This is a genomic window from Mesorhizobium sp. M1252, assembly GCF_040318265.1.
Taxonomy (GTDB): Bacteria; Pseudomonadota; Alphaproteobacteria; order Rhizobiales; family Rhizobiaceae; genus Mesorhizobium.
In genome coordinates, this window is the sequence record NZ_JAMYLX010000008.1 from 115,344 (window position 1) to 168,760 (window position 53,417).

Annotated in this window: 61 protein-coding genes (2 of these 61 cut by a window edge); 31 read left to right on the forward strand and 30 right to left on the reverse strand. The window is 64.1% G+C overall.

Annotated features, from left to right (window positions below; genetic code table 11):
* Together NKH22_RS17765 and NKH22_RS17770 are read left to right on the forward strand one after the other, a co-directional pair.
* Window positions 1-1,253, forward strand: the 3' portion of a protein-coding gene (locus tag NKH22_RS17765; protein WP_352910299.1) for a transglycosylase domain-containing protein. The gene continues 1,024 nt to the left of window position 1, outside the view; the window shows 1,253 of its 2,277 coding nt (coding positions 1,025-2,277); the start codon falls outside the window, past its left edge; the stop codon is at window positions 1,251-1,253.
* Window positions 1,254-1,383: 130 nt separating this feature from the next.
* Window positions 1,384-2,136 (forward strand): SDR family NAD(P)-dependent oxidoreductase, encoded by a 753-nt coding sequence (locus tag NKH22_RS17770; protein WP_023669777.1) that lies wholly within the window; start codon window positions 1,384-1,386, stop codon window positions 2,134-2,136.
* Between the two features lie 15 nt (window positions 2,137-2,151).
* Here the strand turns inward: NKH22_RS17770 and NKH22_RS17775 are convergent, their stop codons facing one another.
* The gene (locus NKH22_RS17775; protein WP_352803143.1) at window positions 2,152-3,072 is read right to left on the reverse strand and encodes a zinc-binding dehydrogenase; all 921 of its coding nucleotides are present in this window, start codon (window positions 3,070-3,072) and stop codon (window positions 2,152-2,154) included.
* A 111-nt stretch (window positions 3,073-3,183) separates the two neighbouring features.
* On the opposite strand from NKH22_RS17775, the gene NKH22_RS17780 reads away from it, so the two are divergent.
* Window positions 3,184-3,993: an AraC family transcriptional regulator gene (locus tag NKH22_RS17780; protein WP_023754252.1), complete on the forward strand. Its 810-nt coding sequence runs from the start codon at window positions 3,184-3,186 to the stop codon at window positions 3,991-3,993.
* A gap of 21 nt (window positions 3,994-4,014) precedes the next feature.
* On the opposite strand, the gene NKH22_RS17785 is transcribed toward NKH22_RS17780, so the two are convergent.
* The 3 genes from NKH22_RS17785 to NKH22_RS17795 all read right to left on the reverse strand — a co-directional run bounded on the left by NKH22_RS17785 (window position 4,015) and on the right by NKH22_RS17795 (window position 6,862).
* Window positions 4,015-5,805 (reverse strand): cation:proton antiporter domain-containing protein, encoded by a 1,791-nt coding sequence (locus NKH22_RS17785; RefSeq protein ID WP_023754253.1) that lies wholly within the window; start codon window positions 5,803-5,805, stop codon window positions 4,015-4,017.
* Between the two features lie 184 nt (window positions 5,806-5,989).
* Entirely contained in the window at window positions 5,990-6,442 is a 453-nt protein-coding gene (locus NKH22_RS17790) for a baeRF12 domain-containing protein (RefSeq protein WP_352762627.1), read from the reverse strand.
* Window positions 6,443-6,607: 165 nt separating this feature from the next.
* Window positions 6,608-6,862, reverse strand: coding sequence for a hypothetical protein (locus tag NKH22_RS17795; RefSeq protein WP_156933432.1), 255 nt, complete (start codon window positions 6,860-6,862; stop codon window positions 6,608-6,610).
* Between NKH22_RS17795 and cysG the strand changes: the two genes are divergently transcribed.
* The 5 genes from cysG (at window position 6,861) to NKH22_RS17820 (ending at window position 11,697) form a co-directional block, all read left to right on the forward strand.
* Window positions 6,861-8,312: a siroheme synthase CysG gene (gene cysG / locus NKH22_RS17800; protein WP_023704213.1), complete on the forward strand. Its 1,452-nt coding sequence runs from the start codon at window positions 6,861-6,863 to the stop codon at window positions 8,310-8,312. The two genes, NKH22_RS17795 and cysG, sit on opposite strands and share 2 nt — an antisense overlap.
* Window positions 8,309-8,602, forward strand: a complete 294-nt coding sequence (locus NKH22_RS17805; RefSeq protein WP_023737532.1) for a DUF2849 domain-containing protein — start codon at window positions 8,309-8,311, stop codon at window positions 8,600-8,602. The genes cysG and NKH22_RS17805 overlap by 4 nt, the downstream gene beginning before the upstream one ends.
* Window positions 8,603-8,637: 35 nt before the next feature.
* Complete coding sequence (locus NKH22_RS17810; protein ID WP_023683051.1) at window positions 8,638-10,308, forward strand: nitrite/sulfite reductase; 1,671 nt, start codon at window positions 8,638-8,640, stop codon at window positions 10,306-10,308.
* Window positions 10,283-11,047: a phosphoadenylyl-sulfate reductase gene (locus tag NKH22_RS17815; protein ID WP_023691979.1), complete on the forward strand. Its 765-nt coding sequence runs from the start codon at window positions 10,283-10,285 to the stop codon at window positions 11,045-11,047. The genes NKH22_RS17810 and NKH22_RS17815 overlap by 26 nt, the downstream gene beginning before the upstream one ends.
* A gap of 116 nt (window positions 11,048-11,163) precedes the next feature.
* Window positions 11,164-11,697 carry a DUF934 domain-containing protein gene (locus NKH22_RS17820; protein ID WP_023691978.1) on the forward strand — a complete coding sequence of 178 codons (534 nt, stop codon included), beginning with the start codon at window positions 11,164-11,166 and terminating at the stop codon, window positions 11,695-11,697.
* A gap of 319 nt (window positions 11,698-12,016) precedes the next feature.
* On the opposite strand, the gene NKH22_RS17825 is transcribed toward NKH22_RS17820, so the two are convergent.
* Both NKH22_RS17825 and NKH22_RS17830 read right to left on the reverse strand, forming a co-directional pair.
* Window positions 12,017-13,039 (reverse strand): fatty acid desaturase, encoded by a 1,023-nt coding sequence (locus NKH22_RS17825; protein WP_023691976.1) that lies wholly within the window; start codon window positions 13,037-13,039, stop codon window positions 12,017-12,019.
* 84 nt (window positions 13,040-13,123) lie between these two features.
* The gene (locus NKH22_RS17830) at window positions 13,124-13,324 is read right to left on the reverse strand and encodes a hypothetical protein (protein WP_023669766.1); all 201 of its coding nucleotides are present in this window, start codon (window positions 13,322-13,324) and stop codon (window positions 13,124-13,126) included.
* 259 nt (window positions 13,325-13,583) lie between these two features.
* On the opposite strand from NKH22_RS17830, the gene grpE reads away from it, so the two are divergent.
* A complete protein-coding gene (gene grpE, locus NKH22_RS17835) occupies window positions 13,584-14,213 on the forward strand; it encodes a nucleotide exchange factor GrpE (RefSeq protein WP_023691975.1) in 630 nt (209 codons plus the stop codon).
* A 145-nt stretch (window positions 14,214-14,358) separates the two neighbouring features.
* Window positions 14,359-14,991 carry a trimeric intracellular cation channel family protein gene (locus tag NKH22_RS17840; RefSeq protein WP_023683056.1) on the forward strand — a complete coding sequence of 211 codons (633 nt, stop codon included), beginning with the start codon at window positions 14,359-14,361 and terminating at the stop codon, window positions 14,989-14,991.
* A gap of 149 nt (window positions 14,992-15,140) precedes the next feature.
* Here NKH22_RS17840 and olsB read toward each other — a convergent pair whose 3' ends face one another.
* The 6 genes from olsB to NKH22_RS17870 form a co-directional block, all read right to left on the reverse strand.
* Window positions 15,141-16,016 carry a l-ornithine N(alpha)-acyltransferase gene (gene olsB, locus NKH22_RS17845; RefSeq protein WP_023683057.1) on the reverse strand — a complete coding sequence of 292 codons (876 nt, stop codon included), beginning with the start codon at window positions 16,014-16,016 and terminating at the stop codon, window positions 15,141-15,143.
* Between the two features lie 277 nt (window positions 16,017-16,293).
* Complete coding sequence (locus NKH22_RS17850) at window positions 16,294-18,582, reverse strand: response regulator (protein WP_023691973.1); 2,289 nt, start codon at window positions 18,580-18,582, stop codon at window positions 16,294-16,296.
* A 142-nt stretch (window positions 18,583-18,724) separates the two neighbouring features.
* Entirely contained in the window at window positions 18,725-19,714 is a 990-nt protein-coding gene (gene acuI / locus NKH22_RS17855) for an acrylyl-CoA reductase (NADPH) (protein WP_023691972.1), read from the reverse strand.
* 105 nt (window positions 19,715-19,819) lie between these two features.
* Window positions 19,820-20,308: a signal peptidase II gene (gene lspA / locus NKH22_RS17860; protein WP_023669760.1), complete on the reverse strand. Its 489-nt coding sequence runs from the start codon at window positions 20,306-20,308 to the stop codon at window positions 19,820-19,822.
* Entirely contained in the window at window positions 20,305-21,162 is an 858-nt protein-coding gene (locus NKH22_RS17865; protein WP_023691971.1) for a TrmH family RNA methyltransferase, read from the reverse strand. Before NKH22_RS17865 ends, lspA begins: the two co-directional genes overlap by 4 nt.
* 34 nt (window positions 21,163-21,196) lie before the next feature.
* On the reverse strand, window positions 21,197-22,279 hold the full coding sequence (locus NKH22_RS17870) for an RsmD family RNA methyltransferase (RefSeq protein ID WP_023691970.1): 1,083 nt from the start codon (window positions 22,277-22,279) through the stop codon (window positions 21,197-21,199).
* A gap of 127 nt (window positions 22,280-22,406) precedes the next feature.
* Between NKH22_RS17870 and NKH22_RS17875 the strand changes: the two genes are divergently transcribed.
* From NKH22_RS17875 to NKH22_RS17890, 4 genes are all read left to right on the forward strand, one after another.
* Window positions 22,407-23,105: a helix-turn-helix transcriptional regulator gene (locus NKH22_RS17875; protein WP_023683063.1), complete on the forward strand. Its 699-nt coding sequence runs from the start codon at window positions 22,407-22,409 to the stop codon at window positions 23,103-23,105.
* A gap of 91 nt (window positions 23,106-23,196) precedes the next feature.
* A complete protein-coding gene (locus NKH22_RS17880; protein WP_352910306.1) occupies window positions 23,197-23,592 on the forward strand; it encodes a VOC family protein in 396 nt (131 codons plus the stop codon).
* A complete protein-coding gene (locus NKH22_RS17885; protein ID WP_023691968.1) occupies window positions 23,589-24,020 on the forward strand; it encodes an EVE domain-containing protein in 432 nt (143 codons plus the stop codon). The genes NKH22_RS17880 and NKH22_RS17885 overlap by 4 nt, the downstream gene beginning before the upstream one ends.
* A gap of 120 nt (window positions 24,021-24,140) precedes the next feature.
* Entirely contained in the window at window positions 24,141-24,563 is a 423-nt protein-coding gene (locus NKH22_RS17890) for a VOC family protein (protein ID WP_023691967.1), read from the forward strand.
* Here the strand turns inward: NKH22_RS17890 and lhpI are convergent.
* From lhpI to sppA, 4 genes are all read right to left on the reverse strand, one after another.
* Window positions 24,553-25,518, reverse strand: a complete 966-nt coding sequence (gene lhpI / locus NKH22_RS17895; protein WP_352910309.1) for a bifunctional Delta(1)-pyrroline-2-carboxylate/Delta(1)-piperideine-2-carboxylate reductase — start codon at window positions 25,516-25,518, stop codon at window positions 24,553-24,555. The genes NKH22_RS17890 and lhpI overlap by 11 nt on opposite strands.
* A gap of 31 nt (window positions 25,519-25,549) precedes the next feature.
* Window positions 25,550-25,894, reverse strand: coding sequence for a lipopolysaccharide assembly protein LapA domain-containing protein (locus NKH22_RS17900; RefSeq protein WP_023691965.1), 345 nt, complete (start codon window positions 25,892-25,894; stop codon window positions 25,550-25,552).
* 53 nt (window positions 25,895-25,947) lie between these two features.
* On the reverse strand, window positions 25,948-26,232 hold the full coding sequence (locus tag NKH22_RS17905; protein ID WP_006200394.1) for an integration host factor subunit beta: 285 nt from the start codon (window positions 26,230-26,232) through the stop codon (window positions 25,948-25,950).
* A gap of 80 nt (window positions 26,233-26,312) precedes the next feature.
* Entirely contained in the window at window positions 26,313-27,269 is a 957-nt protein-coding gene (gene sppA, locus NKH22_RS17910) for a signal peptide peptidase SppA (protein WP_352910311.1), read from the reverse strand.
* Window positions 27,270-27,564: 295 nt separating this feature from the next.
* Here sppA and lptC point away from each other — a divergent pair, with 295 nt between their 5' ends.
* The 6 genes from lptC (at window position 27,565) to ptsN (ending at window position 32,960) form a co-directional block, all read left to right on the forward strand.
* Window positions 27,565-28,278, forward strand: coding sequence for an LPS export ABC transporter periplasmic protein LptC (gene lptC / locus NKH22_RS17915; RefSeq protein ID WP_023669748.1), 714 nt, complete (start codon window positions 27,565-27,567; stop codon window positions 28,276-28,278).
* Window positions 28,265-28,849 (forward strand): LptA/OstA family protein, encoded by a 585-nt coding sequence (locus NKH22_RS17920; RefSeq protein ID WP_023683069.1) that lies wholly within the window; start codon window positions 28,265-28,267, stop codon window positions 28,847-28,849. Before lptC ends, NKH22_RS17920 begins: the two co-directional genes overlap by 14 nt.
* Window positions 28,846-29,664: an LPS export ABC transporter ATP-binding protein gene (gene lptB, locus NKH22_RS17925; RefSeq protein ID WP_023669746.1), complete on the forward strand. Its 819-nt coding sequence runs from the start codon at window positions 28,846-28,848 to the stop codon at window positions 29,662-29,664. The genes NKH22_RS17920 and lptB overlap by 4 nt, the downstream gene beginning before the upstream one ends.
* Before the next feature lie 214 nt (window positions 29,665-29,878).
* The gene (rpoN, locus tag NKH22_RS17930; protein ID WP_023735117.1) at window positions 29,879-31,405 is read left to right on the forward strand and encodes an RNA polymerase factor sigma-54; all 1,527 of its coding nucleotides are present in this window, start codon (window positions 29,879-29,881) and stop codon (window positions 31,403-31,405) included.
* A 397-nt stretch (window positions 31,406-31,802) separates the two neighbouring features.
* Entirely contained in the window at window positions 31,803-32,387 is a 585-nt protein-coding gene (gene hpf / locus NKH22_RS17935) for a ribosome hibernation-promoting factor, HPF/YfiA family (protein WP_023683071.1), read from the forward strand.
* Window positions 32,388-32,495: 108 nt separating this feature from the next.
* Window positions 32,496-32,960 (forward strand): PTS IIA-like nitrogen regulatory protein PtsN, encoded by a 465-nt coding sequence (ptsN, locus tag NKH22_RS17940; RefSeq protein WP_023669743.1) that lies wholly within the window; start codon window positions 32,496-32,498, stop codon window positions 32,958-32,960.
* A 71-nt stretch (window positions 32,961-33,031) separates the two neighbouring features.
* Here ptsN and NKH22_RS17945 read toward each other — a convergent pair whose 3' ends face one another.
* Window positions 33,032-33,289, reverse strand: a complete 258-nt coding sequence (locus NKH22_RS17945) for a BQ00720 family protein (protein WP_023683072.1) — start codon at window positions 33,287-33,289, stop codon at window positions 33,032-33,034.
* Between the two features lie 64 nt (window positions 33,290-33,353).
* Entirely contained in the window at window positions 33,354-33,779 is a 426-nt protein-coding gene (locus NKH22_RS17950) for an Hsp20 family protein (protein ID WP_352910456.1), read from the reverse strand.
* Between the two features lie 144 nt (window positions 33,780-33,923).
* Here NKH22_RS17950 and NKH22_RS17955 point away from each other — a divergent pair, with 144 nt between their 5' ends.
* Complete coding sequence (locus NKH22_RS17955; protein ID WP_352910314.1) at window positions 33,924-34,865, forward strand: nucleoside hydrolase; 942 nt, start codon at window positions 33,924-33,926, stop codon at window positions 34,863-34,865.
* Window positions 34,866-34,924: 59 nt separating this feature from the next.
* Here the strand turns inward: NKH22_RS17955 and NKH22_RS17960 are convergent, their stop codons facing one another.
* The 6 genes from NKH22_RS17960 to NKH22_RS17985 form a co-directional block, all read right to left on the reverse strand.
* Complete coding sequence (locus NKH22_RS17960) at window positions 34,925-35,302, reverse strand: hypothetical protein (protein ID WP_031251329.1); 378 nt, start codon at window positions 35,300-35,302, stop codon at window positions 34,925-34,927.
* Window positions 35,299-35,571: a hypothetical protein gene (locus tag NKH22_RS17965; RefSeq protein ID WP_245260100.1), complete on the reverse strand. Its 273-nt coding sequence runs from the start codon at window positions 35,569-35,571 to the stop codon at window positions 35,299-35,301. The genes NKH22_RS17960 and NKH22_RS17965 overlap by 4 nt, the downstream gene beginning before the upstream one ends.
* 148 nt (window positions 35,572-35,719) lie before the next feature.
* Window positions 35,720-36,334, reverse strand: coding sequence for a LysE family translocator (locus NKH22_RS17970; protein ID WP_352910318.1), 615 nt, complete (start codon window positions 36,332-36,334; stop codon window positions 35,720-35,722).
* A 97-nt stretch (window positions 36,335-36,431) separates the two neighbouring features.
* Window positions 36,432-37,892, reverse strand: a complete 1,461-nt coding sequence (locus NKH22_RS17975) for an amidase (RefSeq protein ID WP_352910321.1) — start codon at window positions 37,890-37,892, stop codon at window positions 36,432-36,434.
* Entirely contained in the window at window positions 37,889-38,797 is a 909-nt protein-coding gene (locus NKH22_RS17980; protein ID WP_352910324.1) for a ribokinase, read from the reverse strand. The genes NKH22_RS17975 and NKH22_RS17980 overlap by 4 nt, the downstream gene beginning before the upstream one ends.
* Before the next feature lie 141 nt (window positions 38,798-38,938).
* Entirely contained in the window at window positions 38,939-39,844 is a 906-nt protein-coding gene (locus NKH22_RS17985; protein ID WP_031192912.1) for a methylated-DNA--[protein]-cysteine S-methyltransferase, read from the reverse strand.
* Between the two features lie 115 nt (window positions 39,845-39,959).
* On the opposite strand from NKH22_RS17985, the gene NKH22_RS17990 reads away from it, so the two are divergent.
* Window positions 39,960-40,775, forward strand: coding sequence for a class I SAM-dependent methyltransferase (locus tag NKH22_RS17990; protein ID WP_023737543.1), 816 nt, complete (start codon window positions 39,960-39,962; stop codon window positions 40,773-40,775).
* Between the two features lie 10 nt (window positions 40,776-40,785).
* On the opposite strand, the gene NKH22_RS17995 is transcribed toward NKH22_RS17990, so the two are convergent.
* Window positions 40,786-41,280: a DUF2244 domain-containing protein gene (locus NKH22_RS17995; protein WP_023669732.1), complete on the reverse strand. Its 495-nt coding sequence runs from the start codon at window positions 41,278-41,280 to the stop codon at window positions 40,786-40,788.
* Window positions 41,281-41,302: 22 nt separating this feature from the next.
* Between NKH22_RS17995 and nth the strand changes: the two genes are divergently transcribed.
* Complete coding sequence (gene nth / locus NKH22_RS18000; RefSeq protein ID WP_023683078.1) at window positions 41,303-42,136, forward strand: endonuclease III; 834 nt, start codon at window positions 41,303-41,305, stop codon at window positions 42,134-42,136.
* On the opposite strand, the gene NKH22_RS18005 is transcribed toward nth, so the two are convergent.
* The 4 genes from NKH22_RS18005 to NKH22_RS18020 form a co-directional block, all read right to left on the reverse strand.
* Window positions 42,096-43,604: a tripartite tricarboxylate transporter permease gene (locus NKH22_RS18005; protein ID WP_023683079.1), complete on the reverse strand. Its 1,509-nt coding sequence runs from the start codon at window positions 43,602-43,604 to the stop codon at window positions 42,096-42,098. The genes nth and NKH22_RS18005 overlap by 41 nt on opposite strands.
* A gap of 9 nt (window positions 43,605-43,613) precedes the next feature.
* Window positions 43,614-44,087, reverse strand: coding sequence for a tripartite tricarboxylate transporter TctB family protein (locus NKH22_RS18010; protein ID WP_023683080.1), 474 nt, complete (start codon window positions 44,085-44,087; stop codon window positions 43,614-43,616).
* A 98-nt stretch (window positions 44,088-44,185) separates the two neighbouring features.
* On the reverse strand, window positions 44,186-45,163 hold the full coding sequence (locus tag NKH22_RS18015) for a tripartite tricarboxylate transporter substrate-binding protein (RefSeq protein WP_023683081.1): 978 nt from the start codon (window positions 45,161-45,163) through the stop codon (window positions 44,186-44,188).
* 178 nt (window positions 45,164-45,341) lie between these two features.
* Window positions 45,342-45,797: a DUF2214 family protein gene (locus NKH22_RS18020; RefSeq protein ID WP_023683082.1), complete on the reverse strand. Its 456-nt coding sequence runs from the start codon at window positions 45,795-45,797 to the stop codon at window positions 45,342-45,344.
* A 141-nt stretch (window positions 45,798-45,938) separates the two neighbouring features.
* Between NKH22_RS18020 and NKH22_RS18025 the strand changes: the two genes are divergently transcribed.
* The 3 genes from NKH22_RS18025 to NKH22_RS18035 all read left to right on the forward strand — a co-directional run bounded on the left by NKH22_RS18025 (window position 45,939) and on the right by NKH22_RS18035 (window position 48,072).
* Entirely contained in the window at window positions 45,939-46,169 is a 231-nt protein-coding gene (locus tag NKH22_RS18025) for a YdeI/OmpD-associated family protein (RefSeq protein WP_023683083.1), read from the forward strand.
* A 142-nt stretch (window positions 46,170-46,311) separates the two neighbouring features.
* Window positions 46,312-46,851, forward strand: a complete 540-nt coding sequence (locus tag NKH22_RS18030; protein WP_023686555.1) for a GNAT family N-acetyltransferase — start codon at window positions 46,312-46,314, stop codon at window positions 46,849-46,851.
* Window positions 46,852-46,971: 120 nt separating this feature from the next.
* Window positions 46,972-48,072, forward strand: a complete 1,101-nt coding sequence (locus NKH22_RS18035; RefSeq protein WP_023735111.1) for an OmpA family protein — start codon at window positions 46,972-46,974, stop codon at window positions 48,070-48,072.
* On the opposite strand, the gene NKH22_RS18040 is transcribed toward NKH22_RS18035, so the two are convergent.
* On the reverse strand, window positions 48,059-48,832 hold the full coding sequence (locus tag NKH22_RS18040; protein ID WP_023686553.1) for an IclR family transcriptional regulator: 774 nt from the start codon (window positions 48,830-48,832) through the stop codon (window positions 48,059-48,061). The genes NKH22_RS18035 and NKH22_RS18040 overlap by 14 nt on opposite strands.
* Before the next feature lie 206 nt (window positions 48,833-49,038).
* Here NKH22_RS18040 and NKH22_RS18045 point away from each other — a divergent pair, with 206 nt between their 5' ends.
* The 5 genes from NKH22_RS18045 to NKH22_RS18065 all read left to right on the forward strand — a co-directional run.
* Window positions 49,039-50,016 carry a Bug family tripartite tricarboxylate transporter substrate binding protein gene (locus NKH22_RS18045; protein WP_023820582.1) on the forward strand — a complete coding sequence of 326 codons (978 nt, stop codon included), beginning with the start codon at window positions 49,039-49,041 and terminating at the stop codon, window positions 50,014-50,016.
* 125 nt (window positions 50,017-50,141) lie between these two features.
* Window positions 50,142-50,678, forward strand: a complete 537-nt coding sequence (locus tag NKH22_RS18050; RefSeq protein WP_023700086.1) for a tripartite tricarboxylate transporter TctB family protein — start codon at window positions 50,142-50,144, stop codon at window positions 50,676-50,678.
* Window positions 50,679-50,682: 4 nt separating this feature from the next.
* Window positions 50,683-52,206 (forward strand): tripartite tricarboxylate transporter permease, encoded by a 1,524-nt coding sequence (locus NKH22_RS18055; protein WP_023733580.1) that lies wholly within the window; start codon window positions 50,683-50,685, stop codon window positions 52,204-52,206.
* A gap of 15 nt (window positions 52,207-52,221) precedes the next feature.
* Window positions 52,222-53,400: a CaiB/BaiF CoA transferase family protein gene (locus NKH22_RS18060; protein ID WP_031195530.1), complete on the forward strand. Its 1,179-nt coding sequence runs from the start codon at window positions 52,222-52,224 to the stop codon at window positions 53,398-53,400.
* On the forward strand, window positions 53,397-53,417 hold the start of the coding sequence (locus tag NKH22_RS18065) for a citryl-CoA lyase (protein ID WP_032901934.1). It continues 846 nt past the right edge of the window; the window shows 21 of its 867 coding nt (coding positions 1-21); its start codon is at window positions 53,397-53,399; its stop codon lies off the right edge, out of view. Before NKH22_RS18060 ends, NKH22_RS18065 begins: the two co-directional genes overlap by 4 nt.

Below are 53,417 nucleotides of genomic sequence, written 5' to 3' on the forward strand. Positions count from 1 at the left end.
GCAGCGACATCGTCGTCGACACCACCGTCGACCTCAACCTGCAGAAGCTCGCCGAACAGTCGATCCGCCGGCTGATCGACGAGAGCGGCAAGAAGCTCAATGTCAGCCAAGGCGCGCTGGTCTCGATCGACAATTCCGGCGCCGTGCGCGCCATGGTCGGCGGCTACGACTATTCGACCAGCCAGTTCGACCGCGCCTCCGAAGCACGCCGCCAGCCGGGCTCGGCGTTCAAGCCGTTCGTCTATATGGCCGCGCTGGAAGCCGGCCGCACGCCCGACAGCGTGCGCAACGACGCACCGATCAAGATCGGCAAGTGGACACCGGACAATTACGGCGGCAAGTATTTCGGCAAGGTGACGTTGGCGACCGCTTTGGCGAAGTCGCTGAATTCCGTCGCCGCACAGCTGACCATGGAAGTCGGGCCCGACGCCGTGGTCGAGGCGGCGCACCGTATGGGCATTCAGTCCGATCTGATCGCCAACACCTCGATCGCGCTCGGCACTTCGGAGGTGACGCCGCTGGAGCTGACATCGGCCTATGTGCCGTTCGCCAATGGCGGCTACAAGCCCGACATCCATTTCATCCGCCGCATCACCACGACCGAAGGCAAGGTGCTCTATGACGACAATGGCGGCAGCGCGCCGCGCGTCGTCAAGCAGAACATTGTCGGCATGATGAACTCGATGATGACCGGCACGGTCGAGATCGGCACGGCGAAGAAGGCGGCCTTCGCCTGGCCGTCTGCCGGCAAGACCGGAACCAGCCAGAATTCGCGCGACGCCTGGTTCGTCGGTTACACCGCAAACCTCACCACCGGCGTATGGTTCGGCAATGATGACGGCACGCCGATGAAGAAGGTCACCGGTGGCGCGCTGCCGGCACAGGCCTGGCACGAATTCATGGTGGCGGCGCATGAAGGCGTGCCGGTCAGGCCGCTGCCCGGGACCTGGAAATCGACGCCGCCCGACACCATCGTGCCCGACGATATTCCGTCAGTCGATAACAATCAGGCGGCGCCGTTGCCTGCCGTGGCCGTCAGCCGTTCGGAGCCTGCTGCCGCGCCGGCACCTGCTGCTGTACCCGCACAAGCACCGGTCCGCCGTCCGGCCGAAACGGTCGATGCCGACGGCTTCGACATGCCGGGCGACGGCGGCACCACGGCCTCGATCAAGCACCCGGTACCGCCGGGCAGCGTCGGCGGCCCGGCCAAGAAGCGGAAAACCTCAATCCTGGATATTCTCGGCGGCGGCTGAGCGGCTCGTCATTCTGGCTTCAAACCAATGGCGAGCTGGCAATCCGTTCCTCATATGAGAGCTGAGTTGACAATTCGGCCTCTCGCCACCTCCGCCGCATTCGGCTACATCTCCGGCCGGAGTGACAGACATGGCTGAGACCGACACCAGAAAAACCATCGTGCTGACCGGAGCCAGCCGCGGCATCGGCCATGCCACGGTCAAGCGCTTTTCGCGTGAGGGCTGGCGGGTCATCACCTGTTCGCGCCAGGCTTTTGCCGAGGATTGCCCGTGGCCGGCCGGCCCAGAGGACCACATCAAGGTCGATCTCGCCGACCAGGAGGATGTCGGCATCGCCGTCTCGGAGATCCGTCACCGGCTGGAAGCGCATGGCGGGCAATTGCACGCGCTGGTCAACAATGCCGGCATTTCGCCGAAGCTCAAGGACGGCAACAGCCGCATGGATTCGATCGACACGCCGATGCATGTCTGGCGCGATGTGTTCCAGGTGAATTTCTTCGCGCCGATCATGCTCGCGCGGGGCCTCTTCAAGGAGCTTGCTGCAGCGAAAGGTTCGATCGTCAACGTCACCTCGATCGCCGGCACGCGCGTGCATCCTTTCGCCGGCACCGCCTATGCGACCTCGAAGGCGGCGCTCGGCTCGCTGACGCGCGAGATGGCGCATGATTTCGGCCCGCACGGCATCCGCGTCAATGCGATTGCGCCGGGCGAGATCGACACCGCGATCCTGTCGCCTGGCACCGACAAGATCGTCGAGACGATCCCACTCAGGCGCCTTGGCGCCACCTCGGAAGTCGCCGACATCATCTTCTTCCTGTGCTCGCAGCAGGCGTCCTATGTGACGGGCTCGGAAATCCACATCAATGGCGGCCAGCACGTCTGAGCACTGACAGACTGCTCATTCGGCGATGGTGAGAACAGCCTTGCCGCTGAAGCTGCGCTGTCGCAGGGCGTCCAGAGCCTGGGCGATGTCTGTCCACGGCACGGTCATGGACACACGGGTTTCCAGCCGGCCAGCCGCGACCAGAGCGAGCAGCGAGGCGATGTCCGCGCCAATGGCTGGACCGGATGTGTAGTAGGCGAAAGTCTGAAGCCTCGCTCCCTCATGGCCCGGAACGAACTGTCTGAAGCCAACCGGCGTGAGTTCGCTGCTGCTCGAACCGAACATGACGATGGTGCCGCCGGGGGCGACGCGGTCGATGGCATGGGCGAGGCTTTGGCCGCCGACCGACTCGGTGATCAGAGAGAATGGCCCTTCGGCCAGTTCGATCGACTCGACGACCTCGTGAGCACCAAGACCGCGGAGATCCTCGGCGTGCCGGGCGGCGGCGATTGCAATCACCGCGGCGCCTTGCTCGCGGGCGATCTGGATCTGGAAACGGCCGACCGCGCCGCTGGCGCCGGTGATCAACACCTGCTGTCCCGCGAGGTCGCCGCCATGGCGCAAGACCCTGAGAGCCGTCGTGCCCGCGACCGGAAGCGTGGCGGCGGACCCGAAGCTGACCTCGTCCGGGATGACGGCGAGGCGGTCGGTCGGAACGGCGACCTGTTCGGCCCAGCCGGCCTCGTCGACCAAAGCCACAACCCGGGCGCCGACGGCAGGCCCGGAGCCATCGGCTGCCGCCCGCTTGATTACTCCAACCACGTCCTGGCCAGGTATCCCGCCTTCCGGGCGTATGGTGAGCAGGCGCAATTCACCGCGGTTCAAGGAGGTTGCGTGGACGCAGACAAGCGCTTCGTTGGGGAGGGGCCGAGGGTCCTCGACCTCGGCGAGACTGATCCGGGTGATGCTCTCGGGAGAGATGACAAGCGCGCGCATGGGAAGCCTTCCTGCCGGTTTGTGACATGCCAGCCACGAACCAGAGTCTATCGACTCCCCGCATCAAAGAATTTAGCTATCACCGCGAATAGTCGCTAAAAGCCATCAATCATGAGGCAGCCGCTCCGCTACCCCTGGGTCAATTTCGATGTCGATGATGTGCAGGCACCTGCGATTGCCGTGCGCGTCGATGTCACCGAAACCAAAGCGGAAGTCGCCGCCCATTGGCACCGCAAGGGCCAGCTCGTCTTCGCGCTCGGCGGTGGCGTCACTTGCCGCGTCCCGAGCGGCCTGTGGATGGTGCCGCCGCATTGCGGTGTGTGGATTCCTGGCAGTATGGAACACAGCAACATCGCGACCGCCAATGCGCGGATCTTCTTCGTCTATATCGAGCCGGGAGCCGCCGATCTGCCGGACCGGTGCTGCACGCTGTCGATCTCGCCATTGTTGCGCGAACTGATCATCGAGCTGGCCGATCGCGTGGAGGAAGATGAGGCGAGGGACGGGCTCTTGACCACGATCCTGCTTTCGGAACTGCCGCGCATGCCTGTCCAGCAGCTGCATCTGCCGATCTCCGCCGAGCCGCGCTTGCGGCGGATCGCCGAAGCGTTGGCGCAGAACCCTGCCGATCGCAGCACGCTTGCCGAGTGGGCCAACCGTGTTGCGCTCTCAGAAAGCAGCCTCGCCCGTCTCATCGTGAAGCAGACCGGCCTGAGCTTCGGCCGCTGGCGCCAGCAATTGCACCTGATCGTCGCCATAAGGGAGCTGGCCTCGGGTGCCAGCGTGCAGCAGGTTTCAGGCGATCTTGGCTATGGCTCCGTCACCGCCTTCATCACCATGTTCAAGAAGGCGCTTGGCAAGCCGCCGGCAAAGTATCTCGCCAGCGTCGCGCACAATGGCGGCTCCGCCTTCGTTGGATGATCGATGCGCCTGTGGCAAGCCTCAGGCCGGGGAGGGCTCAATGGCTTCGGGGCGCGGCATCGGCTTTTGCTCCAGCACTTCTTGCACGATGCCGCGGGCGATCTCGCGTTCGCCCATGATGACGGTGTCGGCGCCGAGCCCCATCAGGTGCTCGACCTCGGCATCGGAATGGGCCCGCGCTATGACGTTGATGCCGGGATTCGCGGCGCGTGCCCTGAGCACGATCTGCCCGGCCTCGAACGCGTTGGGGATGGCAAGGATCAAGCGTTTGGCCCCCTGCGGATTGGCGGCGGCAAACACGCCCCCATTGGCCGCATTGCCGGAGACGATTTCGACGCCGTCGTCTCTGAGCCTCGCCAGCGTCTTGTCGGCGTCCTCGATGACCAGGAAGGGCAGCGATGCCTGTTTCAGCGCCGCGCCGACCAGGCTGCCGACGCGGCCGTAGCCGATCAGGATGGTGTGGCCCGAAAGCGTTGTGCGTGGCGGTGGGCCATTCTCTTTTGCCGCGGCGGCCACCGAGGCCACTTGTCCGGGCTGCGTCGCCGGGCCGACCGGCTTGGCCTCTTCCGGTGGTGCTGCCTTGGCGGCGCGCGCGTCCAGCCATGGCTTCATCCAGTCGAGGGCGAGGAACATCAGCGGATTGACCAGGATCGACAGGATGGCGCCTGCCAGGATCAGGTCGCGTCCCTGTTCGGGCAACAGCTTCAGCCCGACGCCGAGCTCCGCCAGGATGAAGGAGAATTCGCCGATCTGCGCGAGGCTGGCCGAGATCATCAAGGCGGTTCCCAGCGGATAGCGGAAGGCGATGACGATAACGAAGGCGGCCAGCGACTTGCCGATGACGATGATGGCCAGCGTCGCCAGGATCGGCCAGCCATTGCTCATCAGGCTGAACGGATCGAACAGCATGCCGACCGAGACGAAGAACAGCACCGAGAAGGCGTCGCGCAGCGGCAGTGATTCCTCCGCCGCGCGGTGGCTGAGCTCGGATTCGCTCATGATCATGCCGGCGAAGAAGGCACCGAGCGCCAGCGAGACGCCGAACAGTTTGGCGGCGCCGAAGGCGACGCCGAGCGCGATCGCCAGCACCGCCAGCCGGAACAGTTCGCGCGAGCCGGTATGGGCGACGTAATGCAGGATCCACGGAATGACGCGGCGGCCAACCACCAGCATGACGATGACGAAGGCGACGACCTTGGCCAGCGTGAGGCCGACGACGCCCCAGATGCCGAAGCTGGCCGGCAGCGACAAAAGGCTCGCATGGTCATCGACCTGCGGCTGGCCGCCGAGCACGCCGGCCAACGCCGGCAAAAGCACCAGCGCCAGCACCATGGCGAGGTCCTCGACGATCAGCCAGCCGACGGCGATGCGGCCGCGCTCGGTCTCGATCAGCCGTCGCTCCTGCAACGCGCGCAACAGCACCACTGTGGACGCGACGGAAAGCGCCAGGCCGAAGACGAGGCCTGCGCCCATCGACCAGCCGAGCATCCAGGCAAGGCCGGCGCCCAGCGCGGTGGCAAAGCCGATCTGGACGATGGCGCCGGGTACGGCGATGGCGCGGACGGAGAGAAGATCCTTCAGCGAGAAATGCAGGCCGACGCCGAACATGAGCAGGATGACGCCGATTTCGGCCAGCTCATTGGCAAGACCGGCATCGGCGACGAAACCCGGCGTGTTCGGTCCAACCAGCACGCCGGCGACGAGATAGCCGACCAGCGGCGGGATGCGAAAACGGTTGGCGAGCGCCCCGAAGATGAATGCCAGCCCCAGACCGGCGACGATGGTGGCGATAAGGGGCGTGTCATGCGGCATTGTCTATGGAGCGCCTTTCGGGAAATGTCGGGTGTGCGCCGCCCGCAGCCGCCGCCTTTGCAATATGGTGGAGGGGGTGCGGGCGACGCAACCCGCGAGACGTAAATTGGTGGCCAGAGGCGCCGAAAAACGAAAGGCGCGCGCAGCGAAAACGCTGCGCGCGCGAATGATCTATGAGATAGGGTCAGGCTGCCTGCTGCAGCATGGCCTCGATGTCGATCAGCGGGCGGTTGGTCAGTGTCTTTGGGATCTCCGCCTGCACCTTGTCGGTGACTTCCTTGTGCAATTTCTTGCGCATGGTGCCGAGCACCAGCGGCGGCGCGACCAGCACGATGTCGTCGAAGATGCCGTGATGGGCGAGCTTGTAGAGCCGGTCCGCGATCTCTTCGGCAAAGCGTTCCTTGCCCTGCCGGTGCCAGTCGGTTTCCTCAACCGCGCTGCGATGCACGGAGGGGCCGTCATTGTAGCGGCCGGGACTGTCGCTGCCTTGTTCGCGCGTTGCCGGATTGCCCTGGTTCATCTCCTGGAAGAGCTGCAGGTGCGGATAGAGATTGTCGCCCTCGTTCTTCAGGAACAGCGCTTTCTCGCCATCGGCCACCATGACCAGAAGGCCATGTTTCAGGTTGATCTTGCTCATTTGCGGGCTCCTGCTTGAAGGTTCAAATCCAGCCGACGATTGTCTGTTACGGCAGGGGCAGAACGCGTGGCGAAGCGGGAACGTTCCACTTCGTTCGCCGAGATCGCACGCAGCCATATCAAGCCCGATCTATCGTCTATCGGAGCAATGTCCGAGGTGACGGCTTTAATCTACTAGATTGGTAGAATTTAGAAAAAATAATTTTGCAGCTTGGCCGGCTCCCGGATAAAAGAGCCGCAGAACAAAGCCTGCGGCAGCAGCTTGAATCCGCCTGATATGCGGATGTGGAATATTTTTCTCTTGGCCCTTTGGCTTGCGGAAAACCGATTGCCTCCCGTCAGGGGATGCGCGAGTGGGTTCCTTCAGCTTTTTCGCGTCCGCGCCTAAAACTGCCGAATTGTTCCGGAATCTGTTCGTCATGCCGCACACCAATCCCAAGCTCACCGCGTTCCCGGTCTTCATGCGGGTCGAAGGCGAAGCCGTGGCCATCGTCGGCGGCGGAGGCGAAGCGTTGGCCAAGGCGCGGCTACTTGATCAGTCGAGTGCTGTGCTTCGCATCATTGCCGATGTTGCCGACGCCGAATTGCTGAGCTTCATCGCCACGACCGGCGCCATCCGTATCGACGCCCCCTACGACGCCGCGCATCTCGAAGGCGCGGTCCTGGTGTTTGCCGCCAGCGGCGACGAGACGCTCGACCGCCGCGTCGCCCACGATGCGCGCCGCCTTGGCATTCCGGTCAATGCCGTCGACCGGCCGGAGCTATGCGATTTCTTCACCCCGGCGCTGGTCAACCGCGCCCCGGTCGCCATCGCCATCGGCACGGAAGGCGCGGGTCCGGTGCTGGCGCAGATGCTGCGCAGCCGCATCGACCGCATGCTGTCGCCGTCGCTCGGGCCGCTGGCAGCGCTTGCCGCCTCGTTCCGGGGTGCCGCCGAAAAGCTGCTGCCGAAAGGCAACGCCCGCCGCCAGTTCTGGAGCAGTTTTTTCCAGGGTGCACCGGCGCGCGCCGTCGAAGCCGGCGAGCTTTCGCAGGCGCATGACGCCGCCGCCGATCTGTTGCTGTCGAAGGCTCCGGCTTCGGGCCATATCGCGTTGGTTGGCGCCGGGCCAGGTGCTGAGGATCTTCTGACGCTGCGCGCGCATCGGCTTTTGATGGAAGCCGACGTCATCGTCTATGACGCGCTGGTGCCGGAGGCGATCGTCGCCATGGGCCGCCGCGACGCCGAGCGGCTGCCGGTCGGAAAACGCAAGGGATGCCACACCAAGAGCCAGGCCGAGATCAATGCGCTGCTGGTCGATCTCGGCAGGCAGGGCAAGCGCGTCGTGCGGCTGAAGTCGGGCGACCCGCTGGTGTTCGGCCGCGCCGGCGAGGAGATGGCCGCACTGCGCGATGCCGGCATCGCCTATGATGTCGTTCCCGGGGTCACCGCCGCCTTTGCCGCCGCCGCCGATTTCGAGCTGCCGCTGACGCTGCGCGGCGTCTCCTCGTCGATGGTGTTCACCACCGGCCATGATCTGAAGGGCAATTCGCTGCCGGATTGGGCCAAGCTCGCCATTTCCGGCGCCACCGTAGCCGTCTATATGGGCCGCTCGGTCGCCGCCGAAGTCGCCGGACGGCTGATCGAGGCCGGCCTGTCGCCGGACACGGCGGTTGCCGTGGTCGAGAATGCCAGCTTGCAGAACCGCCGCCGTTTCCACGGCACACTGGCCGATTTGCCGTCGCTGGAAGAGCGCGCCGATCTGGCCGGTCCGGTGATGACCATCATCGGCGACGCGGTTGCCGGCGCCAACTTTGAACGTTCCGAGCCGCTCGCGGCACATAACTATGAGGGCGCCGCCAACGCGGCCGACGCAGAGGTCGAGCCATGAAGATACTGACCGCAAACCGCCTCTCCGACGGCATCGCCGTCTGGTATGCCGATGGCGGCTGGGCCGAGACGGTCGACCATGCCGACCTTGCCCATGACCAAGCGGCAGAGGACAGGCTGGAAGCAATCGGCGCCAAGGCCAACGCCAACAATCAGGTTGTCGACGTGAATCTGATCGACGCTGAAGTCGTCAATGGCGTCGTCGTGCCGGTGCGGCTGCGCGAAAAGATCCGCGCCGCCGGCCCGACCATCCGGGAAGATCTGGGCAAGCAGGCTGCGCGGGCAGCTTAACAAAATACGGGCGGACGCGCCCTGAAAGACGAAACATGTACCGCTACGATGAGTTCGACCACGATTTTGTCCAGGCCCGCGTCGCCGAGTTCAGCGACCAGGTCGAACGCCGCCTGTCCGGCGAGATCACCGAGGATCAGTTCCGGCCGCTGCGGCTGATGAACGGCGTCTACCTGCAGCTGCACGCCTACATGCTGCGCATCGCGGTGCCCTATGGCACGCTGAACAGCGCGCAACTGCGCATGCTCGGCCACATCGCGCGCAAATACGACAAGGGCTACGGCCACTTCACCACGCGCCAGAACATCCAGTTCAACTGGCCGGCGCTGTCCGACATTCCGGCGATCCTGGCCGATCTCGCCAGCGTCGAGATGCATGCCATCCAGACCAGCGGCAATTGCATCCGCAACGTCACCGCCGACCATTTCGCCGGCGCCGCCGCCGACGAGGTCGCCGATCCGCGCCCCTATGCCGAGATCCTGCGGCAATGGTCGTCTGTGCATCCGGAATTCTCGTTCCTGCCGCGCAAGTTCAAGATCGCGGTGACCGGGGCCGAGCGCGACCGCGCCGCCATCCAGACGCATGATATCGGTCTGCATCTGAAGAAGAACGCTGCCGGCGAGCTCGGCTTTGCCGTCTATGTCGGTGGCGGCCAGGGCCGCACGCCGATGGTGGCGCGCAAGATCCGCGACTTCCTGCCGGAAGCCGACCTGCTTTCCTACTGCACGGCGATCCTGCGCGTGTACAACCTCTATGGCCGCCGCGACAACAAGTACAAGGCGCGCATCAAGATCCTCGTCCACGAGACAGGCGTCGAGGAAATCACCCGCCAGGTCGAGGCCGAATGGCAGGAGCTGAAGGACGCCGAGCTGAAGCTGCCGGAAGCCGACATCCGTGCCATCGACGCCTATTTCGCGCCGCCGGCACTGACCGCCCGGCCGGAAGGCGACGCGGCGATCAAGCTGGCGCGGCTCGATTCCAAAAGCTTCTCGGATTGGCTCGACCAGAATGTCGTGACGCATCGCCATCCTGACTATGCCGCGGTGACGATCTCGCTGAAAGGCATCGGCGAGGTGCCGGGCGATGCCACCGACAGCCAGATGGAAGCGGTCGCCGACATCGCCGAGAAATACGCGTTCGACGAACTGCGCGTCAGCCATGAGCAGAACCTGATCCTGCCGCATGTGGCGCGCGCCGATCTCAAGGCTGTCTATGATGCGCTGGTCGATATTGGTCTGGCGACGGCCAATTCCAACCTGATCAGCGATATTATCGCGTGCCCTGGCCTCGACTATTGCGCGCTGGCGACGGCGCGCTCGATCCCGATCGCGCAGGAGATTTCGCTTCGCTTCGCCTCGCTGGAGCGGCAGCGCGAGATCGGCGAATTGAAGCTGAAGATTTCCGGCTGCATCAATGCCTGCGGCCACCACCATGTCGGCCATATCGGTATCCTCGGCGTCGAGAAGAAGGGCTCCGAGCTCTACCAGGTGACGCTTGGCGGATCGGCCGACGAGAACACCTCGGTTGGCGAAATCATCGGCCGCGGCTTCTCTTCGGAAGAGATCACCGACGCCATCGAGCAGATCGTCGACACCTATCTCGGCCTTCGGCTCGGTCCCAGTGAACGTTTTATCGACGCCTACCGCCGTGTCGGTCCCGCGCCGTTCAAGGAGGCGCTCTATGCTGGCGAAACCAAGGCCGCTTGACCGCATCCTCGACGTCGACGACAGCATCGCCGCCAAAGCGGCGGGCTTCGACGCGCTGTATGGACATCTGAGCCCGCTCGACATCATCGAACGCGCGGCGAGCGAATTGTTTCATGACGAGATCGCCGCCGTGTCGTCCTTCGGCGCGGATTCCGCCGTCCTGCTGCATATGATCGCCAAGGTCGACCGCACGCTGCCGGTCATCTTCCTGGACACCGGCAAGCATTTCGAAGAGACGCTGGGCTACCGCGATGCGCTGGTCGCCGATTTCGGGCTGACCAACATCAGGGTGATCAAGCCCGAAGACGCAGCGCTCGAACGGGTCGATCCGACCGGCAATCTGCACCAGAGCAACACCGATGCCTGCTGCGACGTGCGCAAGGTCGAGCCGCTGGCGCGCGGCGTCGCCCCCTTCCGGGCCTGGCTGACCGGCCGCAAGCGCTTCCAGGCGGCGACGCGAGCCGCGCTGCCGGTGTTCGAGGCGGTCGGCCCGCGCGTACGCATCAATCCGCTGGCGCACTGGACGACATCCGATCAGGCCGACTACATGCGCGCGCATGCGTTGCGCGAAAATCCGCTGGTTGCGTACGGCTATCTGTCGATCGGCTGCTTCCCATGCACGCAGCCGGTGCAGCCGGGCGAAGATGCGCGCAGCGGACGCTGGGCCGGTCATGCCAAGACCGAGTGCGGCATCCATCTGTCGGGACTGGAAGTGTCGCTGACCGACGCATCCCTTTAAGCTATGGTGATATTCAGGTGAGGTTGGCCTGCAACGGCGGCTTCCGCCCGGAGGCCGCCGGTTTCGTGTGGACCGGCTTTCGCGGACTTCGATTTTGGGGCTTTTAGGAATTTTCGATGACTGAACCGACGACAGCGGAGACCCGCCTCTGGACCCGGACGGGTTTTCGCGAGGACGAGTGGACACATGCCGAAAGTGCGGATGCACTGGCGGGCAATGGCCGCTTCATCCTGCCGTTGCAGGCATTTCTCGGCCTCGATGCCGAAGTGCGGCGCTCGGCCAAGGAGCGGCTTGGCGTCGCGCTGCAGCCCGGCGACCAGCTGGAAAAGATTGTGGATCTGCTCGACCAGCTGTCGCTGGTGGCGCTGGCCTTCCCGGCCTTCAGCGACGGCCGCTCGTTTTCCAAGGGCGAATTGCTGCGCAGCCGCTACCATTTCGAGGGCGCGGTCCGCGCCACTGGCCAGGTGCTCGTTGACCAGCTGCCGCATATGCTGCGCCTCGGCTTCGACGAGTTCGAAATCTCCAACCCGGTTCTGCTGAAGCGCCTCGAAGAAGGCCGCACAGGCGGGCTGGGCCTTTACTATCAGCCGACCGAAGCGTCGGAGCCGAAGGGGCCGAAATACTCCTGGCGGCGCGTTCGCAACATCTGACTCAGCGGTAATTTCGCCTGTCTTTACAAAGACTGTGATCGGGCCTTCTCCTGGCTCTCCGGACGGAAATATCCGCCGGCCGCGAGGGAGGAATCGGCGCTCATCGGCGGCAACACCAATGCACCGTCCATCATGATCGCCGAAAAGGCGCCTGACATGATCAGGGCTGCAAGGTCTGGATGCGCGAGGAGCGCAAGGCTGCCTGAGCCGGTTTTTGGAAGATGCCGCCGCGCCTTCGGTGCGGCGGTTTTTTTCTTTGTCTTACGGCATTCCCAAGCGAAAGCCCGGAAAACCGCCTCACACTTTGCTGGAATTGCTTTCAGGCCAAGGCCCGCGCTTCGCGAAACGAGATCAGCTTGCGGCGGTTCTCGTCCCACAACGCCAGCTTGACGCAGCGCAGGCTGTCGAGAAGCGTGACGCGGCCGATGCCGCGCAGTTCGGGATAGTCGCGCAGCACTTCCTGCAGCCGGTAGCCCGGCACCTTGGCCGAGAGATGGTGCACGTGATGGACGCCGATATTGCCGGTGAACCAGTTCAGCACCGGCGGCAAATCATAATAGGACGAGCCGTGCAGGGCGGCACGCTGGAATTCCCACTCTTCGTCCTTCGCCCATTCCGTCTCCTCGAACTGGTGCTGGACGTAGAACAGCCAGATTCCGGCCGATCCGGCCAGGATCACGATCGGCAAATGGACGATCAGGAAAGCGCCGGGGCCGACCAGCCAGATAAGCAGCGCTGCCGCGACCGCGATGCCGAGATTGGTGGTCATCGACGACACCCAGGGCGTCAGGCCGCCGCGCATCATGCCGACCGGCAGCCTCTGCTCGAAGATGAACAGCCAGATCGGGCCAAGGCCGAACATCACCAGGGGATGGCGGTAGAGACGATAGGCAAGGCGTCCCCGCCAAGACAGCTGCCGGTATTCAGCAACCGTCAACGTCCTGATATCGCCCATGCCGCGCTCGTCAAGATTGCCGGCGCTGGCGTGATGGGTGGCGTGCGCGCGCCGCCAGCAATCGTAAGGGGTCAGCGTCAGCACGCCGAGCGCGCGGCCGATCCAGTCGTCGGCAGTGCGGTTGGCGAAGAAGGAGCCGTGGCCGCAATCGTGCTGGATCATGAAGATCCGCACCAGAAAACCGGCGGCGGGAAGGATCAGGATCAAGCCCCACCAGTGGCCATAGGAATAGGCTGCCGAAGACAGCGCCCACAGCGTAACGAAAGGAATAAGGGTGATGGCGAGTTCAAGAGTGCTGCGTCGCCGGTCGGGCTTCTTGTAGCGCGCCAGGATCTTCAACCAGGCGCGCTTGCTGTTGGCGGCCGTCTCGGGGGAAATCATGTTCATCAGGAAGCATAGGCGGGGCGTCCCGCTGCCGCAAGGAAAAGCTCACGCAAAATTACTGCGCGTAATTGTCGCGCGATAGCATCGCTATTGACGGCGTTGGCCGCCGGCCATGCTGGCTTCTATGCCGTCCAGCCGGTCGAGCAGGTCCCGGAAACGGGCGGGAATGTCGGCCTCGGTGCGGAAGGCCGGCAAGGTGCGCAAGAAGCGCGTCGTCGCCTCGGTGCCGAACTGGCGCCTGATGTCGGCGGCGAGCTCTTCGCTTCTGTTGCCAGTATTGCGGTCCATTGTCTCAAATCCTGTGTCGGTTTCAAAACTCCTCCAAGCTTTGAATGGTTCCCCATAGCGGGGTATTGGCAAGCAAAGGCTGCCGTTACGGTAAAGTTTGAATTAATTTTGAACGTCCTTGCGCCCCGCACCAAGTCCGACGGGCTGCCCGCAACATTGCCTGCTGTGGGGCGTCCTCCTGGGCTTGCCCCTTGATTTTTGGCCGCCAAACCTCGATATCGGGCGCAAATCCAAACCATTCGAATGACGGGAAATGGCGATGAGCGACCAGACAAAAGACGAACGCGCGCCCGAGGATATCGAAACGGCCGAGGCCGAGCGCACGCAAGGCGGCATCGACGGCGACTATGAAGCGCTGGTGCGGTTGCTGAAGGAAAACGAGGAGCTGAAGGACCGCGCGCTGCGCGTCGCAGCCGAGATGGAGAATCTGCGCCGCCGCACCGCCCGCGACGTGCATGATGCGCGCGCCTATGCGGTGGCCAATTTCGCCCGCGACATGCTGTCGGTGTCGGACAATCTGCGCCGCGCGCTCGATGCTATCCCCGCCGAGGCGAAAGCGGCCGGAGATGCCGGCTTCAAGGCGCTGATCGACGGCGTCGAGATCACCGAGCGCGCCATGCTGTCGACGCTGGAACGGCATGGGGTGAAGAAGCTCGAACCGGAAGGTGAGAAGTTCGACCCGAATTTCCACCAGGCGATGTTCGAAGTGCCCAATCCCGATGTGCCGGCCAACACCGTCGTCCAGGTCGTGCAGCCGGGCTATTCGATCGGCGAGCGCGTGCTGCGGCCGGCCATGGTCGGGGTCGCCAAGGGCGGCCCCAAGATCGCGGCCACCGAAGCGCCGGTCGAGCCGGGGCCGGTGAACGAGCAGGCCGAGAAGGATGCGTGAGTAGGGTAGGCAGTAGGGAATAGGGAATAGGGAATAGGGAATAGGGAATAGGGAATAGGGAATAGGGAATAGGCAGGCGTATCAATCGCGCGGCTTCGTGTTATTCATACTTTCCCTAATTCCCAATCCCTACTACCTCATGTCCCTGACACCCATCGACCTCCTCGACTATGCCGGCGTCGCCGTCTTTGCCGCGACCGGGGCGTTGGCGGCTTCGCGCAAGCAGCTCGACATTATCGGCTTCCTGTTTCTGGCCAGCGTCACCGGCATTGGCGGCGGCACGCTTCGCGACGTCATCCTCAACCTGCCCGTCTTTTGGGTCGCCAACTCCGGCTATGTGCTGGTTTGCGCGGCGGTTGCAGTGCTGGTCTTCTTCATCGCCCACCGCGTCGAATCCCGCTGGAAATGGCTGCTCTGGCTCGACGCCATCGGATTGGCGGCCTTTTCCGTAATGGGCGCGGCCAAGGGGCTGGCCATCACCGGCTCGCCGGTCGTCTCCGTTGTTATGGGCGTGTTGACCGCCACATTTGGCGGCATCCTGCGCGATCTGCTGGCCGGCGAGCCATCGGTGCTGCTCAGGCCCGAAATCTACGTCACCGCCGCACTCGCGGGCGCCGGCCTCTACACACTTGGCGATCTTGCCGGCCTGCCGCCGCTCGCCTCGGATATTGCCGGCTTCGTCGCGGCTTTCCTGGTGCGCGGCGGCGCGCTGAAATTCGGCTGGACCTTTCCGTCCTACAAGAGCCGCCCGGGACGGCGACCGGAGGATATTCCGTAGGGAGAGGGGAGAGGGAATAGGGAATAGGGAATAGGGAATAGGGAATAGGGAATAGGGAATAGGGAATAGGGAATAGGGAATAGGGAATAGTCGGTAGTCAGAAATTCGCGGCAGCCTTCACTACTGCCTACTGCCTACTGCCTACTGCCTCACGCCGCAAAGCGCTGCGCTTCCCCGCCATAATAGTTGACGTAGCGGGCGCCGATTTCCTTGACCGGCATCACCACGAACACATCGACGGTGGAGAACTCACGGTCGATGACGCAGCCGTCGCCGATGCGGGCGCCGACGCGCAGATAGCCCTTGACCAGCGGCGGCATGGCCGCGATCGCCGCCTTGGCGTTGACCGCCTCGATCGGCATCAGATCCATCGAGCAATAGCGGCCGGAGACCGCCCGCACATCCCAGGCGGAGTTGGTCCGGCAGTGATGGGCAAGGTAGGTGAGCGCCTCGGCATGCGCAGCCGGCACCGTGCCAGGGAACGAGGCACAACCGGTCATCACGCCGATCTCATAGTGGTTGATGTAGGCCCAGATGCCTTGCCACAGCGCCTCGATGGTGCGCTTCGAGCGGTATTCCGGCAGCACGCAGGAGCGGCCGAGCTCAAGGAAGCGCTGGCCGGGATGGCGGGCGATCAGCTTGGTCAGTTCGAACTCGCCTTCGGAATAGAAGCCGCCGGCGGTTGCCGCAATCTCTTGCCGCAGCAGGCGGTAAGTGCCGACGATGCGGCGATGCTCGGGGCCGGAGATCGAAGTGTCCAGCACGAGGAGATGGTCGCACAGCGGGTCGAAGCGGTCGGCGTCGCGCCGGTCCTGCGCCTGGAATAGGTCCTTCCTGGCGCCAAGCTCGTCATAAAACACCCGGTAGCGCACTTCCTGCGCGGCGGCGATCTCGGCTTCATTGCGGGCAAGCCGCACTTCGAGATTGCCGATACGGCCCAGCGGTGCGCCTGTTGCGACGGCATCGGCGTTCCGCGCGGCGAGCAAAGCGCCGCCTGCGCTGGGCCGAGTGTCACATTCCGGCATAACTGTATGCACGAGTGATTCTCCTTCGAGCCATCCCTCTTGGCACGGGGATACGGTGTAGGTGCAACAGGATTGTGACAGTACCGTGATACGGCGCGACGGGCAATACTTCGTCGGCTGGCGAAAACCCTCATTCGGCTACCTACGTGACGCGAGGATTGCGCCAGCGTCGCCTTGAAGCGCGTCGCGCTGGGGACGATTCACGCGACGCGCTTCAAGTCTTTGTTTTGTGCATGTCGTCTTCTCAAAACCGGGGCCACTTTTGAGCGACATGAATTCAGGCGGCCACCTGGCCCTCGACGGCATGGACCAGCGCGTCGGGATCGAGCGGCTTGGTGACAAAGCCGCTGGCGCCATGGGCGAGCACGGTGTGGCGGGTCTTTTCCTGGCTGTCGGCCGAAAGCACCATGATCGGAACCGGCGGCACAGCCATTTCCTCCTCGTGGCGGCGGATGGCGGCGATCGCGTCCAGCCCGTCCATGACCGGCATGTGCAAATCCATCAGCACCACATCGAAGCGATTTTTCAGCCCGGCTTCGGTCACCGCCTCGACCGCGGCCTTGCCATTGCCGACCACTTTCACGCGATGTCCCGCCTTCAAAAGCGTGGCGCGGGCAAGCATGGCGTTGATGTCGTTGTCTTCGGCGATCAGCACCGACAAACCTTGCTGGCGCCCGCCATGGGCACGAAGCGAGGACGCGCCGGTCTTTTCCGGCTTGGGCGGCGGCAAGGCAGGGGCATGACTGGTCAGCAGCACGCGCAGCAGGGTTTCGCCGCGCACCGGCCTCGCCAGGAAGGTGGCGTAGCCGCTGGTGCGGAATTCGCCAAGCATGCCGCGGTCGGTCGGCGCGATCAGCGTGATCGCCTCGCAATCGGCAAAGCCACTCTGGCGCAGGCGCTTGAGCAGTCTGCCGTCGCCGTCCTCCAGGGCCGCGTCGATCAACAGCACATCGCAATGTTCGGCGAAGGGCGTCGCCTGGGAAGCGGTTGCGGCGACGTCGACGGCGCCGCCATGGGCGCGGATGGTGCGGGCGATGGCGTCCGCCTCGACGGCGTTCTTCGACACGATCACGGCGCGCCGGCCGGCCAGGATGTTCTGCCGGTTCTGCGGTGCTTCGGTTGCTCCTGCGGCCGGGATCTCGAAGACGAATTCCGATCCCTCGCCAAGCCGGCTCGACACCGAAATGGCACCGCCCATGGCGGTCACCAGCCGCCTTGAGATAGCAAGACCGAGGCCGGCGCCGCCATGGGTGCGGGTCGAGGTGCCGTCGGACTGTTCGAATTCCTCGAAGATGCGCTCCATGTCGTCTTCGCGCAGGCCAGGGCCGGTGTCGGCGACGGTGAAGCAGATGCGGTCGCTGGTCTCGGTGCGGGCCCGTGCAACCGAAACCAGCACGCCGCCGGTGTCGGTGAACTTGATCGCATTGCCGATCAGGTTGAGCAGCACCTGCCTGACTCTTCCCGGATCGGCCATGATCATCTGTGGCACGTCGGGCTCGACATGACAGCCGAGGCCGATGTTCTTGGCGAAGGCTTTGGCCGCCATCAGTTCGATGATGTTGTCGGCGATTTCGCGCAGCGATGTCGGCTGCGGCTCCGGGTCGAAACGGCCGGCCTCTATCTTGGAATAGTCGAGCAAATCCTCGATGAGCGCCAAAAGGGCGCTGGCCGAGGTCGAGACAGCGCCGACATAGGTGCGCTGCTCGGGCGACAGATTGGTGTCAGCCAGAAGCTTGGCCATGCCCATGATGCCGTTCATCGGCGTGCGGATCTCATGGCTGACGGTGGCGAGGAAGCGCGACTTGGCCTGGCTGGCATATTCGGCGCGCTCGCGCGCGGTGATCAGCGAGGATTCGGCGCGTTTGCGCGCGGTGATGTCGCGGGCAATCGCCCGGTGCGAGACGGCGCCGCTATCCTTGTCGCGTACCGACAGTTCGATCCACGAGAACCAGCGCGGACCGTTCGGGGTGCGTATGGAGACGTCGGTGGAACTCAGGCATTCATGATCGGAAAAGGCGGCGTCGGGGACGATGCCGACATCGATGCCGTGTTCGGCGAGGGTCCTGCCGGCAAGGTCGCGTTGGTCGGTTCCGACGAGGCTGGCGAAAACCTTGTTGGCGTAGACGATGTGGCCGTCGCGGTCGCGGTGGACGACGAGATCGCCGAGCGCATCAATCAGCCCGCGAAAACGCTCCTCGCTCTCCTGCATCTCCCACATGCGGTCGGCCAGCGTCTCGATTTCGGCGCGGCTACGGGCCGCGGTTTCGTCGAGCAAGGCCGCCGCGCGGCGGACGGTGCGCCGGCTGCGCAGGTGCATGGCGACGCCGGCAAGGCCTGTTGCCAGCAGGCCGAGGGTGATGAAGATCGGCGCACCGGTGAGGTGGGAGAGGCCCGCCAGCACGACACTGGCGACCACCGTCAGGAACGGCAGGCCCTCGGACGTGGCGCGCGGCAAATCCGGCGCCAGAGGCGGCGGCGCAACACGCTGCCGCTTCGCCGTCGCCGGACTCGGCCCGTCGACGCTTTCGGCACGGCTCTTCTCTTTCCTGGCGGACTCCGCGATCATGCGGAACTCCTTGCCAGATAGAGATTATGGAAAAGCGCGGCGGATCGTTCGAATTTTAGCGGTCATGCATTTTTGGCGGTTTTCCGCATCGCCTGATCTTTTCCGAAACCTCATTCCCTTTCGGGATCATGCTTCGGGAGCCTCACATATCGACAACCACGCGGCCCCTGATCTTGCCCTCGACGATGTCATGGGCGGCGGTGATGATGCCGTCGAAGCCGATGGTCGTGGACAGGCCGACGAGCTTCTTGAGGTCGAGATCGGCGCCGATGCGGCGCCAGGCCTCCAGGCGTACCGCCTTTGGGGCCATCACCGAATCGATGCCGAGCAGCGAGACGCCGCGCAGGATGAACGGGGCAACGCTCGAAGGCAGGTCCATGCCGCCAGCCAGGCCGCAGGCGGCGACCGCGCCGCCATAGGCGGTCATCGACAGCACATTGGCCAGCGTGTGGCTGCCGACGGCGTCGATGCCGCCAGCCCAGCGTTCCTTGGCCAATGGTTTTGCCGGTTGGGAGAGCTCGTCGCGCGAAATCACTTCGGCGGCGCCGAGGTCGATCAGATAGGGACTCTCGGCGCTGCGGCCGGTCGAGGCAATGGCGTGGTAGCCGAGGCTGGACAGGAGCGAGACCGCGACCGAACCGACGCCGCCGGCGGCACCCGTCACCACCACCGGGCCGCGATCGGGCAGGATGCCGTGCCGCTCCAGCGCCATGACGCACAGCATCGCCGTATAGCCGGCGGTGCCGACCGCCATCGCATCGTGGGCGCTGATGCCGTCGGGCAACGGCACCAGCCAGTCGCCGTTGACGCGGGCGCGCCCGGCATAGGCGCCGAAATGCGTTTCGCCGACACCCCAGCCGTTGAGGATCACCTGATCACCCTTGCGCCAGTCGGCATGCGAGGAAGAAATCACCGTGCCGGCGAAATCGATGCCCGGCACCAGCGGCCAGCGGCGGATCACCGGCGCCTTGCCTGTGATGGCCAGCCCGTCCTTGTAGTTGACGGTCGTCGCCTTGACCGCGACGGTGACATCACCTTCCATCAAATCGGCTTCGCTGAAATCGACGATCTCAACCGACTGCTTCTTTTCGGCGTCGCGCGAAACGAGGATGGCTTTGAAGGTTTCAGGCATCTCTTCTCCTCGGCTTCGCAAAGGCTGGCGGTCGGCATTGGCTGGCTCTGGCCGAACTGTGCGGCGACCGCCCGGCGAGGTCAATTGGTCAAAAGAGTCGGGCCGTCAGGCTTCTGGGCCTTGCGGCTTGGCCTCGCGCCGCCAGCCGATGAACTCGTCGAAGACGACCAGCGCCGCGCCGACCGAAATGAAGGCATCGGCAAGGTTGAAGACGGCGAAGGACCATACCGGCGTGTGGAACAATATATAGTCGATGACGTGGCCGTAGACGGCGCGGTCGATCAGATTGCCGATCGCGCCGCCGATGATCAGGGCAAAGCCGATGCGGGCCAGCACATGGCCGGAGGGCGTGCGCGTCGCCAGATAAAGCACGAAGGCAACGACCACGACCGCGATGACGACCAGGCCGGTGTCGCCGAAGGACGAGAACATCGAGAAGGCGATGCCGGTATTGTAGGTGCGAAACAGCGCCAGGAATGGCACCAGGTCGAGCTTTTCCTGGAAGACGAGGCCGGTCTCGATCAGATGCTTTATCCACTGGTCGAGCGCGATTGCCACCACCACCAGCAGCGCATAGGGAGACCATGATTTCACGATGTGGCGTCCTCGGGGGCAAGTTTCAGCGCGCCGCGCCGGATCTCGAACAGCATGATTCCGGTGGCGACCGCCAAATTGAGTGAATCGGCGCGGCCGGCCTGCGGAATCCGCAGCAGCCGGTCGCAGCTTTCCGCCAGATTGTCGAGCAGGCCCTGCTGCTCATTGCCCATCATCAAGAGCACCGGTCCTCGGGAGAAATCGACCGAGCGGTAGTCGACCGCACCCTTCAGATGGGTGCCGACCACCAGGCCCGAGAAGCTGTTTCGCCAAGCCAGAAATGCTTCCGGCGTCGCCTTGGTCACCGGCACGGCGAAGATCGAGCCCATGGTGGCGCGCACGGTCTCGACAGAAAAAGGATCGGTAGTCTCGCCGACCAGGATGACGCCCTTGGCGCCGACGGCATCGACGGTGCGGATGACGGTGCCGAGATTGCCGGGATCGCGCACCCGGTCGAGCGCCACCCAGACGTCGCCGTCGTGAGCGCGGATGTCTCTTAGCGGCAGCAGTTTTTGCCGGAAGACGCCGACCACCATTTGCGGATTGTCACGGCGGGTGATGGCGACCAGCACTTTTTCGGACACTTCGAGCACGGTGCCGCCGGCGGCAACCGTGCGCGCCGCCACCTTTTCGACCGCCGCATTGCCGCGTCCGGCCTTGGCGAAGACCAGCGTCCTGATCGACCAGCCGAGGTCGAGGGCGTCGATGACCAGCTTCAGCCCTTCGGCCATGAAGGCGTTCTGCTGGTCGCGGAATTTCTTCTGGGCGAGCGCCTTGATGTCCTTGATCAGCGGATTGGCAAGGCTGGTGACTTCCTTGACCTGCCCGGGCGCACCTGCGTGCCGCTCATTCATTCGGGACTCCCGGGCATTCAGGTCTCCCGGGCATTCAGGCCACCCAGCGCGAAAACAGCGATGTCGACAGCGCCCGGCCGGCGGATTGCTCGCGGATGATCAGTTCGCCTGATTCAACGGTGCCGCCCATGCCGGCAAAAGTGTCGCGCATCAAGGCATGGATGGCGAAGAAGGAGGCGCGGATGGAATAGGCGGTCAGCACCACGGCGAGCGGTTTCGGCGTCAGAATCGCGCGGCAAAGATCGGTCAGGCCGGGCAGGTCCTCGAACAACTGCCAGACCTCGCCCTTGGGGCCGCGGCCATAGGCGGGCGGGTCGAACAGGATGATGTCGTAGCGGCTGCCGCGGCGCTCTTCGCGCTCGGCGAATTTCACTGCATCGTCGACGATCCAGCGGATCGGCTTGCTGCCGAGACCGGCCATTTCCTGGTTTTCGCGCGCCCAGCCGACCGCCCTCTTGGAGGCATCGACATGGGTGACCGCGGCACCGGCGCGGGCGGCTACGAGAGACGCGAGCCCGGTATAGCCGAACAGGTTCAGCACCTTGACCGGGCGGTTGGCCGCCGCGATCAGGCTGGCCATATGGTCCCAGTGCGAAGCCTGCTCGGGGAAGACGCCGACATGGCGAAACGAGGTGAAGCGGCCGAGATAGTCGATGCCGTCATGCTTCATCGGCCAGGTCTCGCCCAGCGGTACCTTCGGGAACCGCCAGCGGCCGATGCCTTCTTCGTCGGTATCGCCGGTGAAGATGGCGTCGGCGCGGTCCCAGTCCCTGGCCGGCAAAGCCTTTTCCCAGATCGCCTGTCCCTCGGGCCGCACGATGCGGTAGGGGCCGTATTGTTCGAGCTTTTCGCCGGCGCCGCTGTCGAGCAGTGCATAATCCTGATTGGGCGCCACTTCGAGGATCACCGGCAGGCGCTCAGTGGGCAGGACGCCTTCGCGACGCGCCAGGATACGGGGGGCGAGCTTCGGATCAGACCGGTCGTCCGGTTTTGTTTCGTGGCGTTGCTGTCTGGCTTCGGGTCGGACTGGTACGGTGCCCGGCTGCGGCCGCGCCTGTTCGGTCCTGCCCTTTGCGGGCGGACGGTTGTCGCGGCGTTTGTCGCGAAAAGACTTCAAGCAGGAGCGTCTCCGGAGGCGGCAGGCCGCTTTTGGCATAGGGTCACCGGCTGCGCAAACAAAATGGTCCAGCGTGCGAATGTCTGAGGTGGTGGACCTCGCTGAGGAAACAGGCAAATCTCGAATCATGTCCCGTTCCGAACGCCTGCTCGACCTGATCCAGATCCTGCGCCGGCATCGCCGGCCGGTGAGCGGTCGCACGCTTGCCGGCGAGATGGACGTTTCGATCCGAACGCTCTACCGCGACATTGCCACGCTGCAGGGGCAAGGCGCGCCGATCGAGGGCGAGGCTGGGCTGGGCTATGTGCTGAAACCCGGCTTCATGCTGCCGCCACTGATGTTCACCGACGAGGAGATCGAGGCCATCGTTCTGGGATCGCGTTGGGTTGCCAGACAACCGGACAAGCGGCTGTCGGCCGCCGCCACCGACGCGCTGGCCAAGATCGCCGCTGTGCTGCCGGATGATCTGCGCGAGGACCTCGATGCGACCGCGCTTTTGGTCGGCCCGCACGGCGATGCTGTCGAAAGCATCGACCTTGGCCTGGTGCGCCAGGCGATCCGCAACGAGAGAAAACTCGGCTTTCTTTACCGCGACGCCGGCGGCGCCGCCTCCGAGCGCTTGATCTGGCCATTCGCGCTCGGCTTTTTCGACAAGGTGCGGGTGGTGGTGGCCTGGTGCGAGACGCGGCAGGATTTCAGACATTTTCGCGCCGACCGGATGTCGGGGCTCAACACCACGTATATCCGCTATCCGCGTCGTCGGCAGGCTCTTCTGAAGGAATGGCGCGCGACGCTGGACGCACCAAAGCGCCAGCCTGGCGCTTAATGCTCCTTTCCACGCCCTCGCAAGCCGCTGCTGCCAGAATCTGACAGTGGGGTCACCTATGCTCCTCCAATCGAAACCTTGGAGAGCAGACATGAACACCCCCAATTTCGTCATCCTTTATGTCGACAGCCCGGAGCGGAGCGGCGCCTTCTACGGTGCGCTGCTGGGACGCCAGCCGGTGGAGACGTCGCCGACCTTCGTGCTGTTCGTGCTCGACAATGGCTTCAAGCTCGGCCTGTGGTCGCGCCACACGGTGGAGCCGTCGGCCGCGGCCGCCGGCGGCGGTGCGGAGCTCGTCTTCGCGTTGGACCGGCCTGATGCGGTGGACGCCGCCTACACGGACTGGGCAGGACGCGGCTTGACCATTCTGCAGACGCCGACCGACATGGACTTCGGCCGCACCTTCGTTGCGCTCGATCCCGACAAGCACCGGCTGCGCGTCTACTGGCTGGACGACGGAGAACAGGCCAATGGAGAACAGAAATGAGTGCGCACTGGATCGCGGTCGCTTCCGCCGAACATGTCCGGCGCGGCCGCGAGGCCGGCTTCATGCAGGTCAACCACGGCAAGGCGGCACCTTTGCGCCGCATCAAGCCCGGCGACGGCATCATCTACTACTCGCCGACCACAATTCTGCGCGAGAAGGACGGCCTGCAGGCCTTCACGGCAATCGGCACCGTGCGAGAAGGCGAGCCCTATCAGGGCCACATGGGCGGTGGCTTCACGCCGTTCCGCAGGGATGTCGAATGGGCCAAGGCCGAGGAAGCGCCGATCAAGCCGCTGCTCGAGCAGCTCGACTTCACCGCGGGCAAATCGAACTGGGGTTACCAGCTGCGCTTTGGCCTGTTCGAAATTACCGCGCATGATTTCGCGCTGATCGCCGAGGCGATGGGCGCGGCCATGAAGGCAGGCTGAAGCATCCAGCCGCCGGATCGGCAAGGCACCGTGACAAGGCTGCTGACACCAAGTTGTCAGCAGCCTTGTGCGACAAGCGATTGTCTTCAGATAGCGTCGCGCTTGCCCCAGGAGAATAAGATGGACTTCGTCTTGATCCGCATCATTACCGACCAGATCAAGCCCTTGGTGGCATTCTACGAGACGATCACCGGGCTTACCGCAACCTGGTTCACAGACGATTTCGCCGAACTGGCAACGCCGTCCTGCACACTGGCGATCGGCAGCACCCGCACGCTGGCCCTGTTCGGAACTGATGTGGCGCAGCCGGCCGCCAATCGCTCAGCGATCATCGAGTTTCGCGTCGCCGATGTTGATGCTGAGTACAGCAGGCTGGCGAAAATTATCGGCGATTTCGTACAGACGCCGACGACGATGCCATGGGGTAACCGGTCGCTGCTGCTGCGCGATCCCGATGGCAATCTGGTGAACTTCTTCACCCCGGTCAGCGCGGAAGCGATCAGGAAGTTCGATCGCAGAACCGGCGCAGACGCTACTGCTTGAGCGCGTTGTAGACGGCAATGCCGGCGGCAAGGTCCTCAAGCGCGGCGCCGACCGACTTGAACAGCGTGACCTCAGTGGGGCTCTGCCGGCCCTGTTTTTCCCCGCGCGCCAGCTCATGCAGATCGGCGACGATGGCTTCCGGCTTCAGCACGCCGGAGGCGAGCGGCTGGACGATGTCGCCGGCTTCCTTGGTGGCGCCGGCGCGGGTGTCGACATAGACGCGGGCGCGCGCGATCGCGTCGTCGTCGCTCTCGCGCATGGTCGGCGTGAAGCCGCCGACCAGATCGACATGCGCGCCCGGCTTGAGCAGCGCACCCTTGACCAGCGGCGTCGTCGTGATCGTCGCCGATGAGACGATGTCGGCCTCGGCGAGTTCGGCGTCGAGATCGCTTGCGGCCTCGGCGTTGAAACCGTCCGCGCGCAAATCAGCCGCGACCTTTTCGGCATTGGCGGGCGTGCGGTTCCAAATGCGGATGGTCTTGATCGGCCGCACCGCGGAGTGCGCCTTGGCGAGGAACGGCGACAGCGCGCCGGCGCCGACCACCAGAAGCTGCGATGCGTCCTCGCGGGCGAGATAGGAGACGGCCAGCGCCGAGGCGCAAGCGGTGCGCCACTGTGTCAGCCGTTGGCCGTCGATCAGCGCTTCGGGCTCGCCGGTGGTGCCGTTGAGCAGGAGGTAGAGCCCCATCACCGCCGGTTTGCCGATGTCGTTGTTGTCGGGCGATACGGTGACGATCTTGACGCCGATATGACCCCCGACCGATGTGCCGGCCGCATGGAAGTCGGTCCACGCCGGCATCAAAAGCAGCGTGGATGTGGCACCGTCGGGCCGCTCGACCCCGTGATGATGGCGGACGGGTTGCACAGCACCCTCGCGGAAGGCCGCGCGCAATGTCTCGACCAGCCCGGGAAAGGTCAGCGCCTGGTCGACAGCGTCGGCCGAAATGGTCAGCATGCAAAACTCCGCGAAGATAAAAGCGCCGGCTTCAGGCCGTTGGCTTCGGCAGCGCCGGCCCGGTGGCCGCGCCCTGCTGCACGGCGGGTATACGGCTGACCGCCTGGCGCAAATTCTCGGCCTCGACCCCGCGCTGGCGCGCCAGCTTGCGGTAGCGGCCCTGCTTGACCCAGGTCGCCAGGCTGCCGACGACCATGCCGATGGCGAGCGCCACGAACAGGAAGATGAACAGCGGCAAGGTCAGCGTCAGTTTCGGATTGCCGGGGTTGAACGGGTCGAGCGTGAAGGCGACCAGCTCGCGGTTGGCGACGGCCAGCGCAATCAGGATGACGGCGAGCGGCACGAAGACCACGATAAGTATGAAGCGGTTCAACATAGAAATTCCCTGGAGAAGGCAGGCCTTGATAACGCCGGCGCGTTGGTCCGCGCCTACTTGCCGCCATTCAGCCTTTCACGCAATTCCTTGCCGGTCTTGAAGAACGGCACCCACTTCTCCTCGACCTCGACGGATTCGCCGGTGCGCGGGTTGCGGCCGGTGCGGGCAGGGCGATTTTTCACCGAAAAAGCGCCGAAGCCACGCAACTCGACCCGATTGCCTTCCGCCAGGGCATCGGTGATCTCGTCGAAGATCGCTCCCACGATGTTTTCGACGTCGCGCAGGAAAAGATGCGGGTTGCGCGTGGCAATGATCTGCACAAGCTCGGATTTGATCATCAGAAAGGTCCCCGTGAAAGCGCTGCGGTCAAATTATCAGGATGATTTTATTTGCTTTTTTACTCGCCCCAACCGGCAGATCAAGGGTGCCAGACGGAAACGAGACCGTCAAGAAACAAGCGATCCGCGCCAAGTTCGTGAAGCACGTCGCTGCCGGCCTCCGACAGGCCGAGCGCGCTGCCGACGCTGCGCACTATTGCTTTCGAGAACAGGAAGCCGCCACGCCGCTCGGTGTCCTTCCATTCCACCACCTTGAGCTTGGCGTCGACACCCTTGGTCGCCAGCCAGTCGATCGCCACGCTCTCGCCGCCGACAGCGTCGATCAGACCGTTGGCAAGGCCCTGGCGGCCGGTGAAGATCGAGCCGTCGGCAAGGGCCAGTGCCTGATCGCGGGTCATTTTGCGGCGCTCGGCGACGATGCCGACGAACCAGTCATAGCTGTCGAGGATGAGCTTGCGGACCATGGCTCGCTCGTCTTCATTGGTCGGCTTGAAGGGCGAGGGCGATGCCTTCAGCGGCGAGGATTTCACTTCCTCGAGCTTGATGCCGACCTTGTCCATCAGACCGCTGACATCGGGATACTGGATGAGCACACCGATCGAGCCGACGATCGACGTCTTGCGGGCAACAATATGGTCGCTGGCGCTGGCGATCATGTAGCCGGCCGATGCGGCCAGCGTGCCGACCTCGGCCACCACCGGCTTGTCGGCGGCAAGCTTGCGCACCTCCTCGTAGATCGATTCGCCGCCGACCGTTGTGCCTCCGGGCGAATCGATCGCCAGGATGACGCCCTTGACCTGCGGGGATGTGCGGATGGTTTCCAGCCGCTTGATCAGTTCCTCGTCCTCGGTGATGGTGCCTTCGATCCTGACCTTGGCGATGTGGTCGACGGAAGAACCGCCGAGGTCGCCCCCATAGAACCAGCTTGCAAGCGCAATCACCCCAAGGGCCACGATGGCAATGGCGGCGCCGCGCCAGAAGGTCAGCTTGCGCCGCAAGCGGCGGCGGTCGATCAGGTCGTCGGCTCTCAGTGCCATGGTCTGCCTCACAGTCGGTGGGAAGCGATGCTTTTAAAGCAAGCGTCCGCGCCCGGCTACCTCTTCCTCAAGAGCCTGCGACGAAGCGACCTTCACGACGGAGGCATTTCAGGAAAAAATGACGCGGCGCGTTCGTTTCTGCTATGAAGTGACGAAATTGTGTCGCCTGAGTTCCGTCTGTAAAACAGCGGCCGTCACATTTTTGCGGTTTTCCTCCGCTTGTGCTTGCTTGCGGGGGCCGGCAACCCACCTATAGCAGGTGTTTTGGCGGACAAGGGTTTATTAGAAGTCAGTCATGCTTGCGCGATCGAACGAACCGACCAATGCCGATGCGGCCTTGGCGCCCACGGCGCCAGCGGGCACGCGCGGCGACGCCTTCGACCGCGCCCAGCGCCACTCGCGCCGCGTGCGCGTGCTTAAGTTTGCCGTGCCGGTGCTTGCCGCCGGGATCGCGGTTGCGTTTCCGGTCTATTCCTATCTGGCGGCGCCGATCAACATTTCGATACAGGCAGACGGCACCGCTTTCGCGGATGGCAAGCTGGTGATGGCCAATCCGAAGCTCAACGGCTTCACCAAGGACAAGCTGCCCTATTCGCTGACGGCCTTGCGCGCCATCCAGGATGTCGGCAAGCAGGACATCATCGAACTCGAAGGCATCCATGCCAAATTGCCGCTGACGGCCGACAATGTGGCGACCGTCGACGCCAAGCGCGGGATCTACAACAGAAACGCCAACACGATGGACATGACCAGCGACGTTACCGTCACCACCACCGACGGCGTCGCTGCCATCTTCAAATCGGTCTTCCTCGATATGGGCAAAGGCTCTATGAAGACAGGTGATGCGGTCGATGTCAGCCGTAACGGCTCGCGGATCACCGCGGGTTCAATGTCGGTCGAAGACAATGGCAAGGTCATCGTTTTCGAGAACAAGGTAAGCGTTCACATCGATCCGGCCACTATGAAGGCGGCAGAGGCAAAGAGCGGAGAAACGAATGCGTCCCAGTAATTCGGCACGGCTAGTCGCCGCAGCTTCGGCCTTGCTGTTGCTGGGTATGGCGCCGTCCTGGGCTCAGTCCAGCGCCAGCAGCCAGTCCGGGCTCAAACTGTCGGGCGACCAGCCGATCCAGATCGAGAGCGACAAACTTGAGGTCCGCCAGGCCGACAGCATGGCGCTGTTCAGCGGCAACGTCACCGTCACGCAAGGGCCAACGCTGCTCAAGGCCGGCAGCATGGAGGTCTACTACGTCAAGGACCCCAACGCCGCCAAAGGTGCTGCCGCCGGCGCTTCGGCGATGACCGGTTCGGCCAATATCGACCATCTGGTGGTCAAGAACAAAGTCTACATCAAGTCGAATGACCAGATCGCCACCGGCGACAACGCCACGTTCGACATGAAGACGCAGGTGCTAGTTCTGTCGGGCAAGGAGGTCGTCTTGTCCCAAGGACCCAACGTCCTTAAGGGCTGCAAGCTCACCGTGCAGATGAAAAGCGGCCTTGCTCAGGTCGATGGCTGCGGCGGGCGCGTCATCATGTCGATGACGCCGCCACCGAAATCCGAGGCCCCGAAGCCCGAATGACTGGCGTGTCTTCGCTGCTGACCCGCCTTCCGGGACGGGCGGCCAGTAAACTTGCAGCACCGGCCACAGTCACCGTTGATTCCTCGAAGTTCAAGGGCACCCTGATCGCCAAGGGTCTGACCAAGAGCTACAAGGGCCGCAAGGTGGTCAGCGGTGTCACCATCGGCGTGCGCGCCGGCGAGGCTGTCGGGCTGCTCGGGCCGAACGGCGCCGGCAAGACCACCTGTTTCTACATGGTCACCGGCTTGGTGCCGGTCGATGAGGGCACGATCGAGATCGACGGTTTCGACGTCACCTCGATGCCGATGTACCGCCGCGCCCGCCTCGGCATCGGCTATTTGCCGCAGGAAGCCTCGATCTTCCGCGGCCTGAATGTCGAGCAGAACATCCGCGCCGTGCTCGAAGTGGTTGAGAAGGACCGCAAGGTGCGCGAGCGCAATCTCGACGAACTGCTCGAGGAATTTCACATCAGCCATCTGCGGAAGTCGCCGTCCATGTCGCTGTCGGGTGGCGAGCGGCGGCGTCTTGAGATCGCCCGAGCTTTGGCGACGCGCCCGGCCTACATGCTGCTCGACGAGCCGTTCGCCGGCATCGACCCGATTGCCGTCGCCGACATCCAGCAGCTGGTTCGTCATCTAACGGCGCGCGGCATCGGCGTGCTGATTACCGACCACAATGTGCGCGAAACGCTCGGCCTCATCGACCGCGCCTACATCATCCATGCCGGCCAGGTGCTGACTCATGGCCGTGCCGACGAGGTGGTGGCGAACCCCGATGTGCGCCGGCTCTACCTCGGCGAAGGTTTCACGCTCTGAGCGTGAAATTTGTTTCCTGACGTGATTTTTGCCGCCCCGCCGGGCTTTTTTCTCCGATTTTGCGTGAGATAATGCTTCGGTAGGGGCCTTTTGCCATCGTTCGCCTTGACAAGCAAAAGCCGGGCCAGTTTCTATGGAAGGTCGGAAAAATTCATTTTCCGGCAGCTTCTGATGTGTAGGCTTCCGGGTGCAGAAGGGCGTTTGAAACCGAACCATGGCGTTGGCGGCGAAACTACAGCTACGACAATCCCAGTCGCTGGTGATGACGCCGCAGCTGATGCAGTCGATCAGGCTGTTGCAGCTCACCCATGTCGAGCTCGACCACTTCATCGACGACGAGATCGAGCGCAATCCGCTGCTGGAGCGCGCCGAGCCCCAGGATGACGCCGCAAGCGACCAGGTGCAGAAGGGCGATGCCGCTCCTGAGCCTGCCGCCGATGGCGACTGGTTCGAAAACGAGACGGCGTGGAGCGCCGAAGCGATCTCCGACAAGCTCGACAGCTCGCTGGAAAATCTGTTCCCCGACGATCCCGGCACCAGCGAGCGGCTCGGTCCGGACCTGACGGCGCAGTGGAAGTCGGCCACCGGCAATAGTTCGTCCGGTTCTTCCGAAGGCTTCGACGTCGGCGACATGGCCGCCGCGGCGATCACGCTGCGCCAGCATGTCGGCGAGCAGATCGCGCTTGCCTTTGCCGATCCGGCCGCAAGGCTGATCGCAGCCGAACTGGCCGACGGCCTGGACGAGGCCGGCTATCTGCGCGCCGATCCCGCCGAGATCGCCAAACGGCTCGGCGCCGATCAGGCGGTGGTGGCCAAGGTGCTGGCAGCCTGCCACACATTCGAGCCGGTCGGCCTGTTTGCGCGCGACCTTGCCGAATGCCTGTCGCTGCAACTTGCCATGCGCGATCGTCTCGATCCGGCGATGAAAACGCTGATCGGCAACCTCGAACTCCTGGCGCGGCGCGATTTCCAGACGCTGAAGCGGCTTTGCGGGGTTGACGAGGAGGATCTTCTCGACATGCTGGCCGAAATCCGCGCGCTCGATCCGCGTCCGGGCACGGCATTTTCAGGCGGCGCCAGCGATGCCATCGTCGCCGATGTCGAAGTCCGTGCCGCCAATGACGGTAGCTGGACGGTCGAGCTCAATGCCGAGACGCTGCCGCGCGTGCTGGTCGATCACATCTATTTCGCCCAGGTCTCGCCGCATGCGAAGAATCAGGCGGAGAAGGATTTCCTGGCCGAATGCCTGCAGAATGCCAACTGGCTGACGCGGAGCCTCGACCAGCGGGCAAAGACGATCCTGAAAGTGGCGTCGGAAATCGTGCGCCAGCAGGACGCTTTTCTCGTCCATGGCGTGCGCCAGCTCAGGCCGCTCAACCTGCGCACGGTGGCCGATGCCATCGGCATGCATGAATCGACCGTCAGCCGGGTGACGGCCAACAAATACATGCTGACGCCGCGTGGCGTGTTCGAGCTGCGTTATTTCTTCACGGCTTCGATCGCGGCGTCGGGCGGCGGTGATGCGCATTCCTCGGAAGCGGTGCGCGACCGCATCAAGCAGCTGATCGACGAGGAAAAGCCCGCCGATGTGCTGTCCGATGACGCAATCGTCGATATGTTGAAGGAAAGCGGCGTCGATATTGCCCGGCGCACGGTGGCCAAGTACCGGGAGGGTATGAATATTCCCTCGTCGGTGCAGCGGCGGCGTGAAAAGCGCGCTCTGGCGAGCGCGGGGCGCTAGCTCTGCTTGCCCGGCAAGGCTTTTGCTATGGTTGGATCTCCACAACTTTCGACCTTAAAGCGCGTCGCGCTGAAACGGATTCATGCGACGCGCTTTAAGTCTTTGTTTTGATGCATGTCGTTGTCCCAGAACCGCAGCGCACTTCTGGGCGACATGCATTAATTGACAAGCTGCAATGAAGTGTCTAGAAGCCCGCCCGCATGAGACGGGCTCGCGGCCCGCATGCGGATGGTCCGTCACGATGAAGGCCACGGGACGGCCAAGAAGGCGGATTGTGATCAACCGGAAAGTTCGGATCTAAAATCGGCGCGAGTTGACGCCGCAAAGCTTGTGCGCACGGATCACGAGTATAAACTCTGGCCAGTTTGAAGCCTGAGCAAGGAAGGTCAGTTTTCAGATGAAATTGCGCATATCGGGTAAACACATGGATATCGGCGATGCGTTGCGTACGCGCATTACCGATCGTGTCGGCGAGGCGATTGGAAAATATTTCGATCGCGGTTTTTCAGGGCACGTCACGGTCATCAAATCGGGGTCGCGTTACTCGGCCGATTGCATGATCAGGCTGGATTCCGGCGCTTCGCTGCAGGCAACCGGCGATTCCCAGGATCCGACACTTGCCTTCGAGGCGGCCGCGGACCGCCTCGAAACCAGGCTGCGGCGCTACAAACGCCGTCTGAAATCGCACAATTCAGGCACTGGAAATGGTGAAATCACCGACATCGCCTATACGGTGATGGCGCCGCTGACCGATGACGATGAGGACATTCCGGAGGACTACGCCCCGGCCATCGTCGCCGAATCAACCATGACGCTGCAGACCATGTCGGTGGCGTCGGCGGTTATCGAACTCGACACCAAGGACAGCCCGGTTTTCGTCTTCCGCAACGCCGGAAACGACCACCTCAACATCGTCTATCGGCGGCCGGACGGAAATATCGGCTGGATCGACCCGTCGACGACCAAAGTCGCACAGGCGTGACGACAACGACAATGGTCGCACAGGTGACGACAATGGTCTCGCGGAGATAATAGCCAGCCGCGCGAGGGGCGAGGACTGGCGACGGCAGGCGAATAAGGGATTTCAAATATGGATCTGAGCGATCTTCTCAACGTTCCGGCGATCTTGCCGGCGTTGAAGGCGAACTCCAAAAAGCAGCTTCTGCAGTTGCTGTCCGAGAGAGCGGCGGCGATTTCCGGCATTCCGGAGCGCGAAGTGTTCGACACTATCCTGCAGCGCGAACGGCTGGGCTCCACCGGCGTCGGCAACGGCATCGCCATTCCGCACGGCAAGCTCGCCGGGGTGAAGCGCATCGCCGGCGTCTTTGCCCGGCTGGAGACGCCGGTCGATTTCGAGGCCCTGGATGACCAGCCGGTCGATCTGGTGTTTTTGCTGCTGGCCCCGGAAGGCGCCGGCGCCGATCACCTCAAGGCACTGTCTCGCATCGCCAGGGTTTTGCGCGACGCCGACACGGTGGCCAAGATCAGAGGCACGCGCGACGCGGTCGCCATCCACGCGCTGCTTTCGGACACGCAGGCCTCGCACGCCGCCTGAAGTTCTTCGGATTTAAGTCTTCCAGGGGCCGCCGAAGGCGGCCCTCTCCATTTCAACCGCCAGCAGTCGCCTTAGTGAATGGCGACAGTGGTCAGGTCGTTTTCCATGGCGCCGGCCAAAGCCCGGTCTTTCGCATCCGAAAGCAGGATCGGCTGGCCGTTGGCGGCAAACAGGGCCCACAGGACCATGCCGGGCGCGATTTCGCCCAGATTGGGGAAGCGGCCGAGCAATTCGTCGCTCGAGACCTTGCGGAGATAAGCGACCGAGCCTTCGCCGAGATGGGCGAATTCGCCGCTGGTCATGGTGATGGTTTCGTCAGTTCTGGTCATTTCAAGCCTCCTTGGCGCGAGGACGCCGCTCAAGGCCATCCCGCATGAGAGCCATCGGTAAAGATCAGTCTTTCACCGATATATTTATTTTCCGTACCAGCCGTTCGGTATCCGGCCGATCGAGATCGATCGACAAAAGGCCGTTCTTCAGTTCCGCTGCGATCACCCGCATGCCGTCGGCCAGCACGAAACAGCGCTGGAACTGGCGCGCGGCGATGCCGCGGTGGAGGAATTCGCGCTCGGTGTCGTCGGTTTGACGGCCGCGCACGACCAACTGGTTTTCCTCCGTGGTGACATCGAGATCGCTATCGGCGAAACCCGCGACAGCCAGCGTAATGCGCAGCCTTTCGGCCTTGCCGTCGGCACCGCTGAGGCGCTCGATGTTGTAGGGAGGATAACTGTCACCGGATTTCGCCAGTCGTTCCAGGGTCTTTTCCATGGCATCGAAACCAAGGAGAAGCGGGCTGGAGAAGGGCGTCATTCGGCTCATGTTACACTGTCCTCTTTGGAGCGACATAAACTGGAAAAACCCGGATGGCATTTTTCCCGATGGTCTTGATATGGTCCGCGCCGCGGCCAAGTTCAAGCCGCCGAACACCCCCGCCAAAAAGACTCCCCCGCATAAGGAAATGAAATGCCCCAGACCCGCAAGATCATCATCGACACGGATCCCGGCCAGGACGATGCCGTCGCCATATTGCTGGCGCTCGGCAGCGCCGAGCTGGAGATCGTCGGCATCTCTGCTGTTGCCGGCAACGTGCCGCTGAAATTGACCGAAAAGAACGCCAGGAAAATCTGCGAACTGGCCGGCCGGCCCGACATCAAGGTCTATGCAGGCGCCATCCGCCCGTTGGCGCGCGAGCTGGTCACCGCCGAGGAAGTGCATGGCAAGACCGGCCTCAACGGCCCGCAACTGCCAGATCCGAAGATGAAGCTGCAGGGCCAGTATGCGGTCGACTTCATCGTCGAGACGCTGATGAAGGAAGAGGCCGGCACGATCACCCTGTGCGCGCTCGGCCCGCTCACCAATGCCGCGCTGGCGCTGATCCGTGAGCCGAAGATCGCGCCGCGCATCAAGGAAATCGTACTGATGGGCGGCGGTTTCTTCGAAGGCGGCAATGTCACGCCGACCGCAGAATTCAACATCTATGTCGATCCGCAAGCGGCCGACCTGGTGTTCAAATCCGGCATTCCGATCGTCATGATGCCGCTCGACGTCACCCACAAGGCGCTGACCACGGCCAAGCGCACGCAGGCCATCCGCCAGCTCGGCACCCGGGTCGGCACCGCGACGGCCGAGATGCTGGAGTTCTTCGAGCGCTTCGACGAGGAGAAATACGGCACCGATGGCGGCCCGCTGCACGACCCGTGCGTCATCGCCTATCTGTTGAAGCCGGAGCTGTTCAAGGGCCGCAACTGCAACGTCACCGTGGAAACCACCTCCGAGCTCACCATGGGCATGACCGTCATCGACTGGTGGGGCGTGACCAAGCGGCCGAAGAACGCCATGGTGATGCGCGACATCGACCATGACGCCTTTTTTGCGCTGCTGGTGGAGAGGCTGGGGCGGCTTTAAGCCTGCCTTGACGCAGATCGTTCGCCCAGGGCCTAGCGCCTCTGGGCGATATCGGCTGCTTACTCGTCGAGCAGCCGATAGGTTTCGCTGCCATCCTGCCTATGCTGTTGCTCGACCGGAACTTGCGAACCCATGGCTCGTGGTGTTTCCGCATCGCCGTATACGAAAATCAGGTCGTTTTCGCTGAGACGGATACCATACAGGTAACGAAACCCACCGTTGATCCAGCCCTTTGGGTTCGGCGAGGCATCGAGAACACTGACAACCGTGCCTGTCGCCCGTCCCAGGCTGATGATCGGGCTGCTGTGTCCGGCGGCAGGCCTCATGATTGCAAAAATGCACGCGCCAAGCAGCACGGCAGCAAAAGCGATGCCCCAGACGTTTTCTCGCAGAATTGGCAAGGCGAGAGCCAAGCGTGCTTGTGCAAGGCGGGTCATTCTGGAAACCGGTAGAAGACGAAGCCATTATCACGCGTGACGCGCTCCAACTTTGCCGGCGCACCGATCAGATGCGGACGATCGTCATCGACAAGAATGGACGAACCGGTTTCGAGAGCAACCAGATAAAGGGTGCGGTCGTGGTCCGAATGGGCGCTTTTGACTGTTGCATCGATTGGCTCGACTGACCGGATAGCGCTCGCATCATTCGTCCATTTGTAGAGAGCCGAAGGAACCATCACCGCGAACAGGGCGGCGGTCAGAATCACGCCGGGCGCGTTCCTTTTCAAATCCCTATAAGTCCATGACATTTGAAAGAATCCCCAGCACAAAGTCATGTGGTGGCGTGGAGACTGACTTTCAATCAGCCTTCACGTACGGGCTCATTCTGCCGTTGGAAACGACCGTCCACGGTTGTTACTTCGCCTTCGAAAACGCTAGCCACAGGCCGCCGCCGACCAGAAAGCTGCCGCTGATCCTGGACATCAGCTTGATGCGGCTGGCCGAGAGCAGGCGGCCGGCGCGGCTGGCGGCGAGAGCATAGGTGGAATCCGAGACGGCGGCGAAGATCATGGCGGTGAGGCCCATGACGACGATCTGCAGGGTGTAATTGCCCTGCGGGGCGATGAACTGCGGGAAGAAGGCGCCGAAGAACACCAGGGTCTTGGGGTTGCTCAGCGCCACCAGCAGGCCCTGCAGGAAGAAGCCGCCGCGCGGCTTTCTCGCGGTGCCGTCGGCATTCAGCGCGCCCTTGGAACGGAACATCTGCACCCCCATCCAGATCAGATAGGCGGCGCCGATCAGGCGTACCCATTCGAACCAGTGGCCCATGCCCGATATCAGCGTGTTGAGGCCGATGCCGACAATGGCGATCATCACGGCGAGCCCAGCCTGCGTGCCGGCGACATTGGCAAGGCCGGCGCGGTAGCCATGGCGGATGCTGTTGGCGATGATCAGCGTGACAGTCGGACCGGGCACCAGGATGATGACGATGCAGGCAAGGACATAGGCAGCGTAGATTTCCAGCGACATGGGGATTTCCTCGAGGATGCGCTTAGGCGGCTGGCTGCAATCAATGCATGGCGGCGGGGGCTGGTGCAAGCCGGTCGCAGACCGGCCGCCCCTCGCGTCAGGACGCCCCAGCCTGCCAAGGCAAGGTCGCCTCATAGGCCGCTCCGGCCCTGAGCACGGCGAGGTCGCCGCGCGGCCGGCCGATCAGCTGCATGCCCAAGGGGCGGCCTTTGTCGTCGAAGCCGACGGGCACGTTGAGCGCCGGACAGCCGCCGAGCGTGGCGAAGGCCGAAACCTGCATCCAGCGATGGTAGCTGTCCATCGTCCGTCCGGCGACCTCACTTGGCCAATGCGTGCCGACTTCGAAAGGAAAGACCTGCGCCGTCGGCAGCGCGATGAGATCGAAGTGCTCGAACAGCGACAGCAGCGTCCGGTGCCAGGAGGTGCGGATGACCGAGGCCGCGCGGATCTGCGGCGCCGTCAGCTGCATGGCGTTCTCCACCTCCCAGACGGCTTCCGGCTTCAGCAGGGCGCGCTTGTGCGGGTCGTCATAATGGACTTTCAGCGCCGAGCCGCTGCTCGCCTGCCGCAGCGTCACGAAGGCTTGCCACAGTGCCTCGAAATCGAAATCCGGCAGCAAGGGCTCGGTCAGGAAGGATGCCTCCGCGAAGCGGCCGAGTGCGGCCTCGCACAGATCGAGGATGCCAGGCTCCACCGGCAGGTGACCGCCGAGATCACCGAGCCAGCCGACGCGGCCGCCGCTTGCCGGCGTTGCCAGCCCTTCGAGGAATGAACCAGGCTTTTCCCAGGACAAGGGCGCATGCGGATGGTAGCCCGCCTGCACGTCGAGCAGCAGCGCCATGTCGCTGATGCTGCGGCCCATCGGCCCGTCTATGCCCATCTGAGCATGAAAGACTTCCAGGTCCGGCCCTCCGGGGACAAGGCCCTGCGACGGGCGGAAGCCATAGACATTGTTCCACGCCGCCGGATTGCGCAGCGAGCCGCCGAAATCGCTGCCGTCGGCGACCGGAACCATGTCGAGTGCAAGGGCGACCGCAGCGCCGCCGCTCGACCCGCCTGCGGTGAGCGCCGGATCGAAGGCGTTCAGCGTCGGGCCGAACACGTTGTTGTAGGTGTTGGATCCCAGCCCGAATTCGGGAACATTGGTCTTGCCGATGATGATGGCGCCGGCCTTGCGGATGCGCTCGACGAAGAAATCATCCTCCTGCGGCACGAAATCGGCGAAGATCGGCGAGCCGAAACTGGTCCTCAAGCCGCTCGTCATGGCGAGGTCTTTTATCGCCATCGGCAGGCCGAACAGCGAGCCGGCCGGCCCGCCTTGCGCTAGATGCGCGTCCGCCGCGTCGGCCTCGCGCAGGATGTCGGAGCGCTCGCGCAACGAGACGATGGCGTTGACCAGCGGGTTTACCGCGTCGATGCGGTCGAGGAATGCGGCGACCAACTCGCGCACGGACAGGCGGCGCAGCCGGATCGCCTCGGCCAGGTCGACAGCGGACATCTGGCAGATGTCGCCGGCGGGGGGCACGGCGTGCTTCGTTGCGGGGCGCAGGGCTGTCATCCGGCGTTGTTGCGCAGGGCGGTGTCGACATCCGCCGCCAGCGGGATGGCCGGCTGGGCGCCGGGCTTCAGGCAGGCGAGCGAGCCGGCGGCTGCGGCGCGGGTGAGAGCCTGCTCCAGCGGCAGGTTGGACGCCAGCCCGGCGGCGAGATAACCGCAAAAAGTATCGCCGGCCCCGACGGTGTCGACCGGCGTGATCTTCAGCGCCGGCACGGTCAGGAAATCCTCCGGGGTCGCCGCCAGCACGCCGTCGCCGCCGAGCGTGACGACGATGGTGTGGCCGGTCTTGCCGGCGAAGTCACGCATGCGTGCCGGGCGGTCGCGGCCTTTCAGCGACAGCGCCTCGCCGTAAAGGTCGAATTCGGTTTCGTTGGCGACGGCGTAGTCGGCCTTGCCGAGCAACGCTGCCGCCTCGCTACGGAACGGCGCGGTGTTGAGCACGGTGACCGCGGCGGCGGCGCGTGCGGCGTCAAGCGCTGCATCGACAGTCTGCAACGGGATCTCGTGCTGCAGCAGGACGACGTCGCCCTTCGCAAGGAAAGCCTTGGCGAGATCGCCGGGCAGCACCGAATCATTGGCGCCCGGCACGACGGCGATGACATTCTCGCCATCGGCGCCGACGAGGATCAGCGCCGTGCCGGTGGAGGCGAAGCTCTGGCCGACGCCGGAGAGATCGACCTTGCCGGCCACCAGCAAAGCCAGCGCCTCAGTGGCGAAATTGTCCTTGCCGACGGCGCCGACCATGCGCACCTTGGCGCCGGCGCGCGCCGCAGCCAGCGCCTGGTTGGCGCCCTTGCCGCCGGGCGCGGTGGTGAAGCCGGAGCCGCGGACCGTCTCGCCCGGCGAAGGCAGGCGGTCGACATTGGCGATAAGGTCGAGGTTGATCGAGCCGACAACGATGATCAAGAAAGCCTCCTGCGGAATGCGCGGGAAGCTAACCTGTAAGCCGGCGGCTTGCCAGAGCGTGCGGATGTTTTGCGCCGGGAGCTCGCAAAAAGAAAAACACCGGCGAAGGGATTTCGCCGGTGTTGTTTGATGCGGGCAGCTTCAGGACGCGGTCTGGCCCGCTTCCCAACCGAGGATGGCGCGTTTGCGGGTCAGGCCCCAGTGGTAGCCGGTGAGTGCGCCGGACTTGCCCAGCGCCCGATGGCAAGGGACGACGAAGGACAATGGGTTGGCGCCGACCGCCGCCCCCACCGCCCGGCTGGCGTTTGGCGCGCCGATCCTGGAGGCGATCGAAGAATAAGTGCAGGCCTTGCCCATCGGGATCCTGAGCAGCGCGTCCCAGACGCGCAGCTGGAAGTCGGAGCCGATCATCACCACGCGCAGCGGCTGGTCGGCGCGCCACAATGTCGGATCGAAGATGCGCGCCGCATAGGGCTGGGTGGCGCTCATGTCCTCGACATAGGTGGCGTTCGGCCAGCGGCCCGACATGTCGGCGAAAGCCGCCCGCTCGCCGCCCGGATCGTTGAAGGCGAGCCCCGCAAGGCCACGGTCGGTGACCATGATCAGGGCGATGCCGAAGGGCGAGATGTGGTAGCCGTAGCGGATGGTCAGGCCAGCGCCGCGCGTCTTGTAGTCGCCCGGCGACATCGCCTCGTGGGTGACGAACAAATCGTGCAGCCGGCCGGGGCCGGACATGCCGAGTTCGAACGATGTTTCGAGGAGCGGCATGCCGGAATCGAGCAGTTTGCGGGCATGGTCGAGGGTGACCGCCTGCAGGAAGGCTTTTGGCGACAGGCCGGCCCAGCGGGTGAACAGCTTTTGCAGGCCCGTGGGTGTCTCGCCGACATCAGCGGCCAAGGCTTCCAGCGAGGGCTGGTCGCGATAGTCGAGGCTGATCTTCTCGATGGCGCGGCGCACGACCTCGTAGTCGCTGCCGTTGGGGGTGATGTCGTGCTGCAGGATCGCTGTCGGTTTCATCTGCGTATTCATGGTCATCTGGGCGTTCATGGCAATATCTCCTTGACCGCGAATATCGGTCTTTCCGCCCCTTGCAACCACCCGAAACTTGCCTTGTTGCCGCCTGTTCCCAGATAAATACTGGATTGCGCCCCGGGAGATGCCAATGGCCGGCGAAAGGGTGAATCTGAGCGGAGCAAGGGAGACCTTGCTGATGACGCTTTATGGCAAGGCACTGGAAAGCCGGCTGCCGCATTCGCTGCTCGGGGATCGCTTCGCCGACGAGGCCGTGCGCAAGATCGACTATGATTTCTCGCGCCTCAAGGTCGACACCAATCTCGGCATCGGCCTGGCGATCCGGGCCAAGACGTATGATGTCCGCGTTCAGGACTTCATCGCCAGAAATCCCGGCGCCATCGTGCTGCATCTCGGCTGCGGGCTCGATACGCGCATTTTCCGTGTCGATCCACCCGAAGGCGTGGAGTGGTTCGATGTCGATTTTCCGGATGTCATCGCGCTCCGGCGCAAGCTTTACCCGTCCCGGGACCACTACCACCTCGTCGGCTCTTCGGTAACCGACCCAGACTGGCTGGCAGAAGTGCCGAGCAATCGTCCGGCCGTCGTGGTGATGGAGGGGTTGACGCCTTATCTCCCGGTAGAGGAGGGGCCACGGCTGCTGTCACGCCTTGTCGCGCATCTTGCCGGCGGCGAGCTGATGTTCGACGCCTACAGCCACTTCGGCCTGAAGATGCTGCGCCTCAATCCGACCATCAGGGCGACGGGCGCCGAGGTTCACTGGGCGATCGACGACCCGCAGGTACTGGAGCGTGCCGTTCCGAAGCTGCGCTTTGTCGACGATATCTCGGCCTACAGCGCGGAACGCACAGCGCATATGAGCTGGTCCGCAAAACTGTTCATCGGGCTCTGGAGACACATTCCCGCATTGCGCAAGGTCGGCAGGATTTTACGCTACCGGTTCTGACGCGCCGACTCTAACGCGTCCTGGCTTTTGTCAGAGCACGTGAAAATGCAGTGGCAAAACTCTCGCGGGAGTCAGGGTCCAGGAATGACCCGATCGGCACATTCTGGCCTTGTGCTTCCACCGTCATCCTGGTGATGCCGATCTCGGCATGGCGAGCGACGGAAAAGCGCGCCCAGAACGGGTTGAAGCGATGCGCTTCCGACTTTCCCGAGGGCGCCGTCTTGCGGATGTCGAGGCTGGTGCGCGACACCGACACTTCCTCGCGGGCACGGGCGGCACGATAGTTGGCGCGGAAGGCGATGTAGACGGCGATGACGTCGAGGCCGAAGAAGCCGAACACCGGCCAGGCGCCGCGCGACAGGAAAAACGCCCCGGTCACCACCCAGCCGAACAGCAGCGCGCCCATCAGCACGGCAAAGCCGGTGCGGCCCAGCGAGCGGTGCGGTGTCAGCAGCGCCTGGAAGAATGGCTCGTCGGCCTGAAACGAGGCGTTTGTGTCGCTCATCCCAGGATATTATAGGAGGGAAATGGCCAGCCCCAAGTCCAAAAATCTTTCCCTATCCAAAAGTGAACTGCCGCCCGGGCGGCGCGACGGCTCGAATGCCAAGCCGCGACCGCGGCCGGCGCGGCTCCGTTCGCTCTACAGCGCCGCCGAGGTGCATGAGATCTTCCGGCGGTTTTCGGTGCAGCGGCCCGAGCCGAAGGGCGAGCTCGAGCACGTCAACGCCTTCACGCTGCTGGTGGCCGTGGTGCTGTCGGCGCAGGCGACCGATGCCGGCGTCAACAAGGCGACGCGGGCGTTGTTCAAGGTCGCCGACACACCTGAAAAGATGCTGGCGCTGGGCGGAGCCAGGGTTGGCGAGTACATCCGCACCATCGGACTCTGGCGCAACAAGGCCAAGAATGTCGTGGCGCTCTCGGAGGCGCTGATACGCGATTACGGCGGCGAGGTGCCCAGCGAGCGCGATGAGTTGGTCAAGCTGCCGGGGGTCGGGCGCAAGACCGCCAATGTCGTGCTCAACATGGCGTTCGGCCAGCACACGATGGCGGTCGACACCCATATTTTCCGCATCGGCAACCGCCTCGGCCTGGCGCCAGGCAAGACGCCCGAACAGGTCGAGCAAGGGCTGCTGCGGATCATCCCGGACGAGTATATGCGCCATGCGCATCACTGGCTGATCCTGCATGGCCGCTATGTCTGCAAGGCGCGCAAGCCCGATTGCCCGGCCTGCGTCATCGCCGATCTCTGCAAGGCCGAGGTGAAGACGACAGACGTGCCGGCGCCGCTCGTGGAAATCGCGGCGCCCGGCGTCCCGACAACTAGCTTTCCTCCACGAACACCTCTTCGCGCTTCTTCTTGACCGACGGCAGGAAGACGACGACGAGCACGGCCAGTGCGACGAGCAGCAGGCCGGCGCTGATCGGCCGCGTCACGAAGGTCGAGGGGTCGCCGCGCGACAGGATCATGGCGCGGCGCAGGTTTTCCTCGAGCAGCGGGCCGAGCACGAAGCCGAGCAGCAGGGGTGCGGGTTCGCAACGCAGCTTGGTCAGGATGTAGCCGAGCAGGCCGAAGAATGCGACCGCGTAGAGATCGAAGGCGTTGGTGTTGACGCTGTAAACGCCGATCGAGCAGAACGCCATGATGATCGGGAAGAGCACATAATAGGGGATCGTCAGCAGCTTCACCCATAGCCCGATCAGCGGCAGGTTCAGCACGATCAGCATCAGATTGCCGATCCACATCGAGGCGATGATGCCCCAGAACAGCGCCGGCTGCTCGATCGCGACATTGGGGCCGGGCACGATGCCCTGGATTATCATGGCGCCGATCATCAGCGCCATGACCGGATTGGCCGGAATGCCCAGCGTCAGCATCGGAATGAAGGAGGTCTGGGCGCCGGCATTGTTGGCCGATTCCGGTCCGGCGACGCCGGCGATGGCGCCCTTGCCGAACTCCTCCGGGTGTTTCGACACGCGCTTTTCGACCGTGTAGGAGGCAAAGGCGGCAAGCACCGCGCCGCCGCCGGGCAGGATGCCGAGCGCCGAACCGATGATCGTGCCGCGCACGATGGGTGCTGCCATCGCCTTGAAGTCGTCGCGGGTCGGCATCAGGCCGGAGACTTTTTTGATCATCACCGAGCGCTCGTGCTCGTTTTCGAGATTGCGCAGGATCTCGGCGACGCCGAAGACGCCGACCGCCACCGCCACGAAGTTCAGCCCGTCGGCATATTCGCGGATGCCGAGCGTGAAGCGCGGCGTGCCGGTGTAGATGTCGGTGCCGACAATGCCGAGCAGCAGGCCGAGCACGACCATCGCCAGCGCCTTGACGATCGAGCCATGGGCGAGAGCGATGGACGAGACGAGGCCGACGATCATCAGCGAAAAATATTCGGCCGCGCCGAATTGCAGGGCTATTGCCGTCAGCGGCGGGGCAAAGACGGCGACCAGGAAGGTCGACACCGTGCCGGCGAAGAACGAGCCGATCGCGGCGATCGCCAGAGCCGCCCCGGCGCGACCGTTCCTGGCCATCTGGTAGCCGTCGATGGCGGTCACGGCCGAGGAGGATTCGCCGGGCATGTTGATGAGAATGGCGGTGGTCGAACCGCCATACTGGGCGCCGTAGTAGATGCCGGCCAGCATGATGAGGGACGAGACCGGGTCGCCGATCTGGAAGGTGATCGGCAGCAGCATGGCGATGGTTGCGGTGGCGCCGATGCCGGGCAGGACGCCGATCAGCGTGCCGAGCAGAACGCCGATGAGGCAAAAACCCAGATTGGCCGGCGTGGTGGCCGTCGAAAAGCCGAGTTCGAGGTTCCTGAGGAGGTCCATCTCAGCGCCTCACAATGCCAGCCATTGGGGCAACCAGGGGCCGAAGCGCTGGAATGGCAGCCCGAGCGCGTAGCTGAAGACCAGCACCGAAAACAGCGTCAGGCCGGCCGACAGCAGAAGTGCCGTCAGCGGCTTCATGCGGGCGCTGGCAAAAGAGGCGATCAGCGCCGTCAGGAAGATCGACGGGACGAAGCCGAGGCCGCGCACGGTCATGCCGAAAAAGATCGGCGCCGGCAGGATGAACAGCATGCCGCGCCACGCAATGGGGCCGATCGGCTCGCCCTCGACGCGCACCGCCTGGACGAGGATGATGGCGCCGAGCACGATCAGCACGATCGCCAGCACCAGCGGGAAATAGCCCGGTCCCATGCGGAAGGCGGTGCCGATTTCGAGGCCGAGCGATTGTATCGCGAAAAAGGCGCCGAAAAAGATGAACAGCGCGGCGCACAGGCCGTTTGCCCTGTCGATGGCGAAAGGTTTCATGGCGGTCCTCCCCTGACCCTTGCAACGGGCTTGCCGTTGCAAATGTGAAAACGGACGTCGAAGCGAAAACGGGGCGCCGGCAGCGCCCCGTTCAAGCCTCAGTCGGCGTATTGGCCGGCGGCTTCGATGATCGGCTTCCAGCGCATGATCTCGCCTTCCAGCTTGGCCTTCAGCGCTGCCGGCGTCGCGTCGGCCTCGGACGACGGCTTGGTGCCGAGTTCGGCGAAGCGGGCGATGACGTTGGGGTCCTTCAGCGCGACCTGGAGCGATTTCGACAGTCGGCCGGTGATCTCGGCCGGCGTGCCCTTCGGCGCATAGAGGCCGTGCCAGATGCCGACCTGCACCGCGGGCAGGCCGGCTTCGATGGTCGTCGGCACGTCCTTCAGCACGTCGAGGCGCTCCGGCGTGGTGACGGCATAGGCCTTGATCGTGCCGCCCTGGATCTGCTTGGTGGTGTTGGTGGTCTGGTCGCACATAATGTCGACCTGGCCGCCGAGAAGGTCGGTCATGGCCGGACCGGTGCCCTTGTAGGGCACGGTGACCAGCGGCGTGCCGATGGCGCTCATGAACAGCATGCCGCACAGATGCGAGGCAGCGCCGATGCCGGCATTGGCGACGGTGATGGTGTCCTTGTTGGTCTTGGCGTATTCGACCAGCCCTTTCAGGTCGGCCGGCTCCAGGTCCTTGCGGGCGACGATGGCCATCGGCACCTCGGTGACGAGGCCGACATACTCGAAGGCGTTCAGCGTGTCGTAGGCGAGTTTTCTGTAGAGGGTCGCGCTGGTCGCCATGCCGATGTGATGGAGGAGCAGCGTGTAGCCATCCGGGTCGGCGTTGGCGACGCGGCCGGCGCCCAGCGTGCCGCCGGCGCCGCCGACATTTTCGACGATGATCTGCTGGCCGAGATCCTTCGACATGGCTTCGGCGACGAGCCGCGTAACCGTGTCGGTCGGACCGCCGGCCGCAAACGGCACGACGACGGTGATGGTGCGCTCGGGATAGGTCTGTGCGCTGGCGGTGAACGAATAAAGCGTGACGGCCGCGGCGGCGGCCAGGGCGGCTACAATTTTCCTCATCGTAATTCTCCTCCCAGGATATCAATCTCCGATCGCTGTGCAGGTCAGGCAGCGAGGGTGCAACAAAGGCAAGCTAACAGATTGTCGCCTGACGCAAACTGCAAAATACAGTCGTGCGCAACCATGGCGATCAGTGGGGAGTATGCCCGGAGGAGATGGGTTTGGTGTTGGCGTTGCTTCAATAACCGCAGGCGCGCGCCATCGCCGCCGCGAAGATCGGGATCAGCAGGAAGATGAAGGCTTCGGCGCGCACATAGGTCTTCACCGAGGCGAGTTCCGCAACCGGCACCTGAAAGCCGGGATTTGCACTGGCTTGCCGGTTCCAGGAGATGAAGCGGATGGTCGGGATGATCGACAGCAGGCCAACGATGCCGAATGCCGCCATCTTGGCCCAGAACACCCAGTTGTAGACGTAGAATTCCCAGCCCTTCAGGCCGTAGATGACGCGGCAGATGCCGATGATGATGATCAGCATGGCGATGATGCCATAATGGCGGTCGATGCCGGCAAGCCGCTTGAGCGTGGCGGCGGAGAGGTCGCCGCGGATCAGGACAAATTCGGCGCCGATGATGCCGGCCAGCGACAACACCAGCAGATGATGGAAAATGGCAAGCACGAGATCGGTGGTGTCCATGGCGTTCTCCTCCCATTGGCGGTATCGAGACCGGCCCTTGCCGGACCGGTTGCGAAAGGTAGCATCGTTCGGCAGAATTCCCAGAGGCGGACCTGGGTTGGACCATCGGCGTCGCCATCCTGACAGCTGGGGTTTTCTGAAATGACCGGACTGAAGCGCGCCCTGAACCCGATGCCGGACGACATCCGCATCGCCCTGACCGAAAAAGGACTGACAGCGGCCTACGAGGCGCGGCCGGACTACCAGAAGAACGATTATCTCGGCTGGGTCGCCCGCGCCAAACGCAGCGACACCAGGCAGAAGCGGCTCGACCAGATGCTGGACGAATTGCGGCGCGGTGGGCTCTACATGAAGATGGTCTGGCACGGCTGAAAGTAAGCCGACGCTGTTCGCTTCGACCGCCTGGTCGCGCCGGGCCGTTCGGAAGCTTCCCTGGCTGAATGATGATCCGGCTTGGCCCTTGTCCGGGCGCGCTGGTTTGCTAAGCGCTGACCGTCAACGGAGGCAGAGTTTCATGGGCAGTCCAAAAACAGCCGGCGTCCCGGTTCTCGAAACGGAACGGACCATCATGCGGGCGCACCGGATCGAAGATTTCGACGACTATGCCGTCATGTGGGCCGACCCCGTCACCACCCGTTTCATAGGCGGCAAGCCGCGGACGCGGGAGGAAAGCTGGATGCGGTTCCTGCGGCATGCCGGCCTGTGGTCGCTGCTCGGCTACGGCTTCTGGGCGGTCGAGGACAAGGCCAGCGGTCGCTTCATCGGCGAAGCCGGATTCCACGACCTGAAGCGCGACATCGAGCCGTCGCTCGAGGGCATTCCGGAAGCCGGCTGGGCGCTGGCGCCGCAAGCGCATGGCAAGGGTCTTGCCAGCGAAGTCGTCAGAAGGGCCCTGGCCTGGGGCGACGAAACCTTTGCCGGCGCGAGAACCGTCTGCATCATCGATCCGGAAAACACCGGCTCGTTGAACGTTGCGGCAAAGTGCGGCTACACCAAGGTCCTGGAAACCACCTATCACGACGGGCTGACGATCCTGCTCGAACGGCGGGTGTGAAGCGCTTCATCGACGCAATTTCCACGTTCTGCCAGGGTTGGCTATTCTAATCTAGCTACGCAATTCCTGTGGGAAAACCGCTCACACTTTTCCTGGAATTGCTCTTTGGGGGAGCCGAACATGCGTGCGATCAATGCGATATTTCTGAAGCTTTTCTGGGCGGGGCTGCTGCTCCTGGCGGCCGTGCAACTGGCGGGCGCCGATGCGACGGTGCCGACCGCCGACATCGAGGGCGGTGCCGACAATCATCTGGCCAAGCGCTACGAGGGGTCGTTCATCGTCTCCTACGAAAAATTCGCCTATACCGATTTTACAGTGCCGCTGTCGCCGCTGAAGCCGAGCGCCGATCCGGATGCCCGTGACACGATGAACAACCGTGTGTTCGCGCCGGACAAGAAGGCTGAGGTTGAAGGCGCGCTGACCCGCATCGCCTATGTGCTGCCGGCCGAGCGCTCCCCGCTCGAAGTGCTGCGCAACTACCAGGATGTGATCGCGGCCGCCGGCGGCGAAGTCCTGTTCGAATGCAAGAAGGAAGAGTGCGGCGGCGCCGCCGACCGGTCGTCGAGCGGTGGCGGCGGCGACATGAGCCTGATGATGTATTTCTTCCATGAAAGCGACGTCAAGGACGCGGCCTTTTCCAATGGCGCCTGTGCGGTAACCACCGGTATCAACGACCAGCGCTTCTTCGCTGCCAAGGTGCCGCAGGATGGCGGCGACGCCTATGTCACTGTTCAGGCCTATTCGCTGATCGACGACCTCTACTGCAAGGAACTCAACGGCCGCACCATCGCCGTCGTTCAGGTGCTGGAGCCCAAGGCGCGCGACAAGAAGATGGTGGTGGTCGAAGCGGCCAAGATGGCGGATTCGCTGTCGGCCACCGGCTCCATCTCGCTCTACGGCATCTTCTTCGACACCGACAAGGCCGACATCAAGCCGGAATCGGAACCGACGCTGAAGGAGATCTCGACGCTTCTGACCAACGAGCCCGGTATGGCGGTGATCGTCGTCGGTCATACCGACAACCAGGGCGCCTTCGACTACAATATCGATCTGTCGTCGCGGCGGGCGCAGTCGGTGAAGGCGGCGCTGGTCTCGAAATACGGCATCGATGGCGGCCGGCTGACCGCCGCCGGCGCCGGCATGATGGCGCCCGTCGCCAGCAATGACGGCGAAACCGGCCGCGCCAAGAACCGCCGTGTGGTGCTGGTCAAGGCGAACTGAGGCCGATCACGGTTTCAGCGCCGGCTAGGCGCGCTGCCTGCTCCAGCATCGAGGCATCCTCGCCGAAGGCGCGGGTGGCGCGAGCGGCGGCCTCCAGCAGGTCCGGTGTCATGCGGCGCAGGAACGCCGTGTCGACGCGTGTCGACGGGCCGGCGAGCGTCAAGGCGCCGAGCAGAACGCGGCCCGGTCCGAACACCGGCACCGAGACGCCCGCCGTCTCAGGGTCGCGGTCGCCGATCGACAGATAGTGGCAGGCGTTGCGGATGGTCTCGTATGGTTCGCCCGGCTGGCCTGAAAACGCTGCCAGCACGCGGCCGCCAGAGCCGGTGAGCAACGGCAGCAGGTCGCCTTCCCGGATCGTGTAGCGGATCGGGTGCTTGGATTCGACGCGGTAGAGACAGGTGCGGGCGTCGCCCGAGCGGACATAGAACGCCACGCTTTCCCAGCTGCGTTCGGCAAGATCGCGCATGATCGGCAGCAAGATGTCGACCGCCACGACCGAGCGCTGGTAAAGCGCGCCAAGCCGGAAGGTGGCGGGTCCGATGCGGTAGCGGCCATCGTCGAGCCGCTCCAGCAACTGCCCACGCAGCAATGAGTTCGCTAGCCTCAAAATGGTGCTTTTGTAGAGCCCGGTGCGCGCCGCGATCTCGGCCAGGCTGAGCGAGCGGTCGGCGGTCGCGAACGCGTCGAGAATGGCGATCGCGCGGTCGAGCGCGGCAACACCATCGGCCGGCAACGGCTGGGATCGCGCTTCGGTCATCTCACGAACAGTTTCATTCCAGTTTACCTGCTCGGACAAAGGCCGGCCGAAGCGATTGTGCCGCACATCCATGGTTCTGTCTAGTAGAACAGCGTTCCTGTTGACAGAACGTACCGAAATCGGCATGAATTTTTGCCGAGCGGGTCTGTTTTCAGGCTACGTTTCTGGCAGGCACCGGAGGAGGTGTCGTGATTTGGAGGAATCCCATGCTGAACAGACGCAGATTTTTGATGAGCACCGCGGCCGCAGGCGCTGCCGGATTCGTTGCAACGCATTTGACGCCCGCTTTCGCTCAGGATGCACCGCAGATCCAGATCTTCGTGCCGGCCGCGCCCGGCGGCGGCTGGGACCAGACGGGGCGGACCATCGACCAGGTGCTGCGCAGTGAAAAACTGATCTCCGGCTCGCAGATCACCAATGTCGGCGGCGCCGGCGGTACTGTCGGCCTGCCGCAGTTCATCAGCCAGTGGAAGGGCAAGGGCAATTCGCTGATGGTGGCCGGCATGGTCATGGTCGGCGCCATCATCGCCAACAAATCGGCCAACAACCTCTCCGAAGTGACGCCCATCGCTCGCCTCACCGGCGAGTTCGAGGCGCTGGTGGTGCCGGCGGATTCGCCGTTCAAGACGGCCGGCGATTTCGTCGCCGCGCTCAAAGCGGATCCGACCAAGGTTCCGGTGGCCGGCGGCTCGGCCGGTGGCTCCGACCACATCCTGTTCGGGCTGATCGCCAAGACTGTCGGCGTTCCGGCAACCAACCTCTCCTATGTGCCTTTCGCCGGCGGTGGCGAGGCGCTGTCGGCGCTGCTCGGCAACCAGGTTGCGGCCGGCATTTCCGGCTTCGGCGAGTTCTCCGAGCAGGTCAAGGCGGGCGCGCTTCGGCTGTTGGCGATCTCCGCCGACAAGCGCCAGGACGGCATCGACGCACCGACGATGAAGGAAGCCGGCATCGACGTCGAACTGTTCAACTGGCGCGGCGTGTTCGCACCGCCAGGCGTCTCCGACGCCGACAAGACGGCGATGGTCACGATGATCGAGACCATGGCCAAGAGCGATGCCTGGGCAGCCGAATGCAAGAACCGCAACTGGACCCCCATCCTTCTGACCGGCGACGACTATGCGAAATTCCTCGTCGACGACACCGCCCGCATCACCGCGATCCTCAAGGATCTCGGCCTCGCCTGATGTCTTCAGGGGCGGCCACGGCCGCCCCTTCCGACATTAGCCTGCGGCATGGACATATCATGCGCTGGGAGTGAAACTGCGGATGCGGCCGGCGGGAGGATGCCGGCCATCTCGGGAGGACATCGATGAGCACCAGCGACCAGCAGCCGGCGCCCCCGCGCCTTGCCATGCCCGAATTGTTGATCGGCATCGGGCTTCTCGCCTGTGCCGCGGCCGTGGCGTGGCAGACCCTGGCGATCCCGGTTTCGCCGCTCTATTCCAAGGTCGGGCCGACCGTCTTCCCCTACATCACCATGACAGGCATGATCGTGCTTTCGCTGCTGCTCATCGTCGCCGCGCTGCGCGGCGGCTGGCAGCCGCAGGAGGAAAAGGAAACGCCGACCGACTGGAAGGCCATGGGCATCGTCGTTGCCGGCCTGGTCGCCAATCTGGTGCTGATCCAGCCGCTCGGCTTCACCGCCGCCTCGGTCATCATGTTCGTGCTCGTCTGTTATGGCTTCGGCAGCAAGCACACGCTGCGCGATGCGCTGACCGGCCTGATCCTGGCGCTTGCCGCCTATTTCGGCTTTGCCAGGGCGCTCGGCGTCAACATTGGCGCCGGCTTCATCGAAAACCAGCTGAACACGGTGATCGACGCGATCATCGCCACTGTGAGGGGCTGACGCCATGGAGACGCTCGGCCATCTCGCCCACGGATTTTCCGTCGCTTTCTCGCCGATGAACCTGCTGTGGTGCCTGGTCGGCACCACGCTCGGCACGGCCATCGGCGTGCTGCCCGGTCTCGGACCGGCGCTGACCATCGCGCTTTTGTTGCCGATCACCTACCAGGTGGCGCCGGAGGCGTCCTTCATCCTGTTTGCCGGCATCTATTACGGCGCCATGTATGGCGGCTCGACGACCTCGATCCTGCTCAACACGCCGGGCGAAAGCGCCACCATCGTCACCGCGCTGGAAGGCAACAGGATGGCCCGCTCGGGTCGCGGCGGCGCGGCACTGGCGACCTCGGCGATCGGCTCCTTCGTCGCCGGCACCATCGGCACGATGGGCGTCGCCTTCCTGGCCCCGGTGGTGGTGAAGTTCGCGCTGGCCTTCGGGCCGGCCGAATATTTCTCGCTGATGGTGCTTGCCTTCATCACGGTGTCGGCGGTGCTCGGCTCGTCATCGGTGCGCGGCCTCACCAGCCTGTTCCTCGGCTTCGTCATCGGCATGATCGGCGTCGACCTGCAGACGGGACAGCCGCGCTTCACCTTCGGCATGAACGAACTGCTCGATGGCGTCGATGTCATCATTGCCGCGGTCGGCCTGTTTGCCGTCGGCGAGACGCTCTACATGGCCTCGCGCCGCTATGCCGGCAAGGACGAGATCGTGCCGCTCAAGGGATCGCTCTACATGACCGCGGCCGAATGGGGGCGCTCGTGGAAGCCATGGCTGCGCGGCGCTTTCATCGGCTTCCCGATCGGCGCCATGCCTGCGGGCGGCGCCGAGATCCCGACCTTCCTGTCCTACGCCATCGAAAAGAAGCTGTCGAAGCACAAGGAGGAGTTCGGCACGGTCGGCGCCATCGAGGGCGTTGCCGGACCGGAAGCCGCCAACAATGCGTCTGCCGCCGGCGTGCTGGTGCCGATGCTCACCCTTGGCCTGCCGACCTCGGCGACCGCCGCAATCATGCTGTCGGCCTTCCAGAGCTACGGCATCAATCCGGGACCGCTGCTGTTGACGACGCAGGCCGATCTGGTCTGGGGCCTGATCGCCAGCCTGTTCATCGCCAACGTCATCCTGGTCGTCCTCAACCTGCCGCTGATCGGGCTGTGGGTACGGCTGTTGAAAATCCCGGCGCCGCAGCTCTATGCCGGCATCCTGGTGTTCGCGACCGTCGGCACCTACGGCATCTCGCAATCGCCGATCGACCTCGTCATCCTCTATCTCCTGGGGGCCGCCGGCTTCCTGATGCGGCGCTTCGATTTCCCGACAGCGCCGGTCATCATCGGCATGATCCTGGGGCCGCTCGCCGAAACGCAGTTCCGCCGGGCGATGACGATCTCGAACGGCGACTGGTCGGTGTTCTACACCCACAAGCTGTCGCTGGTGCTGCTGATCCTCGCCTTCATCGGCCTAGCCGGGCCGCATATCTGGGCCTTCATCGAGCACCGGCGCCGTCGCGGACCGGAGCATGTGCCGGGCGATGCCTGAGCAACCTGGAGCATCATGACCGATCTGCTTGCCGGCATCCGCATCCTCGACCTGACCAATGTGCTGGCGGGCCCTTATTGTGCCTATCAGCTGGCGCTGCTCGGCGCCGATGTCATCAAGGTCGAGACGCCGCAAGGCGGCGATCTGGCGCGCCAGCTCGGCGCCTCGCCGGCGCTCAACAAAGCCGGCATGGGCGCGTCGTTCCTGGCGCAGAATGCCGGCAAGCGATCGGTGGTGCTGGACCTCAAAAGCGAAGCCGACCGCGAACGCTTCCTCGATCTCGTCGCCTCGGCCGACGCGCTGGTCGAGAATTTTCGACCGGGCGTGATGGGGCGGCTGGGTCTCGGCTATGAGGTGCTGAAAGCGGTCCGCCCCGGTCTCGTCTATTGCGCCATATCCGGTTTCGGCCAGAGCGGGCCGATGCGCGACAATCCGGCCTACGACCAGATCATCCAGGGGCTGTCCGGTATCATGAGCATCACCGGCACGCCGGAGACAGCACCCTTGCGGGTCGGCTATCCCGTCGCCGACACGCTGGGCGGGCTGGTCGGGGCCTTCGCAATCGCCGCGGCGCTGGTCAAGCAGAAGACCTCGGGCGAGGGCGCGTTTCTCGATGTCTCGATGCTCGAATGCACGCTGTCGGCGCTGGGCTGGCCGGTGTCCAACTATTTGACCGCCGGTGTCGAGCCGCAGCCGATGGGCAATGAGAACATGACGGCTGCGCCCTCCGGCGCGTTTCGCACCGGCGACGGCCTGCTCAACATCGCCGCCAACAAGCAGGAGCAGTTCGTCACGCTTTGCCGGCTGATCGGCCAGCCGGAACTGGCCGACGATCCGCGCTTTGCCGAGCGCGAGACGCGCAAGCAGAACCGCGCCTCCTTGAAAGGGCTGATCGAGACAGCGCTTGCGAGCGCCTCGGCGGCTGCCTGGGAAGAAAAGTTCAACCGCGCCGGTGTTCCGGCGGGCCGGGTGCTGACGATCCCGCAGGTGCTTGGCGAGCGCCAGGTGGTCGAGCGCGACATGACCACGCGTTTCCAGGGCCTGCCCGGCATGGAGCAGCCGCTGACAGTGGTGCGCGGCGGCTTCATGGTCGATGGCGCGGCACCCTTGCCGGTCCTGCCGCCGCCTGTGCTGGGTGAGCATATGGACGAGGTTTTTTCCACCCTGCCGCCGCGCGCCAGGAGAAGCGCGTGAGCGAGAGAAAAACCGGC

Excerpts from the sequence above, each read along its gene's own strand:
- NKH22_RS17770 (WP_023669777.1), top strand. The coding sequence starts at position 1,384 with ATGGCTGAGACCGACACCAGAAAAACCATCGTGCTGACCGGAGCCAGC.
- NKH22_RS17775 (WP_352803143.1), bottom strand. The coding sequence starts at position 3,072 with ATGCGCGCGCTTGTCATCTCTCCCGAGAGCATCACCCGGATCAGTCTC.
- NKH22_RS17780 (WP_023754252.1), top strand. The coding sequence starts at position 3,184 with ATGAGGCAGCCGCTCCGCTACCCCTGGGTCAATTTCGATGTCGATGAT.
- NKH22_RS17785 (WP_023754253.1), bottom strand. The coding sequence starts at position 5,805 with ATGCCGCATGACACGCCCCTTATCGCCACCATCGTCGCCGGTCTGGGG.
- NKH22_RS17790 (WP_352762627.1), bottom strand. The coding sequence starts at position 6,442 with ATGAGCAAGATCAACCTGAAACATGGCCTTCTGGTCATGGTGGCCGAT.
- cysG (WP_023704213.1), top strand. The coding sequence starts at position 6,861 with ATGCCGCACACCAATCCCAAGCTCACCGCGTTCCCGGTCTTCATGCGG.
- NKH22_RS17795 (WP_156933432.1), bottom strand. The coding sequence starts at position 6,862 with ATGACGAACAGATTCCGGAACAATTCGGCAGTTTTAGGCGCGGACGCG.
- NKH22_RS17805 (WP_023737532.1), top strand. The coding sequence starts at position 8,309 with ATGAAGATACTGACCGCAAACCGCCTCTCCGACGGCATCGCCGTCTGG.
- NKH22_RS17810 (WP_023683051.1), top strand. The coding sequence starts at position 8,638 with ATGTACCGCTACGATGAGTTCGACCACGATTTTGTCCAGGCCCGCGTC.
- NKH22_RS17815 (WP_023691979.1), top strand. The coding sequence starts at position 10,283 with ATGCTGGCGAAACCAAGGCCGCTTGACCGCATCCTCGACGTCGACGAC.
- NKH22_RS17820 (WP_023691978.1), top strand. The coding sequence starts at position 11,164 with ATGACTGAACCGACGACAGCGGAGACCCGCCTCTGGACCCGGACGGGT.
- NKH22_RS17825 (WP_023691976.1), bottom strand. The coding sequence starts at position 13,039 with ATGAACATGATTTCCCCCGAGACGGCCGCCAACAGCAAGCGCGCCTGG.
- NKH22_RS17830 (WP_023669766.1), bottom strand. The coding sequence starts at position 13,324 with ATGGACCGCAATACTGGCAACAGAAGCGAAGAGCTCGCCGCCGACATC.
- grpE (WP_023691975.1), top strand. The coding sequence starts at position 13,584 with ATGAGCGACCAGACAAAAGACGAACGCGCGCCCGAGGATATCGAAACG.
- olsB (WP_023683057.1), bottom strand. The coding sequence starts at position 16,016 with ATGCCGGAATGTGACACTCGGCCCAGCGCAGGCGGCGCTTTGCTCGCC.
- NKH22_RS17850 (WP_023691973.1), bottom strand. The coding sequence starts at position 18,582 with ATGATCGCGGAGTCCGCCAGGAAAGAGAAGAGCCGTGCCGAAAGCGTC.
- acuI (WP_023691972.1), bottom strand. The coding sequence starts at position 19,714 with ATGCCTGAAACCTTCAAAGCCATCCTCGTTTCGCGCGACGCCGAAAAG.
- NKH22_RS17865 (WP_023691971.1), bottom strand. The coding sequence starts at position 21,162 with ATGAATGAGCGGCACGCAGGTGCGCCCGGGCAGGTCAAGGAAGTCACC.
- NKH22_RS17875 (WP_023683063.1), top strand. The coding sequence starts at position 22,407 with ATGTCCCGTTCCGAACGCCTGCTCGACCTGATCCAGATCCTGCGCCGG.
- NKH22_RS17880 (WP_352910306.1), top strand. The coding sequence starts at position 23,197 with ATGAACACCCCCAATTTCGTCATCCTTTATGTCGACAGCCCGGAGCGG.
- NKH22_RS17885 (WP_023691968.1), top strand. The coding sequence starts at position 23,589 with ATGAGTGCGCACTGGATCGCGGTCGCTTCCGCCGAACATGTCCGGCGC.
- NKH22_RS17890 (WP_023691967.1), top strand. The coding sequence starts at position 24,141 with ATGGACTTCGTCTTGATCCGCATCATTACCGACCAGATCAAGCCCTTG.
- lhpI (WP_352910309.1), bottom strand. The coding sequence starts at position 25,518 with ATGCTGACCATTTCGGCCGACGCTGTCGACCAGGCGCTGACCTTTCCC.
- NKH22_RS17900 (WP_023691965.1), bottom strand. The coding sequence starts at position 25,894 with ATGTTGAACCGCTTCATACTTATCGTGGTCTTCGTGCCGCTCGCCGTC.
- NKH22_RS17905 (WP_006200394.1), bottom strand. The coding sequence starts at position 26,232 with ATGATCAAATCCGAGCTTGTGCAGATCATTGCCACGCGCAACCCGCAT.
- sppA (WP_352910311.1), bottom strand. The coding sequence starts at position 27,269 with ATGGCACTGAGAGCCGACGACCTGATCGACCGCCGCCGCTTGCGGCGC.
- lptC (WP_023669748.1), top strand. The coding sequence starts at position 27,565 with ATGCTTGCGCGATCGAACGAACCGACCAATGCCGATGCGGCCTTGGCG.
- NKH22_RS17920 (WP_023683069.1), top strand. The coding sequence starts at position 28,265 with ATGCGTCCCAGTAATTCGGCACGGCTAGTCGCCGCAGCTTCGGCCTTG.
- lptB (WP_023669746.1), top strand. The coding sequence starts at position 28,846 with ATGACTGGCGTGTCTTCGCTGCTGACCCGCCTTCCGGGACGGGCGGCC.
- rpoN (WP_023735117.1), top strand. The coding sequence starts at position 29,879 with ATGGCGTTGGCGGCGAAACTACAGCTACGACAATCCCAGTCGCTGGTG.
- hpf (WP_023683071.1), top strand. The coding sequence starts at position 31,803 with ATGAAATTGCGCATATCGGGTAAACACATGGATATCGGCGATGCGTTG.
- ptsN (WP_023669743.1), top strand. The coding sequence starts at position 32,496 with ATGGATCTGAGCGATCTTCTCAACGTTCCGGCGATCTTGCCGGCGTTG.
- NKH22_RS17945 (WP_023683072.1), bottom strand. The coding sequence starts at position 33,289 with ATGACCAGAACTGACGAAACCATCACCATGACCAGCGGCGAATTCGCC.
- NKH22_RS17950 (WP_352910456.1), bottom strand. The coding sequence starts at position 33,779 with ATGAGCCGAATGACGCCCTTCTCCAGCCCGCTTCTCCTTGGTTTCGAT.
- NKH22_RS17955 (WP_352910314.1), top strand. The coding sequence starts at position 33,924 with ATGCCCCAGACCCGCAAGATCATCATCGACACGGATCCCGGCCAGGAC.
- NKH22_RS17960 (WP_031251329.1), bottom strand. The coding sequence starts at position 35,302 with ATGACCCGCCTTGCACAAGCACGCTTGGCTCTCGCCTTGCCAATTCTG.
- NKH22_RS17970 (WP_352910318.1), bottom strand. The coding sequence starts at position 36,334 with ATGTCGCTGGAAATCTACGCTGCCTATGTCCTTGCCTGCATCGTCATC.
- NKH22_RS17975 (WP_352910321.1), bottom strand. The coding sequence starts at position 37,892 with ATGACAGCCCTGCGCCCCGCAACGAAGCACGCCGTGCCCCCCGCCGGC.
- NKH22_RS17985 (WP_031192912.1), bottom strand. The coding sequence starts at position 39,844 with ATGAACGCCCAGATGACCATGAATACGCAGATGAAACCGACAGCGATC.
- NKH22_RS17990 (WP_023737543.1), top strand. The coding sequence starts at position 39,960 with ATGGCCGGCGAAAGGGTGAATCTGAGCGGAGCAAGGGAGACCTTGCTG.
- NKH22_RS17995 (WP_023669732.1), bottom strand. The coding sequence starts at position 41,280 with ATGAGCGACACAAACGCCTCGTTTCAGGCCGACGAGCCATTCTTCCAG.
- nth (WP_023683078.1), top strand. The coding sequence starts at position 41,303 with ATGGCCAGCCCCAAGTCCAAAAATCTTTCCCTATCCAAAAGTGAACTG.
- NKH22_RS18005 (WP_023683079.1), bottom strand. The coding sequence starts at position 43,604 with ATGGACCTCCTCAGGAACCTCGAACTCGGCTTTTCGACGGCCACCACG.
- NKH22_RS18010 (WP_023683080.1), bottom strand. The coding sequence starts at position 44,087 with ATGAAACCTTTCGCCATCGACAGGGCAAACGGCCTGTGCGCCGCGCTG.
- NKH22_RS18015 (WP_023683081.1), bottom strand. The coding sequence starts at position 45,163 with ATGAGGAAAATTGTAGCCGCCCTGGCCGCCGCCGCGGCCGTCACGCTT.
- NKH22_RS18020 (WP_023683082.1), bottom strand. The coding sequence starts at position 45,797 with ATGGACACCACCGATCTCGTGCTTGCCATTTTCCATCATCTGCTGGTG.
- NKH22_RS18025 (WP_023683083.1), top strand. The coding sequence starts at position 45,939 with ATGACCGGACTGAAGCGCGCCCTGAACCCGATGCCGGACGACATCCGC.
- NKH22_RS18030 (WP_023686555.1), top strand. The coding sequence starts at position 46,312 with ATGGGCAGTCCAAAAACAGCCGGCGTCCCGGTTCTCGAAACGGAACGG.
- NKH22_RS18035 (WP_023735111.1), top strand. The coding sequence starts at position 46,972 with ATGCGTGCGATCAATGCGATATTTCTGAAGCTTTTCTGGGCGGGGCTG.
- NKH22_RS18040 (WP_023686553.1), bottom strand. The coding sequence starts at position 48,832 with ATGACCGAAGCGCGATCCCAGCCGTTGCCGGCCGATGGTGTTGCCGCG.
- NKH22_RS18045 (WP_023820582.1), top strand. The coding sequence starts at position 49,039 with ATGCTGAACAGACGCAGATTTTTGATGAGCACCGCGGCCGCAGGCGCT.
- NKH22_RS18050 (WP_023700086.1), top strand. The coding sequence starts at position 50,142 with ATGAGCACCAGCGACCAGCAGCCGGCGCCCCCGCGCCTTGCCATGCCC.
- NKH22_RS18055 (WP_023733580.1), top strand. The coding sequence starts at position 50,683 with ATGGAGACGCTCGGCCATCTCGCCCACGGATTTTCCGTCGCTTTCTCG.
- NKH22_RS18060 (WP_031195530.1), top strand. The coding sequence starts at position 52,222 with ATGACCGATCTGCTTGCCGGCATCCGCATCCTCGACCTGACCAATGTG.